This window comes from Caulobacter sp. UC70_42 (assembly GCF_044056025.1).
GTDB lineage: Bacteria > Pseudomonadota > Alphaproteobacteria > Caulobacterales > Caulobacteraceae > Caulobacter.
This window is the reverse complement of sequence record NZ_CP171994.1, coordinates 2417752-2475422: the sequence shown is the minus strand read 5'-3', so window position 1 is coordinate 2475422 and position 57671 is coordinate 2417752. Positions and strand designations below refer to the sequence as shown.

The 57671-nt window shown below is 68.4% G+C and carries 40 protein-coding genes, 1 tRNA gene and 8 pseudogenes (2 of these 49 only partly in view); 27 read left to right on the top strand and 22 right to left on the bottom strand.

Annotated elements, in window-relative coordinates:
- A protein-coding gene (gene queE, locus ACHMW8_RS12470; RefSeq protein WP_395445715.1) for a 7-carboxy-7-deazaguanine synthase crosses the window boundary here: on the bottom strand, positions 1–581 show its 5' portion. 52 nt of this gene lie to the left of the window's left edge; 581 of the gene's 633 nt are visible here — the first part of the coding sequence; its start codon is at positions 579–581; its stop codon lies beyond the left edge, outside the window.
- Complete coding sequence (gene queC, locus ACHMW8_RS12465; RefSeq protein ID WP_395445714.1) at positions 578–1321, bottom strand: 7-cyano-7-deazaguanine synthase QueC; 744 nt, start codon at positions 1319–1321, stop codon at positions 578–580. Before queC ends, queE begins: the two co-directional genes overlap by 4 nt.
- 466 nt (positions 1322–1787) lie before the next feature.
- Between queC and ACHMW8_RS12460 the strand changes: the two genes are divergently transcribed.
- From ACHMW8_RS12460 to ACHMW8_RS12440, 5 genes and pseudogenes are all read left to right on the top strand, one after another.
- Positions 1788–4622: a TonB-dependent receptor gene (locus tag ACHMW8_RS12460; RefSeq protein WP_395445713.1), complete on the top strand. Its 2835-nt coding sequence runs from the start codon at positions 1788–1790 to the stop codon at positions 4620–4622.
- Between the two features lie 185 nt (positions 4623–4807).
- Entirely contained in the window at positions 4808–6325 is a 1518-nt protein-coding gene (locus tag ACHMW8_RS12455; protein WP_395445712.1) for a response regulator, read from the top strand.
- Between the two features lie 129 nt (positions 6326–6454).
- Positions 6455–7183: a LuxR family transcriptional regulator gene (locus ACHMW8_RS12450; protein ID WP_125155899.1), complete on the top strand. Its 729-nt coding sequence runs from the start codon at positions 6455–6457 to the stop codon at positions 7181–7183.
- 123 nt (positions 7184–7306) lie between these two features.
- Positions 7307–8122, top strand: coding sequence for an acyl-homoserine-lactone synthase (locus tag ACHMW8_RS12445; RefSeq protein WP_395445711.1), 816 nt, complete (start codon positions 7307–7309; stop codon positions 8120–8122).
- A gap of 208 nt (positions 8123–8330) precedes the next feature.
- Positions 8331–8761 (top strand): annotated as a pseudogene (locus ACHMW8_RS12440) (helix-turn-helix domain-containing protein).
- Between the two features lie 83 nt (positions 8762–8844).
- Here ACHMW8_RS12440 and ACHMW8_RS12435 read toward each other — a convergent pair.
- On the bottom strand, positions 8845–9198 hold the full coding sequence (locus ACHMW8_RS12435) for a PilZ domain-containing protein (protein WP_395445961.1): 354 nt from the start codon (positions 9196–9198) through the stop codon (positions 8845–8847).
- Positions 9199–9420: 222 nt separating this feature from the next.
- Between ACHMW8_RS12435 and ACHMW8_RS12430 the strand changes: the two genes are divergently transcribed.
- A complete protein-coding gene (locus tag ACHMW8_RS12430) occupies positions 9421–10395 on the top strand; it encodes a glucokinase (protein ID WP_395445710.1) in 975 nt (324 codons plus the stop codon).
- Positions 10396–10409: 14 nt separating this feature from the next.
- Here the strand turns inward: ACHMW8_RS12430 and ACHMW8_RS12425 are convergent, their stop codons facing one another.
- Complete coding sequence (locus ACHMW8_RS12425; RefSeq protein WP_395445709.1) at positions 10410–11651, bottom strand: methionine gamma-lyase; 1242 nt, start codon at positions 11649–11651, stop codon at positions 10410–10412.
- A gap of 106 nt (positions 11652–11757) precedes the next feature.
- Here ACHMW8_RS12425 and ACHMW8_RS12420 point away from each other — a divergent pair, with 106 nt between their 5' ends.
- The 5 genes and pseudogenes from ACHMW8_RS12420 to ACHMW8_RS12400 all read left to right on the top strand — a co-directional run bounded on the left by ACHMW8_RS12420 (position 11758) and on the right by ACHMW8_RS12400 (position 16457).
- Positions 11758–12216, top strand: a complete 459-nt coding sequence (locus tag ACHMW8_RS12420; RefSeq protein WP_395445708.1) for an Lrp/AsnC family transcriptional regulator — start codon at positions 11758–11760, stop codon at positions 12214–12216.
- 93 nt (positions 12217–12309) lie between these two features.
- Entirely contained in the window at positions 12310–13740 is a 1431-nt protein-coding gene (locus ACHMW8_RS12415; RefSeq protein ID WP_395445707.1) for a sensor histidine kinase, read from the top strand.
- 164 nt (positions 13741–13904) lie between these two features.
- Positions 13905–15119 (top strand): annotated as a pseudogene (locus tag ACHMW8_RS12410) (glycoside hydrolase family 47 protein); the annotation flags it as partial.
- A gap of 85 nt (positions 15120–15204) precedes the next feature.
- A complete protein-coding gene (locus ACHMW8_RS12405; RefSeq protein ID WP_395445960.1) occupies positions 15205–15309 on the top strand; it encodes a glycoside hydrolase family 47 protein in 105 nt (34 codons plus the stop codon).
- A gap of 143 nt (positions 15310–15452) precedes the next feature.
- Entirely contained in the window at positions 15453–16457 is a 1005-nt protein-coding gene (locus tag ACHMW8_RS12400; protein WP_395445959.1) for a glycerophosphodiester phosphodiesterase family protein, read from the top strand.
- Here the strand turns inward: ACHMW8_RS12400 and ACHMW8_RS12395 are convergent.
- The 8 genes and pseudogenes from ACHMW8_RS12395 to ACHMW8_RS12360 all read right to left on the bottom strand — a co-directional run bounded on the left by ACHMW8_RS12395 (position 16393) and on the right by ACHMW8_RS12360 (position 23702).
- Entirely contained in the window at positions 16393–16854 is a 462-nt protein-coding gene (locus ACHMW8_RS12395; protein WP_395445706.1) for a hypothetical protein, read from the bottom strand. The two genes, ACHMW8_RS12400 and ACHMW8_RS12395, sit on opposite strands and share 65 nt — an antisense overlap.
- 67 nt (positions 16855–16921) lie before the next feature.
- Positions 16922–16998, bottom strand: a tRNA-Met gene (locus tag ACHMW8_RS12390).
- Between the two features lie 44 nt (positions 16999–17042).
- Positions 17043–18098, bottom strand: coding sequence for a glycosyltransferase (locus ACHMW8_RS12385; RefSeq protein ID WP_395445705.1), 1056 nt, complete (start codon positions 18096–18098; stop codon positions 17043–17045).
- Between the two features lie 68 nt (positions 18099–18166).
- Positions 18167–19291 carry an NAD(P)/FAD-dependent oxidoreductase gene (locus ACHMW8_RS12380; RefSeq protein ID WP_395445704.1) on the bottom strand — a complete coding sequence of 375 codons (1125 nt, stop codon included), beginning with the start codon at positions 19289–19291 and terminating at the stop codon, positions 18167–18169.
- Between the two features lie 8 nt (positions 19292–19299).
- Positions 19300–19590: a hypothetical protein gene (locus ACHMW8_RS12375; protein ID WP_125155886.1), complete on the bottom strand. Its 291-nt coding sequence runs from the start codon at positions 19588–19590 to the stop codon at positions 19300–19302.
- 48 nt (positions 19591–19638) lie between these two features.
- Positions 19639–19917, bottom strand: coding sequence for a type II toxin-antitoxin system RelE/ParE family toxin (locus ACHMW8_RS12370; protein WP_395445703.1), 279 nt, complete (start codon positions 19915–19917; stop codon positions 19639–19641).
- Positions 19918–19922: 5 nt separating this feature from the next.
- Positions 19923–20228, bottom strand: a complete 306-nt coding sequence (locus ACHMW8_RS12365) for a hypothetical protein (RefSeq protein WP_395445702.1) — start codon at positions 20226–20228, stop codon at positions 19923–19925.
- A 41-nt stretch (positions 20229–20269) separates the two neighbouring features.
- A pseudogene (locus tag ACHMW8_RS12360) lies at positions 20270–23702 on the bottom strand (indolepyruvate ferredoxin oxidoreductase family protein).
- Positions 23703–23845: 143 nt separating this feature from the next.
- Here ACHMW8_RS12360 and ACHMW8_RS12355 point away from each other — a divergent pair.
- From ACHMW8_RS12355 to corA, 5 genes and pseudogenes are all read left to right on the top strand, one after another.
- Positions 23846–24344 (top strand): annotated as a pseudogene (locus tag ACHMW8_RS12355) (Lrp/AsnC family transcriptional regulator).
- 70 nt (positions 24345–24414) lie between these two features.
- Positions 24415–25758 carry an MFS transporter gene (locus tag ACHMW8_RS12350; RefSeq protein WP_395445701.1) on the top strand — a complete coding sequence of 448 codons (1344 nt, stop codon included), beginning with the start codon at positions 24415–24417 and terminating at the stop codon, positions 25756–25758.
- 31 nt (positions 25759–25789) lie between these two features.
- Positions 25790–26684, top strand: a pseudogene (locus tag ACHMW8_RS12345) (pirin family protein).
- Between the two features lie 104 nt (positions 26685–26788).
- Positions 26789–27808 (top strand): adenosine deaminase, encoded by a 1020-nt coding sequence (locus ACHMW8_RS12340; RefSeq protein WP_395445700.1) that lies wholly within the window; start codon positions 26789–26791, stop codon positions 27806–27808.
- 18 nt (positions 27809–27826) lie between these two features.
- Positions 27827–28795 carry a magnesium/cobalt transporter CorA gene (gene corA / locus ACHMW8_RS12335; RefSeq protein WP_395445699.1) on the top strand — a complete coding sequence of 323 codons (969 nt, stop codon included), beginning with the start codon at positions 27827–27829 and terminating at the stop codon, positions 28793–28795.
- Here the strand turns inward: corA and ACHMW8_RS12330 are convergent.
- The 5 genes from ACHMW8_RS12330 to ACHMW8_RS12310 form a co-directional block, all read right to left on the bottom strand.
- Entirely contained in the window at positions 28792–29262 is a 471-nt protein-coding gene (locus ACHMW8_RS12330) for a DUF2199 domain-containing protein (RefSeq protein WP_125155877.1), read from the bottom strand. The two genes, corA and ACHMW8_RS12330, sit on opposite strands and share 4 nt — an antisense overlap.
- A 49-nt stretch (positions 29263–29311) precedes the next feature.
- The gene (locus tag ACHMW8_RS12325) at positions 29312–30295 is read right to left on the bottom strand and encodes a DegT/DnrJ/EryC1/StrS family aminotransferase (RefSeq protein WP_370450194.1); all 984 of its coding nucleotides are present in this window, start codon (positions 30293–30295) and stop codon (positions 29312–29314) included.
- Positions 30296–30413: 118 nt separating this feature from the next.
- Positions 30414–31964, bottom strand: a complete 1551-nt coding sequence (locus tag ACHMW8_RS12320) for a class I adenylate-forming enzyme family protein (RefSeq protein ID WP_395445698.1) — start codon at positions 31962–31964, stop codon at positions 30414–30416.
- Between the two features lie 157 nt (positions 31965–32121).
- Entirely contained in the window at positions 32122–34200 is a 2079-nt protein-coding gene (locus tag ACHMW8_RS12315) for a 3-hydroxyacyl-CoA dehydrogenase NAD-binding domain-containing protein (protein ID WP_395445697.1), read from the bottom strand.
- A 446-nt stretch (positions 34201–34646) separates the two neighbouring features.
- On the bottom strand, positions 34647–35873 hold the full coding sequence (locus tag ACHMW8_RS12310; RefSeq protein WP_395445696.1) for a serine hydrolase domain-containing protein: 1227 nt from the start codon (positions 35871–35873) through the stop codon (positions 34647–34649).
- A gap of 133 nt (positions 35874–36006) precedes the next feature.
- On the opposite strand from ACHMW8_RS12310, the gene ACHMW8_RS12305 reads away from it, so the two are divergent.
- The 6 genes from ACHMW8_RS12305 (at position 36007) to ACHMW8_RS12280 (ending at position 43805) form a co-directional block, all read left to right on the top strand.
- Positions 36007–37953, top strand: a complete 1947-nt coding sequence (locus ACHMW8_RS12305; protein ID WP_395445695.1) for an ATP-binding protein — start codon at positions 36007–36009, stop codon at positions 37951–37953.
- 61 nt (positions 37954–38014) lie between these two features.
- Positions 38015–38527: a glycine cleavage system protein R gene (locus ACHMW8_RS12300; protein WP_395445694.1), complete on the top strand. Its 513-nt coding sequence runs from the start codon at positions 38015–38017 to the stop codon at positions 38525–38527.
- Between the two features lie 98 nt (positions 38528–38625).
- Positions 38626–40029, top strand: a complete 1404-nt coding sequence (locus ACHMW8_RS12295; protein ID WP_395445693.1) for an MBOAT family O-acyltransferase — start codon at positions 38626–38628, stop codon at positions 40027–40029.
- Positions 40030–40032: 3 nt separating this feature from the next.
- Complete coding sequence (locus ACHMW8_RS12290; RefSeq protein WP_125155869.1) at positions 40033–41211, top strand: hypothetical protein; 1179 nt, start codon at positions 40033–40035, stop codon at positions 41209–41211.
- A 153-nt stretch (positions 41212–41364) separates the two neighbouring features.
- Complete coding sequence (locus ACHMW8_RS12285) at positions 41365–42591, top strand: TetR/AcrR family transcriptional regulator (RefSeq protein ID WP_125155868.1); 1227 nt, start codon at positions 41365–41367, stop codon at positions 42589–42591.
- 98 nt (positions 42592–42689) lie between these two features.
- Entirely contained in the window at positions 42690–43805 is a 1116-nt protein-coding gene (locus ACHMW8_RS12280) for a hypothetical protein (RefSeq protein ID WP_125155867.1), read from the top strand.
- Positions 43806–43930: 125 nt separating this feature from the next.
- Here the strand turns inward: ACHMW8_RS12280 and ACHMW8_RS12275 are convergent, their stop codons facing one another.
- A complete protein-coding gene (locus ACHMW8_RS12275; protein WP_395445692.1) occupies positions 43931–45442 on the bottom strand; it encodes a nitrilase-related carbon-nitrogen hydrolase in 1512 nt (503 codons plus the stop codon).
- Positions 45443–45517: 75 nt separating this feature from the next.
- Here ACHMW8_RS12275 and ACHMW8_RS12270 point away from each other — a divergent pair, with 75 nt between their 5' ends.
- Positions 45518–45874 (top strand): MerR family transcriptional regulator, encoded by a 357-nt coding sequence (locus ACHMW8_RS12270; protein ID WP_395445691.1) that lies wholly within the window; start codon positions 45518–45520, stop codon positions 45872–45874.
- Between the two features lie 138 nt (positions 45875–46012).
- On the opposite strand, the gene ACHMW8_RS12265 is transcribed toward ACHMW8_RS12270, so the two are convergent.
- From ACHMW8_RS12265 to ACHMW8_RS12255, 3 genes and pseudogenes are all read right to left on the bottom strand, one after another.
- Positions 46013–47683 carry a M20/M25/M40 family metallo-hydrolase gene (locus ACHMW8_RS12265; RefSeq protein WP_395445690.1) on the bottom strand — a complete coding sequence of 557 codons (1671 nt, stop codon included), beginning with the start codon at positions 47681–47683 and terminating at the stop codon, positions 46013–46015.
- A gap of 125 nt (positions 47684–47808) precedes the next feature.
- A pseudogene (locus ACHMW8_RS12260) lies at positions 47809–50479 on the bottom strand (TonB-dependent receptor domain-containing protein).
- A complete protein-coding gene (locus tag ACHMW8_RS12255) occupies positions 50449–50820 on the bottom strand; it encodes a hypothetical protein (RefSeq protein WP_395445689.1) in 372 nt (123 codons plus the stop codon). The pseudogene ACHMW8_RS12260 and the gene ACHMW8_RS12255 overlap by 31 nt, the downstream one beginning before the upstream one ends.
- Before the next feature lie 530 nt (positions 50821–51350).
- Here ACHMW8_RS12255 and ACHMW8_RS12250 point away from each other — a divergent pair.
- The 4 genes and pseudogenes from ACHMW8_RS12250 to ACHMW8_RS12235 all read left to right on the top strand — a co-directional run bounded on the left by ACHMW8_RS12250 (position 51351) and on the right by ACHMW8_RS12235 (position 57547).
- A pseudogene (locus tag ACHMW8_RS12250) lies at positions 51351–52844 on the top strand (efflux transporter outer membrane subunit).
- Positions 52802–53911 (top strand): efflux RND transporter periplasmic adaptor subunit, encoded by a 1110-nt coding sequence (locus ACHMW8_RS12245; protein ID WP_395445688.1) that lies wholly within the window; start codon positions 52802–52804, stop codon positions 53909–53911. Before ACHMW8_RS12250 ends, ACHMW8_RS12245 begins: the two are co-directional and overlap by 43 nt.
- Positions 53911–57052: pseudogene (locus tag ACHMW8_RS12240) on the top strand (efflux RND transporter permease subunit). Before ACHMW8_RS12245 ends, ACHMW8_RS12240 begins: the two are co-directional and overlap by 1 nt.
- Positions 57053–57118: 66 nt before the next feature.
- Entirely contained in the window at positions 57119–57547 is a 429-nt protein-coding gene (locus ACHMW8_RS12235) for a GNAT family N-acetyltransferase (RefSeq protein WP_395445958.1), read from the top strand.
- 31 nt (positions 57548–57578) lie between these two features.
- On the opposite strand, the gene ACHMW8_RS12230 is transcribed toward ACHMW8_RS12235, so the two are convergent.
- Positions 57579–57671, bottom strand: the final stretch of a protein-coding gene (locus ACHMW8_RS12230) for a sensor histidine kinase (protein WP_395445687.1). The gene runs 885 nt beyond the window's last position; the window shows 93 of its 978 coding nt (coding positions 886–978); its start codon lies beyond the right edge, outside the window; the stop codon is at positions 57579–57581.

Sequence of the window (57671 nt, the reverse complement as noted above, 5' to 3'; positions counted from 1 at the left end):
TGCGCCAGGCAATAGGCGACCGCCAGCTGGGTGTTGCGGTCGCGATCGGGACCGTCCATCGGCTGCAGGTAGAACCGCTCGAAATCCAGGGTCTCGAACCGCTCCGGCATGGCCTTGTCCTGCGGGAAGACCAGCTTCAGCTCCTGGCCCGAGGTCTGGACCACGGGCGCGTCGGCCTTCGGGCTGATGCAGATCCAGTCGATTCCCGCCGGGGCCGGCAGCGTGCCGTTGCTCTCGCAGGCGATCTGGAACCCCCGCACGCGCAGCGCCGCGATGGCGGCCTCATCCAGTTGCAGGAACGGCTCGCCGCCGGTGCAGACCACCAGGCGGTTGTCCGGTCCGCCGGTCCACTGGGCCTCGACGGCGGCGGCCAGGGCCTCGGCCGTGGCGAACTTGCCGCCGTTCTCGCCGTCGGTCCCGATGAAGTCGGTGTCGCAGAAGGCGCAGACGGCCTTGGCCCGGTCCTGCTCGCGGCCGGTCCACAGGTTGCAGCCGGCGAAACGGCAGAACACCGCCGCCTTGCCCGCCTGGCCGCCCTCGCCCTGCAGGGTCAGGAAGATCTCCTTGACGGAGTAGGTCATCGCGCCGGCGGCTCCTCGGGCAGGGACTGGCGCCCCGCCGCGTCCCACTCGACATAGCCCTTCTCGCGCAGCTCGCACGCCGGGCAGGTCCCGCAGCCATGGCCCCAGGCGTGGAGTTCGCCGCGTTCGCCCTGGTAGCAGGTGTGGCTTTCCTCGACGATCAGCCGGACCAGGTCCTCGCCGCCCAGCGTCTTGGCGAGAGCCCAGGTCTGGGCCTTGGTCAGCCACATCAGCGGGGTCTCGACCCGGAAGTCGCGGTCCATGCCCAGGTTCAAGGCGTTCTGCTGGGCGTCCAGGGTGTCGCGTCGGCAGTCCGGATAGCCAGAGAAGTCGGTCTCGCACATCCCGCCGACCAGGGCCTCGATCCCCCGGCGATCGGCCAGGGCGGCGGCGTAGATCAGGAACACCAGGTTGCGGCCCGGCACGAAGGTCGAGGGCAGGCCGCGCTCGGTCATCTCGATGGCGCGGTCGGCGGTCAGGGCCGACTGGGCCACCTGGCCGAAGCTCCTGATGTCCAGCACATGGTCGTCGCCCAGGCGGCCGGCCCATTGCGGAAAGCGGGCGGCGACCTCGCGGCGGACGGCCTGACGGGCCTCCATCTCGATCGCATGGCGCTGGCCATAGTCGAAGCCGACCGTCTCGACGCGCTCATAGCGCTCGAGGGCCCAGGCCAGGCAGACGCTGCTGTCCTGACCGCCGGAGAAGAGAACAAGCGCGCCAGGGGACGTGGTCGGGCTCATGCGAGCCTCTCAAGGTGGAAAAGGGGGAACATGGCCCCTCCTCTACACGAGGCAAGGCCGCGCCGGAACCGCCAGGGTTCGACGGCGGCGACCCACGCGATACTCCGCCGACGAACCAAGGCGAAGTCTTTCGACCGCGAATCCTCGGCGTATCTCGCCATTGCGAGATATTTTCGCGATCATGGCCCGCGATTTCCCTACGGAAGCGCCAAACTCGATCTTCTAATTAGACGGAAACTTACCCGCCTCAGGAGAACACCCCCGCCCGAAAGTGAAAAGGCGTAACCTATCGCCGTTCACTTACGATCAGGCCAGTTGACAGCTTTCAAACGCAAGTATGCAATCTCCGAATGCTGCGATGGGTTCGCCGTACGCCCACGTGGTGAGAACAGTACGGCGCCGAGGAAACATCGGCCCCAGCAGGCTCCATCCATAAGGCGCCGCCGGGGTCCAGGGAGGGAATTCAATGTCGCAAACTCTGCGTATGCGGAGCCTATTGGTCATGGGCGCTTCGGCGGTCGCGATCTCCGGCTTCGCCGTCCCCGCGTTCGCCCAGCAGGCCGCCAAGCCGGCGCAACAGAACACCACCGTCATCGAAGAGCTGGTCGTCACCGCTCAGAAGAAGGAAGAAGCGCTCCAGGACGTGCCGATCGCCGTGTCGGCGTTCAGCCAGGACTCCCTCGAGGCGCAGAAGATCGACGGCGGCCCGAACCTCCAGCAGGCGATCCCCAACGTCACCTTCGCCAAGAGCAACTTCACCAACAGCTTCAACTTCCAGATCCGCGGCATCGGGGCCAAGGCCGTCGGCGCCTCGGCCGACCAGGGCGTCGGCGTCCACCTGAACAACGCCCCGATGCAGTCGGGCAACCTGTTCGAGGCCGAATTCTACGACGTGGAGCGCGTGGAAGTGCTGCGTGGTCCGCAGGGCACCCTCTACGGCCGCAACGCCACCGGCGGCGTGGTCAATGTCATCACCGCCAAGCCCACCGACCAGTTCGAGGCCAATGTCCGCGCCGAGTACGGCAACTACAATTCGGTCAAGCTGCGCGGCATGGTCAACGTGCCGATCTTCGGCGACAAGCTGGCCGTCCGCCTGTCGGGCGCCTCGCTGAAGCGCGACGGCTTCGTCACCAACACCTTCAACAACCACGTCGTCGACGATCGGGACCTCTATTCGACCCGCGTCCAGGTGATGTTCAACCCGACCGAAAAGCTGCGCACCAACTTCCTGTGGGAACGCTTCCACGAGAACGACAACCGCGCGCGGACCGGCAAGCAGCTCTGCACCAAGGACAACGGCCCGGCTACGGTGGGCGGCGTGCCGACGGGCGCGGCGCGCGGCTTCCTGACCCAGGGCTGTCTGCCGGCCTCGCTGTACGGCTCCAGCGCCTACGGCACGGTCAACACCTCGGGCACGCTGACCGGCCTTCTGGGCAACATCTTCGGCTTCACCTCGGGCGACACGAACCTGGGCGACACCACCTCGACGAACCTGCGCGAGATCGAGACGGCGCTGGATCCGCTCTACCGGTCGGGCTCGAACGTCTATCAGCTCACCCTGGCCTACGATCTGACCGACGCCCTGACGGCCACCTCGATGACCGCCTACAGCAAGGGCAGCGTCTATACGAAGCAGGACTACAACCGGAACGTCTCGCCGGTCCCCTTCAACAACACGCCCTTCACGCCGGGCGGGTTCTTCAACGACCCGCAGGTGGGCAATACGAACAAGTTCACGACCATCGACGTCTCGTCCGGCCGTTCGGAACAGTTCAGCCAGGAACTTCGCCTGCAGTCGGCCTTCGACGGCCCGCTGAACTTCACCGTCGGCGCCATCCACTTCACCTACCGGACGCTGACCGACTACTACGTGATCGGCAACTCGCTGACCCTGTCGTCGCTGGCCCTGAACTTCTCCAAGACCGGCAATCCGAACTGCAACCCGGCGACCACCGCCAACTGCATCGGCATCGACACGGCGGCCGACCCGACCGGCGACGGCCACAACTACTATGACAACCGCACGCCCTATACCCTGGTGTCGGACGCGGTGATGGGCGAGCTCTACTATCAGGCCAGCGAGGACCTGAAGTTCACCCTGGGCCTGCGCCAGACCCGCGACAAGAAGGCGGTCAAGAACTACTCGACCGTCCTGCTGGCCCCCGGCTACGGCCTGACCTTGAACCCGAGCAACCCGGACCAGCGCGCCCGCTTCAACGAGACCACGGGCCGCGTCGGCGTGGACTACAAGGCCCATCTGGGCTTCACCGACGACACCCTGCTCTATGCCTTCTATTCCAAGGGCTACAAGGGCGGCGGCATCAATCCTGGCGTTCCGGCCGGCGCCGTCGGCATCCGCCAGACCTTCGACCCCGAGTTCGTCAACGCCATCGAGATCGGCGCCAAGAACACCCTGGCCGGCGGCAGCGTGCTGATCAACGCCACGGGCTTCTCGTACGACTACAAGGGCTACCAGATCTCCAAGATCGTGAACCGCACCTCGGTGAACGAGAACGTCGACGCCAAGGTCTACGGCTTCGAACTGGAGAGCATCTGGTCGCCGGTGCGGAACCTGAAGCTGAACGCCAATATCGGCTATCTGCACACCAAGATCGGCGACGGGGTCACCTCGATCGACACGATGAACCGCACCCAGTCCAACCCGGCCTATACGGTCGTGAAGGTGGGTCCGAACTCGTCGGCCGTCGGCGCCGACTGCGTGCTGGCCACCGCCGGCGTCGCCACCATCCTGGGCGCCGGCGCCGGGGCCACCCTGCCCTGGGCCTGCTCGGGGGCGGCGGCCTATCAGGCGTTCCTGTCGGCCCCGGCCGCGGCCGGCGGCGCGGGCCTCCCCGCGCCCACCGCGGCGTTCCTGGCCAACGCCACGGGCCTCTACACCTACGGGGCCGGCTACTCGATCGAAGGTACGGCGGCCAACCTGTCGGGCAATGAGCTGCCGAACTCGCCGCACTGGACCACCTCGCTCGGCGCCCAGTACACCTTCGACCTGCCCTCCGGCTGGTCGGCCACCCTGCGCGGCGACTACTACCGCCAGAGCAAGCAGTTCGCTCGCGTGTACAACACCGAGTACGACCGCCTGAAGTCGTGGGACAACGGCAACATCACCCTGAAGGTCGAAAAGCCGGAATGGGGGGTCTCGATCGACGCCTATGTGAAGAACATCGGCAACAAGACGCCGATCGTCGACGCCTACACCACCGACGACAGCTCGGGCCTGTTCACCAATGTGATCACCGCCGAGCCGCGCCTCTATGGCGTGTCGATCACCAAGTCCTGGTAAGTCCAGCTACGCAAGAAACGGACGGGGCGGCGGGTCCTCCGCCGCCCTTTTCTGGCCGGGCGCCGGGGGCTCGACGGAAAGATGAGCGATTTCCCACGATTACCGCGTCGTGACCGCGCCCAACTTAACGACTCCGCAAGGCCGGCCGGGGCAAGTTGTCCTTCCAAGTCCCAGCGAAGCGCCGCATGGAAACGCTTTACCGTCTGATCGATCTGAGCGACCCGATCGCCCCCGGCACGTCCTGCGCCGAGGCCGCCGCGATGTTCGACGCCGATCCGGCCAAGCCGGCGCTGGCGATCGTCGACGCCGACCGCGCGCCGATCGGCCTGGTTTATCGCGACGTGCTGCAGGGCATGATGCGGGTCGCCGAGGACACCCTCGCCGGCAAACCGATCTCCGAGGTCATGGACACCGCGCCGCGCATCGTCGCGGCCCAGACCGACGCCAGCAGCTTCGTCAACGCCCTGGCCGACAGTCCCACGCCCGTCTTCCGCACCGCCTATATCGCCGTGGACGCCGCTGGCCGCTATATGGGCGTCGGCGGCCTGGGTTCGCTGCTGGCCTCTCACCGTCGCCGCCAACGCGACGCCCGCGACGCCATGGGCATGGCCGAGCGCATGGCCGTCGACATCGGCGCACACCTGGACGGCGTGCTGGCCATCACCGAACGCCTCGAGCAGCAGCGCCTGACGCCGGACGCCTCGGCGTTCGTGCGCGCCATCGGCGACATGGGCGCGACGGTGAACCGCGCCATCGACCTGCACCGCTCGTCCCGCGGCCAGCTGACCTTCGCCCCCGCCCCCACCCGCCTGCGCGACCTGGCCGACGCGGTCGAGGCCCGCTGGGCGGAACGCGCCCATGAGGGCGGCTCCACCCTGTTGGTCTCCTACAACGGCGATCCGGAATGCGGGGTCGAGGTCGACGGCGAGCGCCTGCTGCAGGTGTTCGACATCCTGATCGAGAACGCCCTGGCCGCCGGCCGCGGCATGATCGAGACCCGCCTGACCGCCCGCGCCGAAGGCGACCACATCCGCCTCGAAGGCCTGGTGCGCGACAACACCGAGGGCCACGCCGACGAGCGCCTGGCCCGGATCAACGACCCTCTGGGCCCGTCCAGCCTGCAAGACCGTAACGAGATGGCCCTGGGCGTCGGCATGGCCCTGGCTCACCGCGTCCTGCGCGCCATGGGCGGTCCCTTGCACGCCGAGGCCAATCGCGGCGCCGGCCTGACCGTCGGCTTCGGCCTGACGCTCGCGGCGGCTGCGGCCGAGGCCGAGATCCACGAGGAGCAGGCCGTCGCCTCCCGCGCCGCCCACATCCTGATCGTCGACGACAACGCCACCAACCGCATGGTCGCCGAGGCGCTGTGCGATATGTTCGAGTGCACCTCCGAGCAGGCCGTCGATGGTGTCGAGGCCGTCGAGATGGCCAAGGGCGGCCGCTACGATCTGATCCTGATGGACATCAAGATGCCGCGCATGGACGGCATCGCCGCGACCCGCGCCATCCGCGAGATGGGCGGCCGCGCCGGCGGCGTGCCGATCGTGGCCCTGACCGCCAACGCCGACCCGGCCGACGTCCAGACCTACATCGCCGCCGGGATGCAGGACGTCGTCGAAAAGCCGATCAAGCCCGAGCGTCTGGCCACCGTGCTGAGCGCCCTGCTGGGCGAGGACGAAGACGGCGAGGAAGAGGCCGCCTAAAAGGCCGCGCCCCGCGCGTTCCGCTACAATCCGACGCCCGTTTCCGACGCTACTCTGGATAGCGCGCGCTTGTCGCCGAGGCGTATCCCGGCCTAGCTTCGCCCTCAGCGTGAGTGCGGAGCGTCTCGAGTGCTGAATACGGCGGAACAACAGGCCTGGGCGTTTCTCAGCCAGGCGCCGCACCTGGGCTCGGCCCATGAGGTGGAAACCCATTTCGCCCGAGCGATCGGGGCCTTCGGCTACGACAAGTTCTGCGCCACCCTGGTCAATGCCGAGCACTACGGCAAGGAGCCGCCGACGCTGAGCCGCCGCGACTTCGAGGCCTGGGACCAGCGCTATTGGAGCGAGCGCTACGTCGTCCACGATCCGTGCGTGAAACTCCTCCTGAAGTCTCCGCGGTCGTTCGCCTGGACGGACGCCAAGCCGCTGGGCGACGGCCGCGCCCAGTCCATGTGGGGCGAGGCTTCCGAGCTGGGCATGAACGACGGCTATGTCGTGCGCGTCTTCGGCCCGGCCGGCCAGGAAGTGCTGATCCGCATGTCGACCGAGGCCCCCGCCACCGACCCGACCGCGCGCGCGGTCATCGACAGCCTGGCCACGGTGTTCGGCACGATCATGCTCAAGCACTGGGAAATGCAGGACGGCAGCCCGGATTACGGGATCATCTCCGAACGCCAGGCCCAGTGCCTGTACTGGGCCAGCCGCGGCAAGACGGACTGGGAGATCGGCGCGATCCTGGAGCTGTCGCCGCGCACGGTCCATCACCACATCGAGGCCGCCAAGAAGCGGCTGGGCGTGGTCAAGCGCCAGGAAGCCGTGCTCAAGGCCGGCGAGTTGGGGCTGCTCTCCAAACTCTAACCCAGACCCTCGCGGCCCTGGCAAGCACCCTCCGCGCGTAGGGCTTAGGCCGTTTGGCCTATCGCGCGTTCGCCGGATCATGTCCCCTAATGCAGGCCGTCCACGCCAGTAAGGGGGCCGGCCATGATCCACATCGTCACTTCCGAGAACCGCCATCTCTATGGCCCTCAGCTCTGGGCCATGCACGAGGAACGCCGGCGCCAGTGCGTCGAGAAGAACGGCTGGGTCGATCTGGTCGTTCTGGATGGCGGCGAGGTCGACGACTATGACGACCACCGCGCCGTCTATCTGCTGGGCTTCAACGACGCCCTGGAGCTGGAAGTCGGCCTGCGGCTGCGGCCCACCGACGACCGCTGCATGCTGGCCGACAAGTTCGCTCACCTGATCGCGCCCGGCGAAACGCCCAAGAAGGGACCCGACGTCTGGGAGGCCTCGCGCCTGTTCACCACCGAGGCCTATCGCCGGCGCAAGGGTCCCGGTCGTGGCGAGCGCGTGTTCGAGTGCTGGGCCGCCGCCTTCGAGCTGGCTCTTCGCCACGGCGTGACCCGCTTCGTGGGCATGATCGACATGCGGCTCTATCCCGGCATCCTCAACTCGCCGATCGACACTCGCCTGGTCGGCATTCCGCGCCCCTACGCGTACGGCGTGGTGGCGGGCTCCGAGATCGCCGTCTCGCGGGATCTGCTGGATCGCGTGCTGGAGGCGATCGGCCGCGAGTCGCCGATCGGCTACGAAATCGACGCCCTTGACCTGATGGCGTTCGGCGATCTGGCCTCGGTGCAACGCCAGGTGACCCGGGCCATGACGCCCCAGCTGACCGCCGGCGCCCCGCGCGACGAGACCCTGGCCGCCGAGACCCTGTTCCGCCTGCATGACAATACCGGCCAGGCGCGACGCATCTGGGACCACCGCTCCGGCGCCTCTCCCCTCAACGCCTAGGGGTTCGCGGCGTACGACCCACTCGCGCAGGACGGCAGCGGATCACCCTTCGGTTGGCGGCGAATCGTCGTCCGGACGGCTAACTTCCGCGGATCGGGGAGGCCAGCTAAACCGTCGCGACGTAACGCCGCGCTATGAACGCCCCAGCTTCCGCCGACGTCACGGTCGTGTCATTTTCCCCGAACAACCGTTGGAGGCGGAAAAACAGATGAGCGAAGAAACCGAAGGCCGACGCCCAACCCTGTCGACCTGCACGTGGGCGGCCGCGTCCGCATGCGTCGCAAGCTGCTGGGCGTGAGCCAGGAGCAGTTGGCCGACAGCCTGGGCCTGACCTTCCAACAGGTGCAGAAGTACGAGCGCGGCGCCAATCGCGTCAGCGCCAGCAAGCTTTATGAGATCGCCAAGACCCTGCAGGTCCCCGTGTCGTTCTTCTTCGACGGCCTGGCCGATCCCATGAGCGGCGCGGAAGTCGACGACGCCGCTCAGCACGCCGAAAAGGTGGTTCAGGAGTTCCTGACCACGCCGGAAGGCCTGGAACTGGCCGAGGTGTTCCCGCGCATCGGTCGCGGCCGCGTCCGTCGTCAGGTCCTCGACCTGGTGCGCGCCATGGCTGACGAGGCGGCCCGCGAAACCGCCTGACGCCAAGCCCCGCCAGCCCTGAGCGCTGATGCGGACAAGAAGACCTCGGCGGGCGGGCCGAGGTCTTTTTCGTTTTCAGGACGTCAGCCCGTGGAGGCGTCTGATCGCGAGGCGAGCCAGATCCGTTTGGCGGCGCCGGCGACGGAAGGGGTGAGACCGCGCAGGTCGTAGGTGCGGACGATCCGCATGCCCACCTCGCGGTCGCGCTGCCAGGCCACGGTCACGTCGTGGGCCAGGCCCGCGACGAGATCAACCAGTTGCGCCTTTCCCGGCGGTGCGGCGCCCGACAGCATCTGGATCCGCGCGCCGCCGCTCGACAGATCGCGGATCACGCAATCCCACGCGAAGGCGCCGCACAGGATCTTGCCGGACCTCTGAGTTTGAATACGGACGGCTGTCCGTCGATCTTGATCGCCTTCTGACGCGTACTTCGCCATGCGGGGATAAACGCACGCCGCGGTTAATCGGCCGTCTAAATTTAGGATTTTAGTCGTAAAGGTTAACGCGCCCAAAACTCGAAGCGGGTTTTGACTGTCGGCGGTGACAGCCTTGTCATAACGTCGGTCTTCAGGGATATCTTCCTCTTGCCGGTCCATGTTACCGGTACAACAGTATTCATTCGAAGCCGGACGGAAGATCCGGCCATGCGAGGAAGCGACATGGCTAAGGGATCGGTCTTGCTGGCCGACGTGAACGGGCGCGACCTGGCGTTGGCGGTCGTGCGTCCTGGCGATCCGCCGCGCGCGCACCAGGAGCTGGCGTGCGGCTCCCTGCGCGAGTTGGAGCGGCACCTGGTCAACGCCTTCTCCAAGAACGGCCATGGCGAATTGGTCGGGGCGGCGATCTGCGGCGCGGGTCCGGAGATCGATGGCGCGATCGCCCTGACGGCTGGCGACTTCACGGTGACCCAGTCGTGGTTGAGAGCGGTGCTCAAGACCCCGCGCGTGGCCCTGCTCAACGATTTCGCCGCCTGCGCGCTGGGCGCGCCGCGCCTGGCGAACACCGCCATGACCCTGATCCACGACGGCAAGCCGGCCAAGAACGCGCCGATCGCGGTGATCGGCCCCAATCTGGGCCTCGGCGTCGCGGGCCTTTCGCCACATCGCAACGACGGCTGGGTCCCGGTGGTCAGCGAAGGCGGCCATATCGACTTCACGCCCGGCGAGGCGCGCGAGATCCCGGTCTTCTCGGCCCTGCAGATCAAGTACGGCCGGGTCTCGGCCGAACATTTCCTGTCGCAGCAGGGACTGGCCGACATCCATATGGCGCTGGGCGGCGATACCGAGAGCGAGGACGTGATCCTGGCCCGCGCCCGTGACGGCGACCCGCGGGCCCGCGAGGCGGTGTCGATCTTCAGCGCCCTGCTCGGCGCCTTCTCCGGCGACGCGGCCCTGATGTTCGCCGCCCGCGGCGGTGTCTATATCAACAGCCCCCTGATGGAGCGCATCGGCGACCTGCTGGACCGCGCGGCGTTCGGCAGACGGTTCTCCGACAAGGGCCGCATGGGCGCGTATGTGCGTAGCATTCCGGTGTACCTGACCATCGGCCGCTGCACCCTGCTCGGCTTGTCGGGCCTCTTCAGCGCCAGCGACATGAAGTACGCGGCCGACGAGGTGAAGTTCCTGGACTGCTGAGATCACCCTCCGCGCTAGGCGGAGATGGCGCCCTCGGTCGGCTTCGCGGATGGTTCCCCCAGCGGGGGAGCCGCGGTCGCCAGCGCCGCTTCCAGATCCTCCAGAATATCCGCCACGTCCTCCAGCCCGACCGACAGCCGCACCAACCCCTCGCCGATGCCCGCCGCCGCCCGCTCCTCGGGCGAATAGGGCGAGTGGGTCATGCTGGCCGGATGCTGGATCAGGGTCTCGGCGTCGCCCAGCGACACGGCCCGACGGATCATCGACAGACGGTTCATCATCGCCACGCCCGCCGCGTGGCCGCCCTTCAGCTCGAAGGCGACCATGCCGCCGCCCGCGCTCATCTGGCGTTCGGCCAGGGCGCGCTGCGGAAAGCTTCGCAGGCCCGGATAGAACACCCGCGCGACGGCCGGGTGCGCCTCCAGCCGGCGGGCGACGGCCTCCCCGCTCTGACTGTGGCGAGCCATGCGAAGCGCCAAGGTCTTCAGGCCCCGCATGACCAGGAAGGCCGTGAATGGCGACATCACCGCGCCGGTCATGTCCTTCACCCCGACGAGGCGCACGCGACCCATGTCCTCGACGCCGCCGACCGCGACGCCGCCGATGAGGTCGCCGTGACCGCCCAGATACTTGGTCGCGGAGTGGACGACGATGTCCGCGCCCAGGCTCAGCGGCCGGGTGAGGACCGGCGTGGCGTACGTGTTGTCGACCACCACCTTGGCGCCGGCGTCGCGGGCGATCTGGCTGATCGCGGCGATGTCCACCAGGCGCATGTTCGGATTGGCCGGGGTCTCGAAATAGACGATCCGGGTCCTGGCGGAGATCGCCTCGGCCAGAGCTTCGGGCCGGGTCATGTCGACCGTCCGCACCGTCACGCCGAACCGGGTCAGGCCGTCGCGCAGGAAGGCGAAGGTGCAGCCATAGAGCGTCTGGTCGGTGATGACCTCGTCGCCGGCCCGCAGGAAGCTCCACAGCGTAGCGGTGATCGCCCCCATGCCCGAGGCCGTGGCGACGGCCGCCTCGCCGCCCTCCAGGCTGGCCAGGCGCCGCTCCAGCAGGTCGGTCGTCGGGTTGGAGATCCGCGAGTAGAAATGCCCTTCCCGCGTCCCGGCGAACATCTCGCCGCCGGCCTCGGCGCTTTCGAAGGCGAAGGTCGAGGTCAGGTGAACCGGCGGCGTCAGAGCCCCGTGCTCATCGGCGGGATCATAGCCCGCATGGATCGCCCGCGTGGAGAAACCGGCCTGGTCGTTACGCATGTCTCGCTCCCTGTCACCGAGAGAGTGGTGCGAAGCGGGGGAAGATGGATTGCGAATTCTGCTACGATGAGCTCCTGTTTTGGCAGATTCTGCTCAAGGGACGTCAATGGACACCAAGGACCGCCAGATCATCCGCGAGCTGCAGAAGGACGGGCGGCTGACCAATCAGGAGCTGGCCGAGCGGGTGAACCTGTCGCCCTCGCCCTGCCTGCGCCGGGTGCGCAATCTGGAGGCCGAGGGAGTCATCACCGGCTATACCGCCCTGGTCGACCAGAAGGCCTACGGCCTGCCGATCACGGTCTTCGTCCGCGTGCGCCTGAACAGTCCCAGCCAGGATCTGATCACCGGCTTCGAGGCGCAGGTGCAGCGCATCGACCAGATCCTGGACTGCTTCCTCCTGGCGGGCAGCGACGATTATCTGCTGCGGGTGATCGTCGACAGCCTGGAGGCCTATGAAGCCTTCATGCGCCGCAAGCTGCACGCCATCCCCGGCATCGCCTCGATCGACACCAGCTTCGCCTATGGCGTGGTCAAACAGACGCGGGTGTTTCCGGTGGCCAGCTGAGGCCTTCACCCCGGCAGGTGCGGCAATTCGTCCAACAACCTGTCACGGGAAATTCAGCGCCGGTGGCGACCGAGACCGCTACCATAAGGCGCGATGAGCAAAGAAGCGCCGCCCCAGTCCAGGCCTCAAATGGCCGGGTCGCCCAGCGTCACCACGGCGCTGAAGCACGCGCCTTTGGGCATCGCGATCTTCGACAACCAGATGCGCTACCTGGCCGCCTCGCGGCAGTACCTGACCGACCAGCGCCTGCCGCCCGACATGCCGCTGATCGGCCGCCAGCATTACGACGTCTTCCCAGAGATCCCGCAAAAGTGGCGCGACCTGCACGCCCGCGTCCTCGCCGAAGGCGTCGAACTGCGCCACGAAGGCGATCCCTATGTCGACCGCGACGGCCGCACCGAATGGATCCGCTGGTCGATGGCGCCCTGGCGCACGGATCCCACCGACGACGGGGCCGGCGAAATCGGGGGGCTGGTCCTCTATACCGAGGTGGTCACCGCCAATATCGAGGCCCGCCTGAAGCTGGAGGCCGCCGAGGCTCGCTACCGCGCCGTCTTCGATCAGGCCGCCATGGGCGTGGCGCGGCTGACACCCACCGGCGAGATCCTGGAAGCCAATGACAGTTTCTGCGCCCTGCTGCGGCGCGATCGTGAGGTCCTGCTGGGTGTGTCGCTGCAGAGCCTCGTGCATCCGGGCGTGCTGGATGAAACGCTCCTGTCGAGCGCGGCCCTGCTGTCGGGCGAGATCGAGACCTGCGCGGCCGAACGGCGGTTTCTGGTGGGCGATAGCGACCTCTGGATCCACCTGACCGCCTCGATGGTGCGCGTCGACGGCCAACCCGCCTACATCCTGGCGATCATCTCCGACATCAGCGTCCGCAAGGAGGCCGAGGACGCCCAGGCGCGCCACCAGAGCCAGCTTCGCCTGCTGATCAACGAACTGAACCATCGGGTGAAGAACACCCTGGCCACCGTCCAGTCGATGGCCGCCCAGACCCTGCGCAACGAGCCCGATCCGGTCGTGGCCTTCGAGAAGTTCGAGGCGCGCCTGCTGGGTCTGTCGGGCGTGCACGACATCCTGACCCGCGAGAGCTGGCACGGCGCGGAGCTGCGCGAAGTGGTCGAGCGCGCCCTGCGCCCCTTCGACCAGACCGGCGCGCGCTTCGCGATCGACGGCCCCGCCGTGCGCCTGCAGCCGGGCGGCGCGCTGACCATGGCGCTGATCCTTCATGAAATGGCCACCAACGCCCTGAAATACGGGTCGCTGTCCAATGCCGCCGGCCGCGTGAGTCTGTCTTGGACCTACGCTCCCGACGACCGTGCGCTGGAGGTCGTCTGGACCGAGACCGGCGGCCCTCCGGTGGCGGCGCCCACGCGAAAGGGCTTCGGCTCGCGCCTGATCGAACGCAGCCTGGGCGGCGAACTGAAGGGCGCGGCCACCATGGACTATCGCCCCGAAGGCCTGAGCTGCACCCTGCGCGCCCGCCTGCCGGAGACCCCGGCGAACGAGACCTCGAAACTTTAGGTCAAGCTTATGGCGGGTCGTCGCCGGCCGCGGCGTCCTAGGTTTCAAGAGGCCCCCGGCGCGCCCAACCGCCAGTCTCCTCGCCGGCCGGGAAGTCGCGATCCCGGCCGGCGTCCCACCGTCTTCCCCTCGCTCAAGCCTTCGGTCGCCGCTAGGTTGGGGCCATGACGCCCGCTCGACTCACCCGCCGCTCCGCCTTCGCAGTCCTCGCCGCCGCCGGCCTCGCGCCTGGCCTGACCGCCGCCGCGCCCAAGAGGGGTGCGCCCAAGGGAGACTGGAAGGCGCTGGCCGCCGACGTCCGCAAGGAATTCCAATGGGCCTGGCAGGGCTATGTCGCCAAGGCCTGGGGCAAGGACGAGATCAATCCCGTCAGCGGCACGTCGCAGTCGTTCTTCGTCGAGGGTCATGATCTGGGCCTCTCCCTGGTCGAGGCGCTGGACACTCTGTGGATCATGGGCCTGGACGCCGAATTCCAGGCCGGCGTCGACTGGGTGAAGTCGTCGCTGGACTTCGACGTCAATGGCGAGGCCCAGGTCTTCGAGACCAATATCCGCCTGGTCGGCGGCCTGATCTCGGCCCACCTGGCCTGCGGCGACCCCGTGCTGCTGGCCAAGGCCAAGGACCTGGCCGACCGTCTGCTGAAGGCGTTCGACGCCTCGCCCCACGGCCTGCCCTGGCGCTATGTGAACCTGAGGACCGGCGCGGTCCGCGATCCCGAAACCAACCTGGCCGAGATCGGCACCTACATCACCGAGTTCGGCGTGCTGAGCCAGCTGACCGGCGACAAGCGCTATTTCGACGTCGCCAAGAAGGCCATGAAGCACGCGCTCGACAAGCGCTCGAAGATCGGCCTGATGGCCGCCAACATCGATGCGCGTACGGGCGAGTGGATCAGCCGCACGGCCAGCATCGATATCTACGCCGACAGCTTCTACGAATATCTGTGGGACGCCTGGGAGCTGTTCGGCGACGAGGACTGCAAGCGCTGGGCGCAGGAGGTCACGGCCGCCCAGCTGGCCCACCAGGCCAAGCGCTATGACGGCCGCCTGTGGTTCCCGATGGTCGACTACGAGACCGGCGCGGTGCTGAACACCTCCCAGAGCGAGCTGGCCGCCTACTATGCCGGCCTGCTGGCCCAGGTCGGCTTCAAGAAGGAGGGCGACGACTACCTGGCCTCGTTCACCGAGATGCAGTCGACGTACGGCGTCATTCCGGAATCGATCGACATCGCCACCCGCCAGGCGCGCCGCAAGGCCACCGGCCTGCGCCCCGAATATGCCGACGCCTGCCTGAACCTGTGGCTGCTGGACCGCGACGACCGCTATCGCCAGCTGACGGCGATCCACTATCGCGAGATGAAAGCGACCAGCCGCGCCGCCTATGGCTACACCGCTCTGAAGGACATCACGACCAAGCCGATGACCCAGGGCGACAACTGCCCCGGGATACTGGTGGTCCGAGCAGATGAAGTACTATTACCTGATCTTCTCGGACACGCCGCGCATCGACTACGCCAAGCTGCAGCTCAGCACCGAGGCCAACGTCCTGCGGGGTTTCCGAAAGATCTAGGGCCGGCCCGCGCGGGACAACTTGGCGCATCGGAAAGCCTGAGGCGCGGCCTCTCCGGTGACGTCATCCCAATAAGTTCCGAACCGCCGCACGCCTGTCGCGTGAATCGGCGATCTAGCGGTAAGGGCTGGGGAACTTGGACCATGCGACTTGGCGCGCTTTCGATCGCTCTCGCCATCGGAACCATGGCCGGTTCGGCGCATGCCGCCGACCCGCGCGAGCGCCTCTATGACCCGACCGACGGCGTCATGGTCGTGGCCCACCGCGCCTGCCACGCGCCCGCCCCGTCGCGCGGCCTGACCAGCGCCGTCCCGGAGAACTCCCTCGCCGCCCTGGAGCGCTGCATCGCCCTGGGCGTCGACGTGGTCGAGGTCGACGTGCGCCGCACCCAGGACGGCGCCCTGGTGCTCATGCATGACGCCAAGGTCGACCGGACCACCACGGGCAAGGGAAGGGTGGCGGACCTGACCTTGGGCGAGCTGCAGGCCCTGCGCCTGAAGGCCGGCGACCAGGCCACCGACTCCGCGCCGCCCACCTTGAGCGCCTTCCTCAAGGCGGCCCGCGGCCGCATCCTGGTCAATCTCGACCTGAAGCAAGGCTCGCCCGCACAGGTCGCCCGCCTGGTGCATGATGTCGACGCCGCCGACTGGGTGCTGTTCAAGGCCCGGGCCGGCCTGGGCGCCCCGCCGATCGCGGACCTGCCGCTCTACAAGAACCTGGCCTTCATGCCGATCATTGGTGGCAAGGGCGCCCCGCGCGCCGGCCAGTTGGCGGCTATCACCACCGCCCAGGCGTCCGGCGCGCGGGCGATCCCGGCCATCGAGCTGGATGGCGTGAAAAAGAATGGCTTCGTGGCTGTGCGCGACGCCGCCCGCGCCGCCGGCGTCCGCCTCTGGACCAACGCCCTGGCCGGCAAGGGCCTGAAGGGACTGCCTGACGCGGCCGGTGATCGGCGCGCCCTGATCGATCCCGCCAAGGCCTGGGGCGGCCTGATCGCGCAGGGCGTCAGCGTCGTCCAGACCGACTATCCGGCGGCTCTGCTCGACTATCTCGACGGGCAGGGCCTGCGCGGCGCCGCAACGATCACCGTCGCAGACGCGCGATGGTCTTTTCCAGGGCAGCGCGCCGCTTCGCCCAGGAGCCGCTGATCGCGGCGGCCTCGGCGTCGAGCGCGCGCCGACGGCGCTCAAGGTCGGCCTCGGCGTCGCGTTGTTCGGCTTCGGCGGCGTCGAGCGCGGCTTCGGCCTCCGCGAGCGCCTTCTTCCGCGCGGTCTCGGCCTGACTGTCGACCTTCGGTTTCGGCCTGGCCTTCGGAAGCCTGTCGACCGCCGACTTCAAACCGCCCTCGGCCCGCCGGATCACCGCGCCCGCCGCGGCCAGGGCCGCCTTGGCGTCGGGCGCATCGGGCGCTTCCTCGGCGACGCCTTCCTTGAACAGATCCCGATCCGTCTCCCAGGCGGCCAGAGCCTTGGCGCGCGAGGTCGCCGCCACCGTGTAGCGATGGAAGCCGTCCGACCACGTAAAGACCTTGAGCGCGCGCGCCATGGGGCGAGAACGGACGACACCGCGACGCCGTTGCAAGTCTAAAATTGTAAGGAAACTCAGTCCGTCCTGGTGGCGGGGGGCGGGATCGAACCGCCGACCTGTGGGTTATGAATCCACCGCTCTAACCATCTGAGCTACCCAGCCATAGCCAGGACGGACGGGGGTCATACTCCCGAGCGCGGTTGGCATCAAGCCTTAGAATTGACGAGCATTCCGTCCAGCGCGGCCTCCAGCCGCCGCGCCAGTTCGTCGGGTCCGTATTCGGTCAGCACCAGCTCGCGCGCCGCCGCGCCCAGCCGTCGGGCCGTATCGCGGTCGCTGATCAGCTCGCCCAGGGCCTCGGCCAGACGGTCGGGGTCGTCGTCCGGCACGAGCCGGCCGGTGACGCCCTCGTCGAGGATCTCGACCGGCCCGTCGATCTCGGTGGCCACCACCGGCAGGCCGACCGCCATGGCCTCCAACAGGGTCAGCGGGAAGCCTTCCTGGTGCGAGGGAAAGGCGAACAGGTCGCCGGTGGCCAGGAAGCCGGCGACGTCGTCGGTCCAACCGACCAGCTTCACGCACGGATCGAGATCCAGCGTGTTGATCAGCGCCTCCAGGTCGGCGCGCTCGGCGCCCTCGCCCGCGATCTCGCAGGTGACGTCGACGTCCCAGGCGCGCAGCTTGCCGACCGCGCGGATCAGGACGTCGAAACCCTTCTTGGCGTGCAGCCGACCGGCGGCGACGATCTTCACCGGCCCGTCCTCGCGGGCGAAGGGCCTGGCTCGGACGTTTGGCGGCCGGACGGCGTTCTGGACGACGTGAATGTGATCCGCGGGCGCGCCGCGCTCCAGGGCCAGATTCGCCAGGTGCTGGCCGACGCACAGATAGTGGGTCCCCGGCGTCACGTCGAAGCTGGGCTTGTGCACGCAGACGGCCTGGATGACGCCGGCCGGGGCGGCCTTGGCGAACACCCGCGCCGGACGCTGGCCGTGGCTGAGGATGATCGCCGGCCTGTTCGCCCGGACCACGGCGCGCGCCGCGCCGAGGGTGATCGGGTCCCAGTCGGTGAAGGCCGGCATCGGGATGAGGGACGGGGTCCGCCCGGCTTGCGCGGCGGCCACCTTGCCGCCCTTGCGCACCACGCCGACGCACCGTCCGCCGCGCTTGGCGGCCCAGGCCTCGAGGATCGGCTGATAGTCGAGAAACACCTGCTCCAGACCGCCCAGACCCTTGCCCAGCATGGCGTGCAGCAGGTTGGTCAAGGCGAACTCCGGGGCGGCGTATAAGGCGGCGGACCATCGGCGGGCGCCGATCCAGTGTCAACGCGAAGCTAGACGGCCGGCTCCCCCAGCAGCCTTGCGGCCACGGTTTCGCCGATCGCCAAAGAACTGGTCAGGCCTGGGCTCTCGATGCCGAACAGGGCCATCAGGCCTTCGAAGCCGTGGTCCTCGACGCCGCGCAGCTGGAAGTCGGGCTGCGGCGCGTCGGGGCCATGCAGCTTGGGCCTCACGCCGGCGTAGTCGGGTTGCAGGGCGCCGTCGGGCAGGCCTGGCCAGAACTTGCGGATATAGGCGGCGAAGGCCTCGGCCTTGGCCGGATCGACCGAATAGTCGGGCGCGGGCACATACTCCAGGTCGGGCCCGAACACCGCCTGACCGCCCAGGTCGTTGCGGTAGTGGGTCCCCAGCGCCCCGTGGATCGGCGGCGGATAGATCAGCCGCTGGAACGGCGCCTTGCCGGTCAGGCGGAAATAGACGCCCTTGCCGTAGTGGGGCTTGGGAATGTGGTCGGCCGGATAACCTTCGATGCGGCCGGCGACCGCCTGCGACGACAGGCCCGGCGCGGTGACCAGCAGGCGGCAGGTCAGGGCGGTCGGATCCGCCCCGCCCGCGCGCACGGCGAAACCGCCGCCCGGCAGCGCTTCGGCCCCTTCGAACGGCGTCGACAGCACCACCGCCCCGCCGGCGGCCTCGATCTCGCCTTGCAGGGCCAGCATGTAGTCGTGGCTGGCGAAGACGCCGCTCTCCGGCGACAGCAGCGCCGCGTGGGCGTTGAGGCCGGGCTCCAGGGCGCGGGCCTGCTCGCCGGTCAGCCGCGCCATGCCCTCGACATCGTTGGCCAGGGCCTGATCCCAGATGGCGTCGAGGCGCGGGATCTCGTCGTCGGACGTCGCCACCACCAGCTTGCCGCAGCGCTTGTAGGCGACGCCGTGGGTGTCGAGGAACGCGTACAGCAGCCGCCGTCCCTGGACGCACAGCCGCGCCTTCAGCGACCCGGTCGGATAGTAGAGCCCGCCGTGGATCACCTCGGAATTGCGTGACGACACGCCCTGGCCGATGTGGCTCTCGGCCTCCAGCACGGCGACGATCAGGCCGCGCCTGGCGAGCGCGTAACCGCAGGCCAGCCCGACCGCGCCCGCGCCGACCACGACGGCGTCGAAATCGAAATCCGCCATGGGAACGCCTACGATCCGGCCTGGGCCTTCAGGTCCGCCAGCATGTCGGACAGCGAACGCTTGCCGCCGATCCAGTCGGCGGGATCCTGCGTCTCGACCACTTCCAACTTGTCCAGCAGAGCCTCGAGCTTTTCCGGTCCGCCGACGATCTCCGCCGCCCGCCGATAGTTCAGCTCGGCCAGCTCGGCCGCGACGCCCTCCTCGAGGGAAGCGAACTCGCCCCGCTCGACCCGCGCCTGCAGATCGGCGGCGTCCTCGGCGCTGAGGGTGACAGTCACGGGTTTGGCGGTCTTGGTCATGGTGGGAAGCCTAGCACGAACCCCGGAGCGCGCCACGCAGGTCCCTGATCATTTCAGCGCCACCGGCCTGCGCGCGCCATGCCGGACACTGAGGATGAGGATGTCCGCTGCTCGTATCCGATACAGGATCACATAGGGCGAAACTGTTACACCGCGCACGGCGGAGCCGTATTGCGGCTTCAGTCCGTAGCCTTCAGGCGCGTTGGCCACACTCTCGCAGCGCTGAAGCAGCTGAGCCACGAAAGCCACTGCGGCCTGGGGCTTATCGCGCTTTATGTCCTCGCCTATCCGGCGGATTTCCTTAGCGGCCAGCGCGCTGAGACGCACTGGCCTCAAGCGCGGTCGTCCTGGGCGGCAAAGCGCTCATATTCGTCTTTCAGCGCATGCAGGAACTCGAAAGCGTCGACCTCACCGACATGCGCTTCGGAATCGGCTTCGATCCGCCCCGCCAGAGCCTGAAACGCCGCCTCGCCCCCAACCAATTCGACGGCGCGAAAGTGCTCAAGCTCCAAGAGCGAGGCCGTGACGGCCTCATCCAGGCTACCGAACTCTCCCGAGGCGACGCGCGCGCTAAGTTCCTCCACCGCGCTGCTGGGAAGGGTCACTGAAACCGAAGCGTCGCGAACCGGCTTGTTCATGGCGGAAAGTCTATCACAGACTTCCCGCCACGATACGGTGGTCAGCTACCGCCCCACTGCGCCCACAGCTTGGCCTCGGCCGCTTTCGCCGTGACCACCGAGGCGTCCTTGACGTGGCCGTAGCCGCGGATCTGTTGCGGGATCTCGGCGATCTTCACCGCCAGCGGCAGGCTCTCCTGGGAGAGGCCGGCGGCCAGGCGGTCGAGGGTCGTCTCGTAGGACGTCATCAGGCCGCGCTCCATCCTGCGCTCCTCGGCGTGGCCGAAGATGTCGAGCGGGCCGCCTCGCAGGCCCTTCATCTTCGCCATCATCGGGAAGGCGGCGTCGAGCATCCAGCCGCCGAAGGCGATCTTCTTGGGCTTGCCGTCCGGCCCCTTGGGGGCCAGCAGCGGCGGCGAGAGCCAGACCTTGGCCTTGCCGCCCTTGAAGGTGCCGGCCAGCTCGGCCTTGAAACGACCGTCCGTGTACAGACGAGCAACCTCGTACTCGTCCTTGTAGGCCATCAGCTTGTAGAGGTTGACCGCCGCCGCGCGGGTCAGGGCCTCACCGCCGATTGCGGCTTCGGCGCTGCGGACCTTGGCCACCTTGTCGGCGTAGCGCTGGGCGTAGGCGGCGTTCTGGTAGGCCGTCAGCTCCTTGATGCGGCGGGCGATCAGGTCGTCCAGCGGCAGGGTTTCGGGCGTGGCGACCTTGTCTTCCTTGACGGCGATCGAGGTCGGGTCGTGGGCGACGCGGCGGCCCAGTTCGAAGGCCTGCAAATTGGCCTCGGCGTCGACGCCATTCAGCTTGATGGCGCGATAGAGGGCGCGGCTGGAAACCGGGATCACCCCGCGCTGCCAGGCAAAGCCGACCATGATCATGTTGGCGTAGATGGCGTCGCCGAACTCGGTCTCGGCCAGGCGCTGGGCCGGGCAGGCGTCGAAGGTGTTGGTCGCGCCCTTGACCCGGCGCGCCATGGCGCCGCTGTCGAACTTGACGTCACGGCTGGTGACGAAGTCAGCCGTGGGGGCAAAGTCGCTGTTGCCGAAGGCGCGGGTGCGGTCCTTGGCGTAGAGCGACAGGCCCTCGGGCGAGGCCGCCACCAGCAGGTCGCAGGCGATCAGCACGTCGGCGCTGGCGGCCGGCACGCGGCCGCCGACAATGGTCTCTTCCGTCTCGCCGATCTTGACGTGGCTGAACACCGAGCCGCCCTTCTGGGCCAGACCCGTCATGTCCACCACGCTGCCGGCGCGGCCGTCGATATGGGCGGCCATGGCCAGGATCGAGGCCACGGTCGTCACGCCCGTGCCGCCCACGCCCGTGAACAGGATCTTGCGCACGCCGGTCAGCGGCTCGAACTCGGGCAGCGGCGTCGACTCGGCGGTCAGGGCCGCCGGCGTCTTCTTGGCCTGGGCGCTCTCGGCGCCCTCCAGCGTGACGAACGAGGGGCAGAAGCCCTCGACGCAGCTGTAGTCCTGGTTACAGGACGACTGGTTGATCTTGCGCTTGCGGCCAAACTCGGTGGCCAGCGGTTCGACGGAGACGCAGTTGGACTTCACCGAGCAATCGCCGCAGCCTTCGCAGACCAGCGGGTTGATGAACACGCGCTTCGTCGCCTTGGGCATGGAGCCGCGCTTGCGACGGCGGCGCTTTTCGGTGGCGCAGGTCTGGTCGTACAGCAGCACCGTGACCCCGGCCGTGTCGCGCAGCATCTCCTGGACGCGCATCAGGTCCGAACGGGGGAAGACCTCGAACGCCCGGGGCCAGGTCGTTGACGCCCTCGTAGCGGTGCAGCTCATCGACGACGATGACGGTCTTGGTCACGCCCTCGGCCGCCAGTTGGCGGGTGATCTGGGCGGGAGTGAAGCCGCTCTCGGCGCGCTGGCCGCCCGTCATGGCGACGGCGTCGTTATAGAGCAGCTTGTAGGTGATGTTGGCCTTGGCTGCGATCGCGCCCCGGATCGCCAGTGAGCCCGAGTGGTTGTAGGTGCCGTCGCCCAGGTTCTGGAAGACGTGCTTCTCGCTGGTGAACGGCGCGGCGCCCACCCAGGTCAGGCCCTCGCCGCCCATGTGGGTGTTGAGGTCGGTCATCGGGTCGTTGAACCCGGCCATGTAGTGGCAGCCGATGCCGGCGAGAGCCCGCGAGCCCTCCGGCAGCTTGGTCGAGCTGTTGTGCGGGCAGCCCGAGCAAAAGAACGGCTTGCGGGCCTGGTCGGCGGCCAGGCTGACGGCGGCGACGCCGGCGGCCGAGACGCGGTTCAGATAGGCGCGCGCCCGCTCCATGTGCGGGCCGTCCGGCAGGCGGTCGTAGATGGCCAGGGCGATTTCGGCCACCGACAACGAGCCGAGCTCCGAGAGCAGCGGCGCGCCGCGCTCGTCGACCTTGCCGATGATGCGCGGCCGAGCTTGCGCGGGAAGGTCATACAGCGCCGCGCGCGCCTGAGGCTCGATCAGGCCGCGCTTGTGCTCGATGACCATCAGGGTCTCGAGGCCGGCGGCGAAGGCGCGCAGGCCCAGCGGCTCCAGCGGCCAAGGCATGCCGACCTTGTAGATCGAGACACCCAGGTCGGCGGCTTCCTGCAGGGTCATGCCCATGGCCGTGAAGGCCTCCAGCACGTCCTTGTAGGCCTGGCCCTGGCAGACGATGCCCAGGCGCGCCTTGCCGACGCGCACGTGCGAGGCGCCCAGCACCACGCGGTCGATGTGGTTGGCGCGGGCGAAGGCCAGGGCGGCGGGCAGCTTGTGCAGCCGCATCCGCCGTTCCTTCTCCATCGGCTGGTCCTTCAGCCGGATGCCGAGACCGCCGGGCGGGAACGGGAAGTCTGGAATGACAGCCTGGTGGCGGCCCAGCGAAACATCGATGGTCACGCCCGAGTCCATGGTGTCGGCCAGGGCGATCATGCCCGTCCACAGACCCGAGAACCGCGACAGGGCGATGCCGAGGACGCCATAGTCCAGCACTTCCTGAACGTCGGCCGGCGACAGCACCGGCATCTCGAAGTCCTGGAAGGCGAATTCCGATTGCGACGGCAGGGTCGAGCTCTTGCAGCCGTGGTCGTCGCCGGCCACCGCCAGCACGCCGCCGGTCGGGAAGGTCCCCGCGAAATTGGCGTGCTTGAAGACGTCGCCGGTGCGGTCGACGCCGGGCGCCTTGCCGTACCACATGCCGAACACGCCATCATAAAGGGCGCCGGGGAAGAGATTGGCCTGCTGGCTGCCCCACACCGCTGTAGCGGCGAGGTCCTCGTTCAGACCTTCCTGGAAGACCACGTCGTGCGCGGTGAGCAGCTTCTTGATCCGCGCGGCCTGCTGGTCGAGGCCGCCCAGCGGCGAACCGCGATAGCCGGAAAGATAGCCCCCCGTGTTCAGCCCCGCGAGGCGATCGAGACGCTTGCGATCCAGCAGGACCCGCAGCAGCGCCTGCACGCCAGTGATGAAGGCTCGACCATCTTCGAGCACATATTTGTCGTCGAGAGTGACTTCAGAGTGCCGCATGGCAAAAATTTTCCTCCGGGGTCTTCTCGCCCGTAACGCAATATCTTATAGAAGCGCGGAAATTGTTTGCCCAAGGCGTGCCCGACTTCAGGGCCCCTTTGCGCAAAATTGGAGCGTCAACGCCCGCTTGGGGGAGGAATTTCTTGTCCGAACAACTCGACGCCGTGGATGCCAAGATCCTGGATCTCATCCAACACGACGCCGGACTGTCCGTCGCGGAGATCGCCGAACGAGTCGGCCTCTCGTCCAGCCCGTGCTGGCGCCGGGATCAAGCGCCTGGAAGACGCCGGCGTCATCCAGCGTCGCGTCACGATCCTGGACCGCGAAAAGCTGGGTCTGGGCTTCGAAGTCTATTGCACCGTCAAGCTGTCCCTTCCGACCAAGGAAAATCTGGACACGTTCGAGCAGGCCGTCGCCAAGTGGGCCGAGGTCGTGCAGTGCGCCACCGTCACCGGCGCGGCTGACTACGAGATGCGCATCGTCACCCGCGACATGCGCGCCTTCGACGAGTTCCTGCGCGAGAAGCTGCTGTCGCTGGGCCTGGTCAGCAACATCGAGAGCCGCATCGTCATCCGCGGCGTCAAGAACTCGACGGCCGTGCCGCTGGGTCTGGTGAGCCCGTACGTCAGCCCGCTGGGCTGATCCTCACGATGGCGCGTGGCGGCCCTGCAGCCGTCCGCGTCGATCTTCCGACACCTTGGGGAGAGGCCAAATGGCCCCATCGAGCGCCGCCGGCGCGTCGACGCGACGCGTGCTGGCCGCCAGCCTGATCGGCACGGCGGTCGAGTTCTACGACTTCTATATCTACGCGACCGCCGCCTCCCTGGTGTTCGGGCCGCTGTTCTTTCCCGCCAGCTCGCCGGCCATGCAGCTCCTGGCCTCATACGCCAGCCTGAGCGTGGCCTTCATCGCCCGCCCGCTGGGCTCGATCGTGTTCGGCCATTTCGGCGACCGCATCGGGCGCAAGTCGACCCTGGTGGCGTCGCTGTTGATCATGGGCGGCTCGACCCTGCTGGTGGCCTTCCTGCCGACCTACGCCACGGCCGGCTGGGTCGCGCCGTTCCTGCTGTGCCTGCTGCGCTTCGGCCAGGGCTTTGGCCTGGGCGGCGAGTGGGGCGGCGCGGCCCTGCTGGCGGTGGAGAACGCCCCGCCCGGCTTCCGCGCGCGCTTCGGCATGTTCCCGCAGCTGGGCGCGCCGGTGGGCTTCATCGCCGCCAATGGCCTGTTCCTGGCTCTGGGCGCCGTCCTGACGCCGGAGCAGTTCCAGAGCTGGGGCTGGCGACTGCCGTTCCTGGGCAGCATCCTGCTGGTCGGGGTCGGCCTGTGGATCCGCCTCAAGCTGACCGAGACGCCCGCCTTCCAGGCCGCCGCCCACGCCGCCCCGCCGCCGCACGTGCCGGTGGCCGAGCTGCTGAAGACCCACGCCCGCGAGACGATCGGCGGCACGTTCGCCGTCGTCGCCTGCTTCGCGCTCTTCTACCTGACCACCGCCTTCTCGCTGGGCTACGGCGTCACCGCCCTCGGCTATGACCGCCAGGTGTTCCTGGGTGTGCTGCTGGTCGCCATCCTGTTCATGGCCGGCGGCATCGTCTGGGCCGGCTACTGGGCCGACAAGACCAGCCCCCGCCGCGTGCTGATGGCCGGCTCGCTGCTGACCATCGCCGCCGGCGCGGCCCTGGCGCCGATGATGGGCTCGGGCTCGCTCTGGACGATCGGCGTCTTTCTGTCCCTGGCCCTGGTGGTCATGGGCCTGGTCTATGGCCCGCTGGGGGCCTGGCTGCCCAGCCTGTTTTCCGGCGCGGGTGCGCTATACCGGCTCGTCGATCGCCTTCAATGTCGGCGGGGTGATCGGCGGCGGCATGACCCCGGCCATCGCCCAGGCCCTGGCGACGCACGGCGGCCTGAAGCTGGTCGGCCTGTATCTCGCCGGCGCGGGCGCGATCAGCCTGCTGGCGCTGCTGCCGCTGAAGAAGGCCGCCGACACGCTGTAGGGATCAAAAACGCGAACCTTGCATTGCCGGCTTTGCACAAGACGCGGCGGTCTTGTCCCAGCTAAGTTCCCGCTTATTCCTTCCCGGAGCCGCCCCATGATCGACCTCGTCATCGAAGCCCGCCGTCACGACATCGGAAACTTCGAGGTTGGCCGCGTGCTGCCCTTCCACGCCAAGCGCATGGTCGGCCCGTTCACCTTCCTGGACCACATGGGGCCGGCCGACTTCGCGCCGGGCTTCCCCAAGAGCGCCGACGTCCGCCCGCATCCGCACATCGGCCTCTCCACCCTGTCGTACCTGTTCCAGGGAGAGATCACCCACCGCGACAGCGTCGGCTCCGAGACCGTGATCAAGCCGGGCGAGGTCAACTGGATGACCGCCGGCTCGGGCATCACCCACTCCGAACGCTTCGAGACCCTGCGCCGCCAGGGCGGCCGCATGGATGGCATGCAGGCCTGGATCGCCCTGCCCAAGGAATATGAAGAGATCGCCCCCAGCTTCAGCCACCACGAAGGCCAGGCCGAGCTGCCGTCCTACGAGAGCGGCGGGTTGAAGGCGCGGCTGATCGCCGGCGAGGCGTTCGGCGCCAAGGCCAATGTGCCGGTGTTCTCGCCGCTGTTCTACGTCCACTGGGAGCTTGAGCCGGGCGCGACCGCGGCCCTGCCAGCCGAATATTCCGAGCGCGCGGCCTATGTCGCCGACGGCCGGGTCGAGGTCGACGGCCGCGAGCTCTCGGCCCTGCAGATCGGCCGTCTTCGCGCCGGGCGAGACCGTGGTGTTCAAGGCGCTGGAGCGCTCGACCGTCATGCTGCTGGGCGGCGAGCCGATCGGCCCGCGTTTCATGGAGTGGAACTTCGTCTCCTCGTCCAAGGACCGCATCGAGCAGGCCAAGGCCGACTGGAAGGCTGGCCGCATGAAGCTGCCCGACCTCGACCACGACGAGTTCATTCCGTTGCCGGAAGGCCCGCCGAAGACGCCGCAACCGCTCTAGGCAGGCGCCTGTCCTCTCCGCACTGGCGGCGGACGGATGGGTCCCGCGCATAAAGCTTGGGATGACAGTTGAAAGGCGTCGCTAGGGAGGCTCATAACGTCCGCATGATCGACACCGCCTTTACCGACTTCGTCCGCGGCCTCCCGAAAGCCGAATTGCACATGCACATCGAGGGCAGCCTCGAGCCCGAGCTGATGTTCGAGCTGGCCCAGCGCAACGGGATCACCCTGCCCTTCAAGTCGGTGGACGAGATCCGGGCCGCCTACGCCTTCTCGAACCTGCAGGACTTCCTGGACATCTACTACCAGGGCGCGGGGGTGCTGATCACCGAGGCCGACTTCAAGGACCTGGCCCTGGCCTATTTCAAGCGCCTGGCCGCCGACGGCGGGACCCACGCCGAGATCTTCTTCGACCCCCAGACCCACACCGATCGCGGCATCGCCTTCGACACGGTGATGAAGGGCCTGCTGGCCGGCATGGACGAGGCCGAGAAGACGCTGGGCGTCACCTCCAAGCTGATCCTCTGCTTCCTGCGCCACCTGTCGGAAGAGGCCGCCTTCGAGACCCTGGAGCGGGCCAAGCCTTGGCTGGACAAGATCGCCGGCGTCGGCCTGGACAGCTCCGAGGTCGGCCACCCGCCGGCCAAGTTCGCCCGCGTCATGCAAGCCGCCCGGGACCTCGGCCTCAAGGTCGTGGCCCATGCCGGCGAGGAAGGCCCGCCGGCCTATGTCTGGGAAGCCATCGACCTGGTGAAGGTCGACCGCATCGACCACGGCAACCGCGCCCTCGAGGACGAGGCCCTGACCGCGCGCCTGGTCAAGGACGGGACGACCCTGACCGTCTGCCCGCTGTCGAACCTGAAGCTGTGCGGCGTGCCCAGCCTGGACGTCCATCCGCTGAAAAAGATGCTCTCCCTGGGCCTGAAGGCGACCGTGAACTCCGACGACCCGGCCTATTTCGGCGGCTACCTGCTGGAGAACTACATGGCCACCGCCGGCGCGGTGGGCCTGACCCGCGAAGAGATCGTCACCCTGGCCAAGAACAGCTTCACCGGCTCGTTCCTGACCGAAGCCGAGAAGGCCGAGCGGGTGGCCAAGGTCGAGGCCTACGCGGCCAGCCACTAGCCCCAAGAGCCCCCGCCCGTGAGCGTCGTCGCCGCCAACGCCTATGTCGCCGGCCAGGCCGTCCGCCCGATCAGCCTGGACGATCCGGACAGTCTGCGGCCGCGCGACGGCGAGTTCGTCTGGATCGGCCTGGTTGAGCCTGACGAAGGCGAGCTGCGCGTGCTGCAGCAGGCCTTCGATCTGCACCCGCTGGCGATCGAGGACGCGCTGAACGCCCGCCAGACGCCGAAGGTCGACGTCTACGGCGACCAGCTGTTCGTCGTCGCCAAGACCGCGCGCCTGGACAATGACCACATCGAATATGGCGAGACTGACTTCTTCGTCGGTCGCCGCCACCTGATCACCGTCCGCCACGGCTCGGCGCGGGCTCACACCGAACTGCGGGCCCAGCTGGAGGCCGCCCCGGCCCTGCTGGCGCACGGCGTCGACTACGTGCTGCACGCGGTGCTGGACTTCATCGTCGACGGCTACATGCCCGTCGTCGACGCCATCGAGGAAGAGCTGGTCGCCTTCGAGCGGCGGGCGTTGGACGCTTTTCTCAGCCGCGCGGAGATCGCCCGCATCTTCAATCTTCGCCGGGCGCTGATGAAGTTCAAGAAGCTGCTCGGCCCCATGACCCAGGTGGTCAGCGCGCTGGAGCATCACGATCTGCCCTGCATCGACAGCGAGGTGCGGCCCTATTTCCGCGACGTCCGCGATCACATCCAGCGCACCGAGATCCTGGTCGACGGCCTGCGCGAGGTGCTGACCTTCGTGTTCGAGATCAGCAGCCTGCTGGAACAGCAGCGCCAGGGCGTGATCACCCGCCAGCTGGCCGCCTGGGCCGCCATCCTGGCCGTGCCGACGGCGGTGGCCGGGATCTACGGCATGAACTTCGAGCACATGCCCGAGCTGAAGTGGGAATACGGCTACTACGGCGTGCTGGCCGTGATCGTGGCGGTCTGCGGGCTGCTGTACCGGCGGTTCCGCAAGACGGGCTGGCTCTAGGCTTCGCTGATCTCCAGAATCTCGCGGTGCCGCGCGGCGTCGATACCCTCGCGCTGTTCCTGGGCCAGCCGGCTCTTGTCGCCCTCCAGCAGGTTCAGGGTGGGCCGCTCGTCCGGGGTCTGGAACTGGATCATCACACGGGTGCCCAGGGTCGTGCCGGGATAGGGCGGCAGGCGGTTGGCCAGCTTGCCAGGGACCGGCGGCTCCTCGCGGCCGTCCTCTTCGTAGAGCTCAAGATAGCGCTCGAAGACCTCGGGCTCGACCTCGCTCCAGGCGCCCCAGCCGAAATAGTCGTCGGCGCCCTTCAGCGGGACCGGCAGGATGCAGCGGATGAAGACGCGGTCGCCCCACTGGCACAGGTCGTCATTGTAACGGACCTGCTCGCCCAGCTCGGCTTCGGTGAGCGCCCAGACCTCGTCGGGCAGCTCGAAACCCCAGTCGCGGGTCAGGGAGAACTCTTCGGCCATCGGAACCTTCGGCGTGTACGACGCCGAATGACTAGGCCATCGCGCGGCTCTAGGCCACCGCGTCCCGCAAGGCGTCACACAGGCGATCCAGGCCTTCGATATCGAGGTTCGGATCCAGGGTGATGACCACGGTCGAGGCCGCCAGGTGATCGGCGGTCGGGGTGTCGTCGGTGGCGAGAGACCGATCGCGCACGGAGCAGCTGGCGGGCACGCCGGCCGCCTGCAGCTTCCAGGCCACCGCGCCGGCGTCGTCGGTCGGCAGAGACAGCGCGCAGGTCTGCGAGATCCAGCTCATGCCCCAGCCGGGCTGGAAGCCGACGCCGCTGTCCAACAGCAGGACACGCAGTTGCTGGGCCGTGCCGCACAGGCGCTGGCGCAGACCCGGCCAGGCGGCGAGGCCGTCGTCGCCGGAGAAGGGCGCGGCGTCGATGGCGTTGATCGGGGTGGCGTCCTCGCAGGCGACGAACACGCCCGACCCAGCGGGCAGGCCCACGAGAACGGGGACCGGCGCTGCGATCACCACATCGAAGGCGCCGGCGGCGTCGACCAGGATCGGCAGTCCGGTCTCGGCGCGGAAGGCGGCCCAGGCGCGCATGTCGGGCGCGCGGCCGTGGGCGGCGGCGGGAACGATGGCCTCCAGCGGCCCCGGCGCATCGGGCAGGCGCTCGCGCAGGTGGCCGGTGTCGAACATGGCGCTGAACGGGTCGACATCGACCAGCCAGGCCTTGAGCCCCGCGGCGGCGACGCCGGCCAGGGTCTCCGGATCGGCCAGGGCGGAGACGACACAGACGCCGCCTTCGCGCACGCCCAGGGCCTTCAGGGCCGCGGCGGTGGCCTCGACGCGGTCGGCGAAGGCGCGCACCGCGACGGGACGGGCGAAACGGGCGGCCAGGCGCTGGTGCAGGTCCGCGCCATGTCCGGCGACGCCCAGGGCGGCGGCGACGGCGTCGAAGTCGATCGGCGCTCCGGTCGCGCGGACGAAGGTCTTCCCTTGCGGGACGAGGGTCGGAACGGCGGCGGGCTTCGGGAGCATGGCTTTAGAACGCATTCCACGACGAACCGGGCGACCTCCATGGCCGCACCATATGGTTAAGCAACCGTATTCATCGATTCCGCCCGGCCTAATGTGGCGCGCCGTCGCGGCAAAAAGTTCAGCGACTAGGCTGATTTTGCCAGGAGTTCCGCAGTTCGCGCTTCAGCACCTTGCCGATATGGCTGCGCGGCAGGCTGTCGACGATCTTCACGTCGGCCAGGCGCTGGGTCTTGCCGACCTGGCCGTTGACGAAGGTCTTGATCGCCTCGGCGTCGGCCTCGCCCTTCACCGCCACGAAGGCCACCGGGGTCTCGCCCCAGGCGTCCGAGGGCACGCCGACCACCGCCGCCTCGACCACGGCCGGATGCTGGACCAGCACCGCCTCCAGGTCGGACGGATAGATGTTGAAGCCGCCGCTGATGATCATGTCCTTCTTGCGATCCATCAGCGTGAGGAAGCCGTCCTCGTCGAAACGGCCGACATCGCCGGTGCGGATGAAGGTCCAGCCCTCGGGCGAGGTCCAGATGGCCTCGGCGGTCTTGTCCGGGCGGCCGTGATAGCCGCTCATGGTCGCGGCCGAACGGCCGACGATCTCGCCGACCACGCCGGGGCCGACCTGGACGCCGTCCTCGTCGATCAGCCGGATGTCGTGGCCCGGCGCGGGCTGGCCGACCGTGTGCAGCTTGTCCGGATGCTCGTGGCACATCAGGATGCAGGTTCCGCCGCCCTCGGTCATGCCGAAATACTCGACCAGGCCGCCGGGCCAGCGCTTCAGCACCTCCCCCTTCAGCTCGGCGCCGAACGGCGCGCTGGTGCAGAACTTCAGGTGCGTCGAGGAGAGGTCGTAGCGGTCGAAGTCCGGCCGCTCCATCAGGCGTCGGTACTGCACCGGCACCAGCATGGTGTGGGTCATGCGGTGCTTCTGGGCCAGCTCCAGATACTTGCCGGCGTCGAACTTCTTCATCAGCACGACGGTCCCGCCGCCCGCCAGGGTCGGGAAGAAGCAGACCAGGGTGGTGTTCGAATAGAGCGGCGTCGACAGGACCGTGACCGCCGTGGGGCCATAGCCGACCGCGTCGCCGCGGAAGACGTGCTTCCAGCGCATGCCGTGCGACTGGACGATGCCCTTGGGCGTGCCGGTCGTGCCGCTGGAATAGATGATGTTGAACGGCTGGTCGGACGCGATCACGACAGGCCGCGGCGTCGCGCCTTCGGGGGCCAGCCAGGCGTCGAAGGACTCGCCGGCGGCCGAGCCATCAAGGGCGATCTGGCGGACGGGGATCGGCGCGGGCGCTTGGGCCTCGGCCACGCCGGCGTCGAGGAAGAACAGCCTGGCCCCGCAGTCGGCGACCATGCCGGCGATGGCCTCGGGCGTAGAGGACGGCGCGATCGGCGCCACGGCGACGCCGGCCCGCAGGCCGCCCAGGAACACCGCCGCATAGGGGATCGACGACAGGGCGCAGACGGCGATCGCCTCGCCCGGCGCAATCCCGTCACGCTGCAGGGCGGCGGCGACGCGGTCGACCAGGGCGTCGAACTGCGCGTAGGTCACCGCCTCGCCGGTCTCCATGATCACGGCCGGATGGTTGGGCCCCTCCTGGGCGCGCTGGCGCAGGATGTCGCCCATCACGCCGTAGTCGGCGGACATCATGGCGGCGATGGTGGTCATGGATTTACTTCCCCAAACGCAACAACGCTTGTCATCCCGGCCGCGGCGAAGCGGAGAGCCGGGACCCAGGAGCCGGCGCAATGCGGTGCCCCCCCCGGGTCCCGGACAAGCGCTACGCGCTTACCGGGATGACAAGATTAGTGAGATCGATAGAGCCTCAAGCGTCCTTGAACCCCTTGCCCTCGGCCACGAGCCGCTCCAGCAGGGCCGACGGCTTGAAGTCGTCGCCGTGGGCGGCCTGGAATTCCTTCATCTTGGCCAGGATCTTGTCGAGGCCCACCAGCTCGCCCCAGAACATCGGACCGCCCCGATAGACCGGCCAGCCATAGCCGTTGATCCAGACGATATCGATGTCGGACGCCCGGATAGCCTTGCCTTCCTCGAGGATCTTCGCGCCCTCGTTGACCATCGGATACAGGCAGCGTTCCAGGATCTCCTGATCGCTGATCTCGCGGCGCTGAATCTGGCGCTTCTCGGCGAAGTCGCGGATCACCTCTTCCACGACCGGCGACGGCTTGGCGTTGCGGTTCTCGTCGTAGTCGTAGAAGCCCTTGCCGTTCTTCTGGCCGCGACGGTCCATCTCGCACAGCACCTCGCGCACGGTCGACGACGAGGTCTTGGCCGGGTCCCAGCCGATGTCGAGGCCGGCCAGGTCGCTCATGGCGAACGGCCCCATGGGCAGGCCGAAGTCGTAGAGCACGCGGTCCACGTCCCAGGGCATGGCGCCTTCCAGGATCAGTTTCTGGGCCTCGCGCTGGCGCTGGGCCAGCATGCGGTTGCCGACGAAGCCGTGACAGTTGCCGACCAGCACCGCGACCTTGCCGATCTTCTTGCCGATCTGCATCGAGGTGGCGATCACCGACTTGTCGGTCTTGGCGCCGCGCACGATCTCCAGCAGGCGCATGACATTGGCCGGCGAGAAGAAGTGCAGGCCGATCACGCTCTCGGGCCGGCTCGTGCTGGCGGCGATCACATCGATGTCCAGGTACGAGGTGTTCGAGGCCAGGATCGCGCCGGGCTTGGCGATCTTGTCCAGCTTGCCGAAGACCTCCTTCTTGATCTCCATCAGCTCGAACACGGCCTCAATGATCAGGTCGCAGTCGCCCAGGTCCTCGAGGTTCATCGAGGGGGTCAGCAGGCCCATGCGCTTTTCGACGTCGTCCTGGGTCAGGCGGCCCTTCTTGGCGGTGTTCTCGTAGTTCTTGCGGATGACGCCGACGCCGCGCTCCAGGTTCTCCTGCTTGGCCTCGATGATCGTCACCGGAATGCCGGCGTTGAGGAAGTTCATCGAGATGCCGCCGCCCATGGTGCCGGCGCCGATGACGCCGACCTTCTTGACGGGGATCGTGGGCGTGTCGTCCGGCACGTCCGGGATCTTGGCGGCCTGACGCTCGGCGAAGAACACGTAGCGCTGGGCGGCAGACTGGCTGCCCGTCATCAGCTCCATGAACAGCCGGCGCTCTTCCTTCAGCCCCTCCTCGAACGGCAGGTTCACCGCCGCCTCGATGCACTTGATGTTGTTCTCCGGGGCCATGAAGCCGCGGAACTTCTTGGCGTTGGCCTTGCGGAAGTCGGCGAAGATCTCGGGCCTGCCGCGCGCGGCCTCGACCTTGTCGTTCAGCTCGCGAACCTTCTTCAGCGGACGGCCCTCGGCCAGAACGGTCTTGGCGAAGGCGATCGCGCCGGCGCGGAGGTTTCCTTCCTCGACCAGCTCATCGAACAGGCCCATGGCCAGGGCCGCCTTGGCCGGCACGTGCTGGCCGCTGGTGACCATCTCCAGCGCCTTCTCGACGCCGACGATGCGCGGCAGGCGCTGGGTGCCGCCGGCGCCCGGCAGCAGGCCGATGTTGACTTCCGGCAGGCCGGCCTTGGCCGAGGGGACCGCGACGCGGTAGTGGGCCACCAGGGCCACCTCCAGGCCTCCGCCCAGCGCCGTGCCGTGGATCGCGGCCACCACGGGCTTCGGCGCGTTCTCGATGGCCGCCTGGACGTCCTGCAGGCTGGGGCCGGTCATGGCCTTGCCGAACTCGGTGATGTCGGCCCCGGCGATGAAGGTCTTGCCCTCGCAGATCAGCACGATCGCCCGCACGGCCGGATCGGCGATGGCCGCGTCGAACGCGCCCTTCAAGCCTTCGCGGACGGCGGCCGACAGCGCATTGACCGGCGGGGAGTTCAGCGTGACGACGCCGATGTCGCCTTCGACGGAAAGATCGGTGACGGCGTTGATCGCGGCCATGACGTTTCGACCCCTGCTCTTAAGAATGCCGTTTTGGCGTTTGAACGGTTGTTTGAAGCCAGCGTGCACGCTCGCGCGAAGATGTCCAGACCTCCGCGACGACACGCGCTTTCGGAGCGCTTCGATACGGGGCGGCGTTGACGAATTTATTCACATACTACAAATTCGAAATTACGGTTTCAGCCGAGATCATCCGTGGGGGTGGGTGCGGCGTCGAGGGGCTGCTCGGCGCCGCATTTACCTGAAATCCAGAGAGAATGATCCGCGCTGGGGAGGGCGTTCGCGGGAAGCCATGGACTTTGGATGCGCCTTGCACGCGTCCTCACACTTCGAAGTCGGTGAATTCCGCGAGCGTGGCGCGTTGCTCGCGACGCGTCGGACTTTGGTAAAGCGCAACTCGGCGCGGGAGCAGCCTCCCGCGCCGCTTTCTTTGGCCGGGAGACTCCCTACCCCGCCGCCTCCGTGAAGCTCGAATAGACCAGCGTCCGCAGCTCGCGCCGGATCGGATAGGAGGTCGACGGCATCAGCTGGGTCATGAACACCACCGCTAGGTCTTCGACCGGGTCGATCCAGAACGCCGTCGAGGCCATGCCGCCCCAGAAATATTCGCCCAGCGAGCCCAGGTTCTTGGTCCGGGCCTGGTCGATGGTCATGGCGAAGCCGAGGCCGAAGCCCAGGCCTTCGAACACGGCCTCGCTGAACAGCGACTTCGAGACCTGGACCAGCTCCTTGCCGCCCGGCAGGTGGTTCATGGTCATCAGCTTGATGGTCTTGGGACTGAGCAGGCGCGCGCCGTCCAGTTCGCCGCCGTTCAGCAGCATCCGGCAGAAGCGCATGTAGTCGTCGGCCGTCGAGACCAGACCGCCGCCGCCGGACTTCACCGACGGGTCCTTGAAGAACCGGCTCTTCTCCGGATCGTCCTGCAGCACCACCCGGCCCGAAGGCGTGAGGGCGTAGCAGGCGGTGAAGCGCTCGCGCTGGCTCTCGGGTACGAAGAAGCCGGTGTCGACCATCTTCAGCGGATCGAAGATGCGGGTCTTGAGGAAGACGTCGAACGGCATCCCCGAGATCGTCTCGACCAGATAGCCCAGCACGTCGGTCGAGACCGAGTAGTTCCAGGCCTCGCCCGGCGAGAACTCCAGCGGCACGGTCCCCAGCGCGTCGACGAAGCCCTGCAGGCCGCCCTCGCTGTCGATCCCGTCCAGCTTCAGCTTGCGATAGGCCGCGTCGACATTGGTCCGCTGCTGGAAGCCGTAGGTAAGGCCCGAGGTATGCCGCAGCAGGTCGATCGTCCGCATCGGCTCGCCGGCGCGCTTGGTCTGGAACGCCCCCTCGACCCCAGCGGCGAACACGCCCAGGTCGCGCCAGGCCGGAATGAAGCGATGCACCGGATCGTCCAGCGACACCAGGCCGTCCTCGACCAGCATCATGAAGGCCACGCTCGTGACCGGCTTGGTCATCGAGTAGATGCGAAACAGGCTGTCGGCCTTGAGCGGCTTTCCTCGCTCGACATCGGCGCTGCCCAGCACCGATGTATAGGCCAGCTGCCCCCGCCGCCAGACTTGGGTAAGCGCGCAGGGCAGTTTTCCCGTGTCGATATACTTGGACTGGATGAAGCTATCGATGCGCTTCAATCGCTCGCTCGACAGTCCGACCGCTTCTGGCGTGCTCAAGTTTCTGGTCTCCCCTGCGACCTGCTCTGGTCGTGTTTGCGTACCGTTGGATCGAAATCGAAGACGGGGCTTTTTGCCGCAACGTAAACTTTACCCGATCCTGCGAGTATCGATTGAAAACGAGGAAATGGGGATGGGCAAGGTCTTGGACGCCGATGCGGCCTCCAGAATTGAAGCCGCGGCCGCCGACTGGTTCTTCCAGAGCAGTCTCGACATGTTCGTCGTCCTGGACGACCGGGCGATCGCGCGCGTCAACCCCGCCTGGGTGCAGCTGACGGGATGGTCGCCCGGCGAATCGGTCGGCCGGCACATGCACGACTTCTTCCACCTGCATGACAGACCAGTCATCGAGGATATCGGGCGGGCGCTGGAGGCGCGCGGCCAGGCGTCGGGCGAGCATCGCCTGGCCCGCAAGGGCGGCGGCTGGCTCTGGGTGCGCTCGAAGTCCAAGGTGCTGGAAGGCGGCGGCCTGATGATCGTCTTCCAGGACTTCAGCGAGGACCGCGCCCGCGAGATCGCCCGCCAGCAGGCCGAGCGCTCCAACGAGCTGCTGCGCACCGCCGCCGGCGTCTATGTCTGGCGCTTCAACCCCCGCAAGGGCGTCTATGTCTTCGATCAGGACATCCCCACGCCCAACTCGCCGCAGGGCGGGGTGCGGACCATGACGGTGGACGAGATGACGCTGTCGATCCACGCCGATGATCGCATGAGGGTTTGGGACGCGTTCTCGCGCACCCTGCGCGGCGGCGAACATGTCGAGATCGACTACCGCTACCTGGATCCGGCGACCAACAGCTGGACGCACATGCACTGCGCCTGGCGCGGGGTGCGCGGGTCCAGCCCCGACGCGTTCGACGTGATCGGCATCAGCCAGAACGTCACCGAGCTGGTCGAGGCTCGCGATGCGGCCCTGGGCGCGGCCGAGGCCAAGAGCCAGTTCCTGGCCAATATGAGCCACGAGATCCGCACGCCGATGAACGGCGTGCTGGGCGTGCTGCACCTTCTGAAGAACGAAGCGCTGACCGACGACGGCCGCCGCCTGCTGAACGAGGCGCTGGATTGCGGCGAGATGCTGTCGGAGCTCCTGAACGACATCATCGACTTCTCGAAGATCGAGGCCGGGAAGCTCGAACTGAGTTCCGAGCCGGTCGATCCGGCCGAGCTGCTGGCCGGCGTCGCCGACATGCTGCGGCCGCAGGCGGAGGCGAAGGGCCTCTATCTTCGTGTCGAGGCCCCCTCCAAGGGAGGCGAGAGCGACCTGGGCTGGGCGGCCACCGACCCGCTGCGCCTGCGTCAGGCCCTGTTCAACCTGCTGGGCAACGCCGTGAAGTTCACCCTGGAGGGCGGCGTCGTGGCCCGCCTCTCCGGCAAGCGTACGGATGGAAAGCTCCGCCTGCGCTTCGAGATCACCGACACCGGCGTCGGCATCGACGAGGAGGCCGGCAAAAGCCTGTTCGAGCGCTTCCGTCAGGGCGACGGCTCGACCACCCGCCGCTTCGGCGGATCGGGCCTGGGCCTGTCGATCTGTCGGCGCCTGGCCGAGATGATGGGCGGCGAGGTCGGGTTCACCAGCGAACACGGCAAGGGTTCGATCTTCTGGCTGGAGGTCGAGGCCGACGCCTGCGCCGCGCCGCATCTCGGACATGGGGCGGCCCGCCTCAACGAACCCGACACGCCGCTGTTCGACGGCCTGCGCGTGTTGCTGGTCGAAGACAACGCCACCAACCGCCTGATCGCCGGCCGCATGCTGGAGGCGCTGGGCGCCCAGGTCAGCTCCGCCGAGGACGGCGTCCAGGGCGTCGCCGCGGCCCGCGCGGGTTTCGACCTGATCCTGATGGACATCCAGATGCCGGTCATGGACGGGATCGAGGCCACCCAGCGCATCCGCGCGCTGCCCGCTCCCGCGGGGTCCGCGCCGATCCTGGCCATGACCGCCAACGCCCTGGCCCACCAGCAGGCCAGCTATCTGGCGGCGGGCATGGACGGGGCGATCGCCAAGCCGCTGTCGCCGCGCGCCCTGACCCAGGCCATCGTCCAGGCTCTGACCGCCCAGCCGTCGACCGCGCGGAAGGCCTCCTGATCGGGATTGCCGTCGCGGACGCGATGCGCTTGGTTGCGGGCCAACTTTCCCGGAGGCGCCGATGGCCCTTTTGATCCTGAGCGTCGTCGGCAGCGACCGACCCGGCCTGACGCAAGCCATCGCCAGCGCCGTGCTGTCGGCCGGCGGCAACTGGCTGGAAAGCCACCTCAGCCAGTTGGGCGGCCTCTATGTCGGCTCCGTGCTGGTGGAGGCCGACGACGCCGACGCCTTGCGCGCCGCCGTCAGCGCGGTCGACGCTCAGGGGCTGGACGTGCGGATCGCGCCGGCGGTCGAGACATCCGGTCCGGAAGGCCTGGCCGTCGCCTTCAGCCTGGTCGGCCAGGACCAACCCGGCATCGTCCATCAGGTGACGGCCGCGCTCGCTGACCTCAACGCCAATATCGAGGCCTTCGACACCCATATGAGCGTCGAGCCCCACTCGGGCGCGCCGCTGTTCCATCTGGATGCCCGCCTGCGCCTGCCGCCCACCCTGGACGCCGAAGCGGTGAAGACGGCGCTGGAGAACATCTCGGCCGAGATCATGGTCGACATCTCGCTGACCCCGGCCGAGTGAACGCCCGACGGGCCAGCCCTACCGGGCCTCTGTTCAAAGCGCCGCCGCGCCGCTAACCCTCGGCCGGAGGTCGAGAAAGCGCGACACCCTGGGGGACCATGCTCTTTTCGTCGCCGCTGTTCCTGTTCTTTGTCCTGCCGCCGGCGCTGCTGCTGTATTTCATCGCGCCCAAGGCCCTGAAGAACGCCGTCCTGCTGATCGCGAGCCTGCTGTTCTACGCCTGGGGCGAACCGGTCGCGGTGTTCGTGGTGCTGGCCTCGGCGCTGCTGGACTATGGCCTCGGCCCCCTCGTCACCCGGCCCGGGCCGGAAGGGAGCCGCTGGCTGGCGCTGGGCGTGTCGGCCAACATCCTGCTGCTGTTCGTCTACAAGTACGCCGACTTCCTGATCGACACGCTGCAGCCGCCGCTCTCGTCCCTTGGCGCGCCGCCTCTCCCCCATCTGAACCTGGCCCTGCCGCTGGGCGTGTCGTTCATCGTCTTCGAGAAGATCACCTACCTCGTGGACCTGCGCCGGGGCGAGAGCCAGCGGGCGAAGACCCTGCGCGACTACCTGCTGTTCGTGTTCTTCTTCCCTAAGGTCCTGGCCGGGCCGATCATCAAGTATCACGAGATCGACGGTCCCTTACGCGACCGCAAGGCCGACTGGGACGACCGGACCTGGGGCTTTCTGCGCTTTCTGTGGGGTCTGGCGCGAAAGGTGCTGATCGCCGATGTCTGCGGTCAGGTCGCCGACCGCGCCTTCGACCCGGCCAACGGACCCATCGGCTTCGCCGGCGCCTGGATCGGGGTGCTGGCCTTCACCGTCCAGATCTATTTCGACTTCGCCGGCTATTCGGACATGGCGCTGGGCCTGGCGCGGATGTTCGGCTTCCGCCTGCGCGAGAACTTCGCCCACCCCTATGGCGCGACCAGCGTCACAGAGTTCTGGAAGCGCTGGCACATCTCGCTGACCACCTGGATCCGCAGCTATCTCTACATCCCGCTGGGCGGCAACCGACACGGCGCGGCGCGGACCTATCTGAACCTGTGGCTCTGCTTCCTGCTGTCGGGCCTGTGGCACGGCGCGGCCTGGACCTTCGTGCTGTGGGGCGCCTGGCACGGGGCGTTCATGGTGCTGGACCGCCAGACCTGGTGGAAGTGGACCGAGCGCCTGCCCTCGCCGCTGCGCGTCGCCGGCGCCCTGGTGCTGGTCATGATCGGCTGGGCGATCTTCCGCAGCCACGGCCTTCCCCAGCTCTCGGAAGTGCTGGGCGCGATGGTCCGGCCGGGTCTCGACGGCCAGTTCCTGGCGGTGCGCAGCCACGAGGCGACGGCCATGGCGATTGGCCTGCTCGGCTCCCTGGTCGCCGCGGCGCCCCAAGTCCGGATCCTGACCGAGCGCGCCGCCGCGCTTCCCGCCGCCCGCGCCGCCGCCTCGCTGGCCATCGTCGCGCTGGGCCTGCTGGCCATCGCCAAGGCGGTGACGACGACCTTCAACCCGTTCCTCTATTTCCGGTTCTAGGCCATGCGCGCGCTGCTCACCTGGACGCCCCGGATTCTGGCCCTGGCCGTGCTGCTGGGCCTGGGCGCGATCGGCGCCTCGGCGCTGAAAGAGCATCCCGCAGACACCACGCTGCTGGGTATGCGGATTCCGCCGGAAAAGGTCGCCCTGTCGCCCGCCGCCCTGTGGCGTGGCGAGTACCAGAAGGCCGCCGAGGCGCGCGCCGCCGCGGCGCTGCCGGCCCGCCCGGCCATCGTTCGCGCCTACAACCAGGCGCAATGGGACGCCTTCGGGACCTCGTCCATGGCCTCGGGCTCGATCATCCGGGGCCGCAAGGGCGCTCTGTTCGAGGAGAGCTATATCGAGGCCCATTGCGGCCTCAAGCTGAAGGTCGACATCGCGGCCATGCCCGATTACGCCCGCCGCCTGCGGCGCGCGCAGGACTGGTTCGAGGCGCGCGGCCAGAAGTTCGTCTACGTCCTGGCCCCGATCAAGACGACCTGGTTCCCGGACCTCGTGCCGTCCAGCTACCCCTGCGCGGCCAGGCGCGACAGCGTCTATCCCGCCGCCCGCGGCGCCCTGACCGCCGCCGGGATCCACTGGGTCGACGGCCGTGCGACGCTGGAGGCCCAACGCGGCAAGCTCGGCTACGAGATGTTCCCCCGCAACGGCATTCACTGGAACCAGCTGGGCGTCGCCCTGGCCGCCCGCGCCTTCGTCAGCGAGTTGAACCGCCAGGGGCTCGAAACGCCGGCGCTGGACTGGGACCTTGCCCAGGCGCCGGACGAGACCGGCCTGGACCGCGACCTTTCCAGCCTGCTGAACCTTCGAAAGCCGCCCACGGGCTGGAAGGCTCCGGCCGTCACCGCCCACCCCGTCGGACCGCCCGGCTCGGGCGTGTTCACCCTCGCCGCCGTCAACGACAGCTTCTTCGATCCGTTGGCCCTGTTCCTGACCCAGGCGCGCCTGGCCGGCCGCGCCCGCAACTACGGCTATCTGACGCTCGCCCCCATCGAGTACCGCGACGGCGGCGCCTATCCCCTGACCGCCACGCCGAAAAGCGCGCTCAAGGACCTGATGGCCGCCGACGTGGTGGTGCTGGAGCAGGTCGAGAGCCAGACCGGCGGCGCGGTCGGCCGCCAATTCCTCGACCTGGTCGAAACCCAGATGGCGGCGGAGGCGCGTCAAAAGCGGGCGTCCTGAAACATTCCTGACAAACCCTGACGCTAGGTGAGCGCCAAATTGTCCCTCGACGGACGGAGCGCCCTTTAAGCCGGCCCTCCACACGCCTAGATTGGACCGGATAGTCCAGCGCCAGGCGCGGCCGCCGAAGGTAGCGGACTTGGGGATTTTGTTATGGACGACGGTCGGGTCGCTGGGGCGGCCACAGCGCGCTACGCCCGCAAGAAGGAGACCATCCTGGCGGCGGCCACGGCGATCCTGAACCGCCAGGGCGTGCGCGGCATGACCCTGGCCGATGTCGCCAACCAGGTCGGCCTCAACACCACCAGCGTCACCTACTACTACCGCAAGAAGGACGACCTGGCCGCCGCCTGCTTCATGCGCGGCCTGGAGCGGTTCGAGGCCATGGTCGAGGAGGCCGCCGCCGAGGCCACGCCCGCCGCCCGCATCCTGAAGTTCCTCGACCTCTATCTCGACCTCAACCGCCGGGTTCGCCTGGGCGAGGCCACGCCCCTGACCAGCTTCGCCGAGATCAAGGCGCTGAAGGAGCCCCTGCGCGGCTCGGTGGTCGGCGCGTTCAACGATCTGTTCCGCCGGGTGCGGAACTTCTTCGACGACCCATCCCTGGCCCATCTGGACAAGCGCCAGCGCACGGCCCGCACGCACCTCTTGATGGAGCAGGTGTTCTGGTCGGGCCGCTGGCTGCGCCGCTACGACGTCGACGACTATGGCCGCGTGCGCGACCGCATGGGCGACATCCTGCTGAACGGCCTGCCCGCCGCCGGCCACCACTGGGCCCCGCGCGCCCTGCCCGACCCCACGCCGGTGTCGCCCGAAGGCCTGGAGTGGCGCGAGACCTTCCTGGTGGCCGCCACCCGCCTGATCAACCAGCGCGGCTATCGCGGCGCCTCGGTCGAGGACATCTCCGCGGCGCTGAACGTGACCAAGGGCTCGTTTTACCACCACCACGACGACAAGGACGCCCTGGTCGCCGAGTGCTTCGAGCGCACCTTCACTGTCACCCGCCGCTCGCAGCTCGACGCCCGCGACCTGCCGACGGACAACTGGACGCGGCTGGTCTCGACCGCCGCCGGCCTGACCAGCTACCAGCTGTCGGAGCACGGGCCGCTGCTGCGCGCCTCGTCGCTGGGCGCCCTGCCCGACACCCTGCGCCACGACATGGCCGACGGCTATATGCGCGGCTGGCAGCGCTTCGCCTCGATCATCTCCGACGGCATCGCCGACGGCTCGATCCGCCCGATCGACCCCAGCATCGCCGCCCACATGATCAACTCGATGCTGAACGCCGCCGCCAGTCTGGGCGCCTGGACGCCAGGCCTGGAGAAGGAAGAGGCGGCCGACCTGTTCGCCAAACCGCTGCTGACCGGGGTGTTGAACTAGCCGCCACCCAAAGGTTGCGACCTATTAACCATAGTCTCGCCTCCCCCCGCTGACGGCTGTACCCTGACGCGACTGAGTCGCTTCGAGTTCCCGCCGCCATGACGACGATCAATCCGTATTCGTCGACCTACGCGCCCGGCCTGACCGCCGGCCAGACCGCCGCGCAACGCGCGAGCCAGGCCGCCGCCAACGGCGCGACCCGCGACCAGAGCCCGACGATCAACACGCCGGCGGTGAACGTCACGCTCTCGGCCGCCGCCCAGGCCGCGCTGAAGGCCCAGACCGACTCCCGCGCCATCGAGACGGTGGTCTCCGACGCCCGAAGCCAGATCGCGGGCTTGCTGAAGGCGGCCGGAACCAAGAACGCCCTGAACAACGGCGACGCGACCATCGACCTCTCCGGCATGGACCGCCGAAGCCTTTACGCCGTGGCCAGCAACCAGGGCGGCCAGTTCCCGATGGACCAGCAGGTGGTCGCAGCCCTGGCCCTGAAGGACCAGCACGACATCGCCCTGGCAAGCCCCGCCGCCCAGGCGCGACTGACCGGCGACTATGCCAGTCTCTACCAGGCCGCCCTCGACCAGATGGACGCCGCCGGGCCCGAGGAAAAGGCCTCCACCGCCTGGACCACCGAACGCGCCGCCCTGGTCGAAGGCCGCAAGCAGGCCATCGCCCGTCCCGGCCTGGCCCCCGCCGGCATCCAGAACGACAGCGTCGCCGCCTACATGAAGGAAACCGGCAGCGTCGTCGCCGGCGCCAAGACCCGCGACTTCGGCAAGGTGGCCGGCGATGTCCGCACCGCGCTGGACAAGCAGTACGAACTGGCCGTCGCTCCTGACGCCGCCAAGGACGGCGGCAGCGGCGCGATCGACTTCCGCCGCTTCGACGACCGCTCGCTATCGGCCGTGGCCCTGAACAAGGACGACCAGTTCTCGACCCACGAGGTCGCCCAGGCCAAGGCCGAGATCCGCCAGCGTGACAGCGACGCCATCAAGGCCAGCTACCAGTCGACCTCGGACGCGGACGGCGGCTTCGGCAAGGCGATGATCACCCGCTACGCCGGCATGAGCGCCGAGGAACGCGACGCCGCCGGCTGGACCCCGGCGGTCTACAGCAAGATGGTTGAGTTGCAGGCCGCCAGCGACAAGCTGGCGGAGATGTTCAACGCCGACGGCGAGACAGCTGGGGCGCCGAGCATGCTGGATTATCTGTAGGCGCGGCGAGAGGGGACCGCGCTTCTGGCTGCACACGCCCCATCCCCGCCGAGAAAGCCGCCGTCGCCGACTGCTGAAGAGGACGGTTAGGGGACGCACATTGGTCGAGAAGAGTGCTCCCAAACCTACGCGCGCCTGCGATGTAGAAGCCCCAGGACGGTCAGCGCGAGAAGGCTGGCGACGCACATCCAGGCGAACAGGTCGCCAGCTCGACCGTAAACCGTTGGGACACTGCGGGTCGGAAGGTCGACGATCATGACGTGCCGGCCACCGGACAGGGTCTCCTTCATCGCGAGCGTCCTGCCGAACGGGTCGAACGCCGCCGCTGTGCCGTTGAACACGGGACGAATGAGCGAGTAGCCGTTCTCGATTCCGCGCAGCCGCACCATCCGCATGGTGTGGGCGTAACTCACCTCGGGCCAGTCCCAGCTGGGCGTCAGCAGGATGTCGGCCTCGACGCGGGCGAGATCGGGAAAATCGCCATCGAAGCAGATCAGGCTCGCGAGCCGCCCATATGGGGTCGAGACCACGGGCACGGGGTTGTTGAACGGCGCCACCGGCTCCATGCCTGGCACGGGATGGTTCTTGCGATAGCGCCAGAGCTGGCGCCCGTCGGGGCCGAACAGGAAAACCTCGTTGCGCTCGAACGGCACGCCGATGGCGGCATTGACGTACACGCCCTCTGATCGAGCGACCTGAGCGACGCGCGCCAGCAGCGCCCCCTTGTCGGCCTGGGTGCTGGGCGCGGCGGTTTCGGACCACGCGACAATCTTGGCGCCCGCCCGCGCCGCGCGGCGCGTATCGTCGAGCAGTTGGTCAGCGATCAGGACGTAACGGGCGCGCATCTCCGGCGTGCTCACGCGTGCGACGGCCTCAGCGGACGCAGGCAGGCTCTCGCCCGAGAGCAGGTCGCTGGCCGCGATGCGCAGGTCCCGGTCCGGGGTGATGGCCGCGATCTTCACGGTCGATGTATTTGTCGAGGGAGGGTTGAAGGCCAGACGGGCTTGGCCGGCGGCCACGATGACGGCCAGCGTCGTCAGGAACGCCACGCCCCAATGTCGCGCCGACCTCGAGTCCGGCTCCTCGAGCAAGCGGTTGGCGATGGTCGCCGCGCAGCCGATCAGGAACGCCACGGCGTAGGGACCGGCGACCGAGATGACTTGCAAAAGCGCCAGCTCTTCGCCCTGGGTGATCGCGCGCATGCCGACCGCTGTACCCAGCGGGAGGACGGCGCCAATCGCGAACTCTCCGGCGACGGCGGCGACCGGGAAAAGAAGGATGCGGGCGGCTCCCGACAGTCGCGCCCCAAGCGTGCGGTCGAGCGCGAAAGGCGCCGCATAGACGGTTCCCACCGTCAGGCCCAGGGCGATCGTCATGGCGTTGAAGGGCACCGCGCTGGCGACCAAATAGATGCCGATCTGCACAAGACAGACCGCGAGAACACCCAGCAACGCTAGAGCCGGCGAACTGGCGCGGCTGAAACGCAGCAAGCAGATCGGCAGGAGCCAGGCCGCTAACGGAATGTCCCAGCGGCTGCCCGCGGCGAAAACCGCGGCGGCGCATCCCGCCAGGAGCCACGCCCAGGGGGAAATGCGAGACGACCTCAGTCGCGTGGGCTCGGCCGTGGTCCTGTTCATGGGCTTTGTTCCTGCGTTGGCGCTGCCGGAACACAGTGATAAACCTTCGACCTAGGTTTAAGGTCAAGGCCGCGAATGCGCATCGGTGAACTGGCGAAGGCGACGGGCCTTTCTGCCTCGAGAGTCCGCTTCTACGAGAAGCACGGCATCCTGCCGCCGCCGGAGCGTCGCGCTAATGGTTACCGAGAGTATCCGGCCTCGGCGATCGCGATCCTGCAGTTCATCGACCAAGGGCAGGCGCTGGGCTTCACCCTGGCCGAACTCCGGGCCGCCCTCTCGACGGGCGACGAGCAGATGCCCGCGCGCGCCGACATGATCGACGGCCTAAGACGAAAACAAGCCGAACTTGAGAGCCACATCGAGACGGCGATCGCCCGACGCGCCCAGATCATCGAACTGATCGCCGAGTTGACGAGCTGCGAGCCCTCCTAAAGGGCGATGTCCGACCCCGTATAGACGATGGGAGGGTCCGCTTTAGGGCGCACGCGACCGGGTTTGCCTGCATCGGTGTATTCCGCAAGGTCAGGGCTGGAATGACGAAAATTCGGGTTGCCGCAAGAAGGCCGCCCCCTACCGCCGCTCCACCGCCGTCTCGGCGCGGATGGCCTTGAACTCCGAGCCCGCCTTCCAGTCCGGCCAGTCGCGGGAATTGGCCAGGGCCTTGCCGGCTTCATAGGTCAGGGCGACGTCCTGGGCGGCGCCGCGCAGGTCCCAGTCGGGGCTCCAGGCGTCGCAGGGCTGGTGGTAGCAGCGGCTGGTGTAGTCGGCGACCCAGGCGTCGCCGGCGGCGCGGCCGCCCTTGATCAGGTCCGCCCCGCCGCCCAGCCCCATCAGCAGCAGCACCGGCACGCCCCGGCGGGCCAGCGAGAAGTGATCGGCGCGATAGAACAGCGCCCGCTCGGGCTTGGCGTCCGGGGTGATGGTCCGACCCTGCCTGGCGGCCTGGGCGGCGAGGCCGTCCTCCAGCGCGTTCTGGCCGGCCCCGACCAGCACCACGTCGCGCGCGGGCCCCACGGTCTGCAGCACGTCGAAGGTGTAGTTGGCCACCGTCTTGCCCAGCGGCGCGGTCGGGTGGTTGGCGTAGTATTCCGAGCCCAGCAGGCCGCGCTCCTCGGCGGTCCAGGCAGCGAACAGGATCGAGCGCTCAGGGCGCGGGCCCTGGGTGAAGGCGCGGGCCGCCTCGATCACCGCGGCCACGCCGATGGCGTCGTCGGCGGCGCCGCGCCGGATGGTGTTGCCTTGAGCGTCCGGCGCGCCCACGCCATAGGCGTCCCAGTGGGCGGCGTAGACCACGGTCTCGTCCGGATGCTTGGCGCCCGGCAGACGGGCCAGGACGTTGGCGCTGTCCATCGCCTGATGGCTGACGGCGTAGTCGGCCGAGAGGCTGGCGCCGGTCAGGGCCACCGGCTTGAAGGCGGCGGTGCGGGCAGAACGTTTCAGGGTTTCGAAATCCAGACCCGAGCGCTTGAACAGATCGACCGCCACGTCGCGCTGGATCCAGCCCTGCAGCAGCAGCTTGTCCTTGGCGGGATCCGGGCGAACGATGTCGTAGCCCTCGCCGTTCGAGGCCTTGACGGTCGTCCAGCCATAGCCGGCCCCGAGGCTCTCGTGGACGATCAGCGCGCCGATCGCCCCGCGCCGCACGGCCTCCTCGTACTTGTAGGTCCAGCGGGCGTAGTAGGTGGCCGCCGAGCCGCCGAACTTCCCCGCGACGGGTTCGCCCGGCGCGGCCTCCAGGTCCGGATCGCCGATCAGGAAGACGGCGATCTTGCCCTTCAGGTCGACACCCTTGAAGTCGTCCCACGCCCGCTCGGGCGCGGCGACGCCATAGCCGACGAAGACCAGCGGGGCCTTGTCGATCTTGACCTTGTCGACCGGGCGCAGGGTCATGACCTGCGACTGCTCGCCCTGGTTCAGGGTCAGGGGGGCGGCCTTGGTCGCCACCGTCAGGGTCGCCGGACCATCGATCCGCGTACGGACCAGCGCCACCTTCTGCGTCCAGCCGCCATTGTCGCCGGCGGGCTCCAGCCCCAGCGCCTTGAACTGGCCGGAGATGTACTCGATCGTCGGCGCCTCGCCCTCACCGCCGGGCGCGCGGCCCGCGAAGCGGTCGGAGGCCAGCTCCCGCGTGATGTCCGACAGCCGCGCCGGATCGATCGGCCCGCTATCCTGGGCGGCCGCCGCGCTGGCGGACGCGAGGATCAGGCCCGAGGCCAGGGCGAGGAGAGCGGCTTTGGACATGGACGGACCTTCGATCGACGGGGGACGATTGGTAGCCCGATCGCGGCCCCTCCCACAAGAAATCGGCGCGCCTCCTCCTCCGGAAGCGCGCCGCAGTCACCCACATGCTCGAGGGCGTTCGGGACCTAGAACTTCTTGCGGACGCCCACCTTGTAGGTGCGGCCCAGCGGGTCGCCGGTGAACGGGTCGTAGCCCAGGTCGAGACGGGCGTAGGACGGATCCTTGTCGAACAGGTTGGTGATCGCCAGGGTCGCCGTCGTGTCCCAGGGCAGGAAGACTCGGTAGGCCAGATCCGTCAGGACCTGCTTCTTGATCGTCTTGCCGGCGCTGACCGTGACGCCCGCGCCCGTGGTGTCCTTGTAGGCGTTGGTCGCGAACGGCGCGGTGCGCTGGTCGGTGTAGGAACCGATGTAGTGCACCGACAGGCGCAGGTTATGCGGGCCCCGGTTCCATTCGGCGAACACATCGCCCTTCCACTTCGGGATGGGCACGACCGTGGTCTGGTAGTTCAGCAGACCCACCGCGTCGAAGGCCTTTTCGACCGTGATGCCCTCCACCACCGTCGCGCCGACCTTGTACTTCTGGATGTAGGTGGCGTTGCCGCCGAGGGTGACGTCACCGCCGACGACCTCCCTGAACCGGTACTCGGCCGAGAAGTCGAAGCCGGCGTTCTTCACTGGCGCGCCGTTGATATAGGCGGTGCGCAGACGGGCGATGCTGGTGGTCGGGGTCCCGCAGGCGCCGTTGAAGGTGAAGCGCGAGACCAGGCCCGCATAGGCCGGGTTGGCGCAGTTGTTCGCGCCGGCCGCGCCGTTCGGATAGAGCGAGGCGACCATGCCCGCCACCGGCTCGGCGACGATCGGGTTTTTGAAGTCGAAGTAGAAGTAGTCGATGCTGGCCTTGAAATCGCCGGCGTTGAACAGCGTGCCGAAGTTGTAGGTCTTGGCCTTCTCCGGCTTCAGGTTCGGGTTGCCGAAGATGTCGACGGCGCGGAACACGCCCAGGATGCCCTGCAGCGAGGTCACCGAGGTGGTGGTGGTCAGGGGATCCGGCGGACCGCCGGAAAGTCGAGCCGGCCGAGGCGCGGAACGCCAGCCACGACATGGCCTGCCAGCGCAGCGAGGCCTTGGGGTTGAAGGTCGAGCCGATGCCGTTGCCGTACTTCTCGTAGCGGGCCGCGAACTGGGCCTGGAAGTCGTCGGTGATCGGCACGGAAAGCTCGCCGAACCCGGCCATCACGTCGCTCTGGTTATCGGCCTCGTTGCCGACGCCCAGGAACATGAAGGGGCCGTTGCGGGCCGAGCCGGTGCAGGTGGTCACCCCGAAATCGGGGGTGTTCACGCACGGATTGATCGCGGCGTTGCTGATGTCGTTGTAGTCGGCCTTGAAGTAGCTGCGGCGGTACTGGACGCCGGCGGCCCAGGCGACGTCGCCACCCGCCAGGGTGATGCTGGTCTTTCCGTTCAGCACCGCCTCGCCGACGAACAGGCGTGAGGACTGCTTGGTCGACAGCTTCTTGAAGAACCAGTCGACCAGATCCTTGTTGTTCTGAAGCGTCGCGTTGTAGCCGGGATTGGCTGCGCCGGTGATCACGTTGGACGGGATCGCGCTGGCGAAGGGGTTGTAGTACATGCAGCCGCCGACGCCCGGCGTGCCCTGGATGCCCGGGGTGTTGGGGTTGCTGTCGCAGAGCGGGCCGCCCAGCCCCTGCAAGGCCAGCGCGAAGCGGTTGACCAGGGTGTCGTAGCCGGTGCGGATGCCGACTTCCTGCGAGTAGGTCAGGGCGATGTCCCAGCCGATGCCGTTCTCGAACTCGCCCGACAAGTCGCCCGAGACTCGGAAGGCGTCGAAGGAGCGCGAGCCGATCGAGGGGCCGTAGCCGAACTTCGGATTGCCGCCGATGCCGAACGGCCGGTTGGCCACGTTCAGCGCTCCGCCGGCGAAGATCGCCCCCGGCGCGGTGGTGACCGCGCCCGTCGCCAGGCTGGTCAGTTGCACCGTCGGATTGGCGGCGATGAAGGCCGCGAGCCCCGGATTGCTCGCCGGCACGAAGTAGCGGCCGGTCAGGGCCGCGATCGGCGCCACTTCCGCCGTCGGCACGGCGAGCGCCGCATAGGACGGCGAGGTGTTCCATTCGGGCACGTCGGTGTGGGCGTACAGCACCTCGGCGTGGAACTTGGTCTTGGCCGACAGGTCGGTATTGACCTCGGCATAGGCCTGAACCGCGTTGGACTTTTCCACGACGTTGTCGAACGGCGTGTAGTGCCAGTAGCAGACCGGCGTCAGGCCGCTGAAGCCGGCGAAGCCGCCCAGGCTCGAGCAGCCCGGATCGCGCATGCCGCTGGAGGTGCTGGCCAGAGGAATGAAGGTCGAGGGATTGCCCGCCGCCGACCAGCCCGCCTCGGGGTTGCTGAGGTAGGACCTGTTGGCCCAGTCGCGGTCGGCGACCGACAGCTTCGAGCGGTGCTGCCAGCCCACGCTGGCCAGGACGTTGCCATTGTCCCAGGTCTTGCCCCAGGTCAGGCTGCCGCCGTAGTCGCCCTTCGAGCCGCTGATGTGGCGGTAGTCGGCGGCCGCTTCCAGGCCGTTGAAGTTCTTCCTGGTGATGAAGTTGACCACGCCGGCGATGGCGTCGGAACCGTAGGTCGCCGCCGCGCCGTCCTTCAGCACTTCCAGGCGGCCGATCGCGGCGGCGGGAATGATGTTGGTGTCGACGATACCCGCCCCGGCCTGGCCGAACGGGTTGATCGCCAGGCGGCGGCCGTTCAGCAGCACCAGGGTGCGCTGCGAGCCCAGGCCGCGCAGGTTGACCGAGCCCGAGCCCTCCGAGCCCTGGGCTCGGCTATCAACTGGTTGGTGTCGCCCAGCACCCCGTTGGAGATCGACAGGGCCTTCAGCAGCTCGACCGTCGAGGGCGAGCCGCGCTTCTGAAGTTCTTCGGCGCTAACCACGTCGACCGGCAGGGCGGCGTCCTCGGGCGTCCCGCGGATGAACGAGCCGGTGACGACGACTTCCTCGACCTCGGTCGGCGCGTCGTTGGGTTTCTGCTGGGCCGCCGCCGCGCCCGCCATGCCGCCGGATACGGCGATGGCCAGCGCGAGGCAGGAACCTCCGCGCAGGAAGCTGGTTCGTCTCATGGTTTCCCTCCCTCGATTGTTCTTTGACGGGCCGATCGTCTGCGCGAGGCCCTATCGGGGTAGTTGGGGGTCGTTCAGCTTGGCGGCGGCCTCCCGCATTCGGCGTAGGCGCCCACACGCGCGCCGAAACCGGCGCACCGCGAAGAGCGTTCCTTTTCGAAACTTGGCGATGCGCCTTCTGGAGTCGACAAGCCTTGGTTCCCCCGGGGCCGGACGCTTGAAAAGCCACGCGTACTGCGACGATTCAGTAACCGTCGCGGATGCCGAAAATGAGATCGAACATCTGTTTCGATGATGCGGTATGTTTTCTCCCCACGTCAACCGCCCGCGACACGGGACCGCCCCGGCGCGTCGACACGCCGCACCAGCCCTGGGTATGGGCGCGTGAGGGGCGAGGGATGCGTGCGCCGCAACATAAGCTTCGCTAAAGCGTTGGGCTGGGGCTTTCCCATTGGCGTTGGGGCGCCTAGTGGAAAACCATTGGTCGCCAAGTCCCGCCCGCCAGGCGAGAACAACCGGATTCGAACTCTATGCGTTTCGCCAAGACCGGCGCTTCCAGGCGTCCAGGCCGGCCTTTCATCCTGTTCGTCTCGACAGCCGTGCTCGTCGGCGCGGGCCTGTCGGCCTGCACCACGCCCGCGCGTCAAGTCGACGTGAAACTGCCGACCGTCTTCGAAGCGCCTGCGGGCTCGCCGCTGGCGTCTCAGACTTCTGGATCAATGGTGGACCGCCTTCAACGATCCGGTCTTGAACGATCTGATCACGACGGCCCTGGCTCAGGCCCCCGACGCGCGTCTCGGCCGCCGCCCGGCTGGAAGAGGCTCGCGCCGTGCGCGAGGGCCAGATCCGCCAGATCTACATCCCGCAGACGCCGCTGACCGGCTCGGCCAAGCGCACCGACACCCACATCATCGACCAGAGCGGCGCCGGCGGCTTCACCCAGGGCGGGGTCAGCAAGACCTATTCGGCCAATTTCGACGTCTCCTGGGAGCTGGACCTGATCGGCCGTCGCAGCGCCGCCCGCCGCGTGGTCGACAACGATCTGGCCGCCGCCCGCTTCGCCTACGAAGGCGCCCGCGCCGCCTTGGCGGCCAATGTCGCCCAATCCTATTTCGAGGCGCGCGGCTACGCCGTGCAACTGGAGGACGCCCGCGCCAACGCCGCCATCGCCGGGAACCTGTTCAAGGTCGCCGACGAGAAGGGCCGCCGGGGCCTTTCAGCCACCTCCGAAGGCGACCGCACGGCCGCCGACCTCGCCCAGGCCCAGGCCCAAGTCGCCCAGCTGGAAGCTCAGCTGCAGGCCTCGCGCCGCAGCCTGCTGATCCTGGTCGGCAAGGGCGTCGACCCGCTGGCCAGCCTGCCGGTCGAGCCGATCCTGGCCAAGGCCCCGCCGGTCCCCGCCGCCGCGCCGGCCGAGCTGCTGGCCCGCCGCCCCGACATCCGCGAGGCCGCCGCGCGCCTGGCCTCGGCCTCGGGCAATCTGAACATCAGCGAGCTGGCCCTGTTCCCGACCCTGACCCTGACTCCGGGCGTCGGGATCTCCAAGGCGATCAGCCCCAGCTTCCTGCAGGCCGGCTCGTCGGTCTCGACCACCAGCTCGGCCTGGACCCTGGGCGCCAACCTCTCGATCCCGGTGCTGAACATCCCCAAGCTGATGTCCGACATCAAGGTCAGCGGCGCCCAGGTGGAGCAGGCCGCCGTGACCTACGAACAGACCGTCCAGAAGGCTTTCGGCGAGACCGAGAGCGCCCTGGTGCAACAGGACGCCGACGAGCGTCGCGTCACCCTGCTGGCCGCCGGCGAACGCCGCGCCGCCGTGGCCTACGAGGCCAGCCGCAAGGGCTACGCCATGGGTCTGATCGACCTGACCACGGCGCTGCAGGCCGAGCAGTCCTGGCGCGGCGCCGCGCACGGCCCTGACCGGGGCCCAGACCCAGGCGCTGCAACGCGCCGTCCAGACCTACAAGGCGCTCGGCGGCGGTTGGTCGCCCTCGAACGTCCCCAGCAAGCCTTCCGCGCAATGAGACCCGCCCCGATGACGACCCGTTACCTGATCGCCACCGCCCTGGTCTGCAGCGCCGTGGCCCTCACCGCCTGTGGCGGGAAGAAGGACAAGGAAGCCCCCGCCAAGACCGCCGCCGCCCAGGCGCGCACGGTCAGCATCGGCAGCGTCGAGACCCGGCCGCTGGGCGGCGGGGTCGAGGCCTCGGGCCTGCTGGTCTCGCGCGAGGAGGCCGCCGTCGGCTCGGAACTGACCGGCTACCGCGTCGCGCGCCTCTATGCCGACGAGGGCGACTGGGTCCGCGCCGGCCAGCCTCTGGTCCAGCTGGACGACACCCTCTTGCGGGCCCAGGTCGAGCAGCAGGCCGCCGTCACCGCCCAGGCCCAGGCCGAAGCGGCTCGGGTGTCCGGCCTCGACGGCCAGGGGGTCCTGTCCCAGGAGCAGATCGAGACCCGCCGCTACCAGGCCAAGGCTCAGGAGGCGGCGCTGAAGGAGCTGCGCACTCGCGCCGCGCGGATGACCATCACCTCGCCGGTCAGCGGCCGGGTGCTGTCGCGCGGCGTGCAGCCCGGCCAAATCGCCGGAGGCGGTACGACGCCCTGGTTCACCATCGCCCGCGACGGCCTGGTCGAGCTGGACGCCGAGGTCAACGAGGCCGACCTGGCCGGCATCCGCGAAGGCCAGGCCGCCCAGGTGTCCCTGCCCGGCGGCCAGTCGATCCCGGGCGTCGTGCGCCTGATCAGCCCGCGCGTCGATAGCGGGAGCCGCTTGGGCAAGGTGCGCGTGCGCCTGCCCGTGCGCCCCGACCTGCGCCCCGGCGGCTTCGGCCGCGCCACCTTCGGCGCCTCGGGCGCGGTGGTGACCGCCATTCCGGAATCGGCCATCCGCTATGAGGCCGACGGCCTGTTCGTGATGACAGTCGACAGCGACAACCGCGCCCACCAGACCGCCGTGAAGATCGGTCGGAAGGGCGGCGGCTGGGCTCAGCTGGTCCAGGGGCCGTCCGCCGGGACGCTCATCGTCCTGGGCGGCGCGTCCTTCGTCAGCGACGGCGACGTGGTGCGCCCGAACCCGCAGGCGGCCCGCTGATGGCTAGCGAACAGAAGCCTCCCGAACACAAGACCGGCGAACTTCGGGTCTCCGCCTGGGCGATCAAGAACCCGATCCCTGTGGCGGTGGTTTTTGTCGCCCTGATGATCGCCGGCATCGGCTGCTATCTGGGCCTGCCCATCAAGCAGTTCCCGAACGTCGAGTTCCCCGCCGTGACCGTGACGGTCACCCAGAGCGGGGCCGCGCCCGGCGAGATGGAGACCCAGGTCACCCGCCCGATCGAGGACGCGGTGGCCAGCATCTCCAACGTCAAGACCATCCGCTCGTCGGTGGTCCAGGGCGCCTCGACCACGACGATCGAGTTCAATCTCGGCGAGGACCTGCAGAAGGTCACCGACGAGGTCCGCTCCAAGGTCGACCAGACCCGCGCCGTCCTGCCCAGGGAGGTCGACGAGCCGATCGTCCAGCGGCTCGAGATCACCAGCGCCCCGATCATCACCTACGCCGTCTCCGCGCCGAACATGAGCGCGACCGAGCTGTCGTGGTTCATCGACGACACCGTCACCCGCGCCCTGCAGGGCGAGAAGGGCGTGGCCCAGGTGGCCCGCGTCGGCGGCGTCGATCGCGAGATCAACGTCATCCTCGACCCGGACCGCATGGCCAGCTTCGGCGTGACGGCGCCGCAGCTGAACCAGGCCCTGGCCAGCTTCAGCGTCGACGCCCCCGGCGGTCGCGCCACCGTCGGCGGTCGCGAGCAGACCCTGCGCGTGCTGGGCGCGGCCACCACGGTCGAGCAACTGCGCCAGATCACCATCCCGATCGGCGGCGGTCGCTACGTCAAGCTCACCGACGTGGCCCAGGTGGGCCAGGGCGCGGAAGAGCAGCGCGGCTTCGCCCGCCTGGACGGCCGCCCCGTCGTCGCCTTCCAGGTGATGAAGACCCGCGATTCCAGCGATGTCGCCGTCGAAGACAACGTCAAGAAGGCCATCGACGGCCTTCAAGCCAAGCAGGCCGGCGTGTCGTTCGTGAAGATCTTCTCGACGGTCGACGAGACCCGGGCCAGCTTCGCGGCCACCGAACACACCCTGCTGGAAGGCATGCTGCTGGCCTCGCTGGTGGTGTTCCTGTTCCTGCGCGAGTGGCGGGCCACCCTGATCACCGCCATCGCCATGCCGGTGTCGCTGGTGCCCACCTTCGCCTTCATGGCGATCATGGGCTTCTCGCTGAACGTCGTGACCCTGCTGGCCCTGACCCTGGTCATCGGCATCCTGGTCGACGACGCCGTGGTCGAGATCGAGAACATCGAAAAGCGCGTCGCCCGGGGGCAGAGGCCCTACCAGGCCGCCATCGAGGGGGCCGACGCCATCGGCCTGGCGGTCGTGGCCACCACCTTCACCATCGTGGCGGTGTTCGTGCCGGTGTCCTACATGCCCGGCACGCCCGGCCAGTTCTTCAAGGAATTCGGCCTGACGGTCGCCGTGGCCGTGCTGTTCTCGCTGGTCGTGGCGCGTCTGCTGACCCCGCTGCTGGCCGCCTATTTCCTGAAGCCCGCCAAGCACCCGCACCCGCGCAAAGAGTTCAAGGGCTTCTATCGCGGCGTGCTGGACTGGTCGCTGGACCACCGGATCCTGGCCTGCGCCATCGGCGGGGTGATCTTCATCGGCTCGATCATGCTGGCGGGCCTGCTGCCCACGGCGTTCCAGCCGGCGGCCAACAACAACTACTATTACCTGAAGGTCCAGGGGCCACCCGGCGCGACCGTGGCCGACATGGAGCGCACGGTGCAGTCTGTGACGACCCTGTTCCGCAAGCGCCCGGAAGTGGCCCACGTCTTCGCCCAGGTCGGCTCGAACATCGGCAGCGGCTGGGGCGGCCAGAGCGGCGCCGACATCCGCGACGCCACCATCACCATCGTGTTGAACGGCGACCGCGAACAGACCGTCACCGAGATCAAGCAGGAGGTCCGCAGGAGCCTGCACGACATTCCCGACGCCCGGGTGAACCTGCTGGGCGACTGGGGGACGTCGGAGGTCCAGACCATCCTGATCTCCGAGGACGGCCCGCTGCTGGAACGCACCGCCGCCCAGATCGAGCGCGAGATGCAGAAGCTCTCGACCGTCGCCGATCCGCGTCCGTCGTCGCCGCCGAGCGGTCCGGAAATCCTGATCCGGCCCAAGGCCGACGAAGCCGCGCGCCTCGGCGTCAGCTCGGCCGACATCGCCGCCATCGCCCGCGTGGCCACGGTCGGCGACATCGACGCCAACGTCGCCAAGATGACCCAGGGCGAGCGGCGGATCCCGATCCGCGTGCGCCTGCCGGCCGACAGCCGCCGCGACCTGGACGCCCTGGGCGCCCTGCGCGTCCCGACCGCCAGCGGCGGCACCACCCGGCTCGACACCGTGGCCGACCTGTCGTTCCAGGCTGGTCCGGCCAAGATCGACCGCTTCGCCCGCAAGCGACAGGTGACCATCGAGGCCGACCTCAACAACGGCGCTCAGCTAGGCCAGGCGATGACCGACGTCGCCAAGCTGCCGACGATGAAGAGCCTCCCCGCCGGCGTCGGCCCGGCCTCGGCCGGCGACCAGGAGGCCTTCGTCGAGCTGTTCACCGGCTTCGCGGTGGCGCTGCTGTCGGCCGTCGGCCTGGTGTTCGGCGTGCTGGTGCTGCTGTTCCGCAGCTTCTTCAAGCCGATCACCATCCTGTCGGCCCTGCCCCTGGCGATCGGCGGCGCGTTCTTCGCCCTGCTGGTCACCGGCCAGTCTCTGTCGATGCCGTCGCTGATCGGCTTCCTGATGCTGATGGGCCTGGCGGCCAAGAACTCGATCCTGCTGGTCGAGTACGCCATCGAGCAGGAGCGCGACGGCATGACCCAGCGCGAGGCCATCCTCGAACGCCTGCCACGAGCGCGCGCGGCCGATCGTCATGACCACCCTGGCCATGATGGCCGGCATGCTGCCGACCGCGCTGGGCATCGGCACCGGATCGGAGTTCCGCCAGCCCATGGCCGTGGCCGTGATCGGTGGCCTGATCACCTCGACCGTGCTGTCGCTGGTGCTGGTGCCGGTGGTCTACGAGATCGTCGACGACATCGAGATGTGGCTGAGGCCGAAGCTGGCCCGCGTGGTCACGCCGCGCGAGGCGCAGGGCGGCGGCCGGGCGGCCGGGACGGATCACCCGTAGATCGGGCGCTCTGGGATGCTGGTGATCCGCCCCTTCCGCCCCGGCGACGAGGACGCCGTCATCGGGGTGATCCTGCCGATCCAGCGCGAGGAGTTCGGCGTCGCCATAACGGCCGCCGATCAGCCGGACCTGGCCGACATCGAGACCTGGTACCAGACGGGTGCCGGCCAGTTCTGGCTCGCTGAACTGGACGGCCAGACGGTCGGCACCATCGCGCTGAAGGATATTGGCGAGGGCGCGCTCGCCCTGCGCAAGATGTTCGTCAAGCCGGCCGCCAGAGGTTCCGTCGGCGCGGCCCAGGCCCTGCTGGACACCGCCCTGAGCCACGCCCGAGATCAAGGCGTCCGCGCGGTCTGGCTGGGCACGACGGACGCCTTCAAGGCCGCGCATCGGTTCTACGAGAAAAACGGGTTCGAGGTGATCGGCGCGGCGACTCTGCCGACGGCCTTCCCGCGCATGGCGGTGGATACGCGGTTCTATCGACTGGCCCTGTAGAGGTCGCCTCGCGACGCGAGGTACGCCAAGACTAGTCCCTCTTGGGCGCGTAACTTAGCCGGCACACGGTCCACGCCCCTTCGCGCGCCATCTCGAACTTGCCGTTCAGTTGCTGGGCCATGGC

Coding starts and splice junctions, on each gene's coding strand:
- queC (WP_395445714.1), bottom strand. CDS start 1,321: ATGAGCCCGACCACGTCCCCTGGCGCGCTTGTTCTCTTCTCCGGCGGT.
- ACHMW8_RS12460 (WP_395445713.1), top strand. CDS start 1,788: ATGTCGCAAACTCTGCGTATGCGGAGCCTATTGGTCATGGGCGCTTCG.
- ACHMW8_RS12455 (WP_395445712.1), top strand. CDS start 4,808: ATGGAAACGCTTTACCGTCTGATCGATCTGAGCGACCCGATCGCCCCC.
- ACHMW8_RS12445 (WP_395445711.1), top strand. CDS start 7,307: ATGATCCACATCGTCACTTCCGAGAACCGCCATCTCTATGGCCCTCAG.
- ACHMW8_RS12435 (WP_395445961.1), bottom strand. CDS start 9,198: ATGGCGAAGTACGCGTCAGAAGGCGATCAAGATCGACGGACAGCCGTC.
- ACHMW8_RS12430 (WP_395445710.1), top strand. CDS start 9,421: ATGGCTAAGGGATCGGTCTTGCTGGCCGACGTGAACGGGCGCGACCTG.
- ACHMW8_RS12425 (WP_395445709.1), bottom strand. CDS start 11,651: ATGCGTAACGACCAGGCCGGTTTCTCCACGCGGGCGATCCATGCGGGC.
- ACHMW8_RS12420 (WP_395445708.1), top strand. CDS start 11,758: ATGGACACCAAGGACCGCCAGATCATCCGCGAGCTGCAGAAGGACGGG.
- ACHMW8_RS12415 (WP_395445707.1), top strand. CDS start 12,310: ATGAGCAAAGAAGCGCCGCCCCAGTCCAGGCCTCAAATGGCCGGGTCG.
- ACHMW8_RS12405 (WP_395445960.1), top strand. CDS start 15,205: ATGAAGTACTATTACCTGATCTTCTCGGACACGCCGCGCATCGACTAC.
- ACHMW8_RS12400 (WP_395445959.1), top strand. CDS start 15,453: ATGCGACTTGGCGCGCTTTCGATCGCTCTCGCCATCGGAACCATGGCC.
- ACHMW8_RS12395 (WP_395445706.1), bottom strand. CDS start 16,854: ATGGCGCGCGCGCTCAAGGTCTTTACGTGGTCGGACGGCTTCCATCGC.
- ACHMW8_RS12380 (WP_395445704.1), bottom strand. CDS start 19,291: ATGGCGGATTTCGATTTCGACGCCGTCGTGGTCGGCGCGGGCGCGGTC.
- ACHMW8_RS12375 (WP_125155886.1), bottom strand. CDS start 19,590: ATGACCAAGACCGCCAAACCCGTGACTGTCACCCTCAGCGCCGAGGAC.
- ACHMW8_RS12365 (WP_395445702.1), bottom strand. CDS start 20,228: ATGAACAAGCCGGTTCGCGACGCTTCGGTTTCAGTGACCCTTCCCAGC.
- ACHMW8_RS12350 (WP_395445701.1), top strand. CDS start 24,415: ATGGCCCCATCGAGCGCCGCCGGCGCGTCGACGCGACGCGTGCTGGCC.
- ACHMW8_RS12340 (WP_395445700.1), top strand. CDS start 26,789: ATGATCGACACCGCCTTTACCGACTTCGTCCGCGGCCTCCCGAAAGCC.
- ACHMW8_RS12330 (WP_125155877.1), bottom strand. CDS start 29,262: ATGGCCGAAGAGTTCTCCCTGACCCGCGACTGGGGTTTCGAGCTGCCC.
- ACHMW8_RS12325 (WP_370450194.1), bottom strand. CDS start 30,295: ATGCTCCCGAAGCCCGCCGCCGTTCCGACCCTCGTCCCGCAAGGGAAG.
- ACHMW8_RS12320 (WP_395445698.1), bottom strand. CDS start 31,964: ATGACCACCATCGCCGCCATGATGTCCGCCGACTACGGCGTGATGGGC.
- ACHMW8_RS12315 (WP_395445697.1), bottom strand. CDS start 34,200: ATGGCCGCGATCAACGCCGTCACCGATCTTTCCGTCGAAGGCGACATC.
- ACHMW8_RS12305 (WP_395445695.1), top strand. CDS start 36,007: ATGGGCAAGGTCTTGGACGCCGATGCGGCCTCCAGAATTGAAGCCGCG.
- ACHMW8_RS12300 (WP_395445694.1), top strand. CDS start 38,015: ATGGCCCTTTTGATCCTGAGCGTCGTCGGCAGCGACCGACCCGGCCTG.
- ACHMW8_RS12295 (WP_395445693.1), top strand. CDS start 38,626: ATGCTCTTTTCGTCGCCGCTGTTCCTGTTCTTTGTCCTGCCGCCGGCG.
- ACHMW8_RS12290 (WP_125155869.1), top strand. CDS start 40,033: ATGCGCGCGCTGCTCACCTGGACGCCCCGGATTCTGGCCCTGGCCGTG.
- ACHMW8_RS12285 (WP_125155868.1), top strand. CDS start 41,365: ATGGACGACGGTCGGGTCGCTGGGGCGGCCACAGCGCGCTACGCCCGC.
- ACHMW8_RS12280 (WP_125155867.1), top strand. CDS start 42,690: ATGACGACGATCAATCCGTATTCGTCGACCTACGCGCCCGGCCTGACC.
- ACHMW8_RS12275 (WP_395445692.1), bottom strand. CDS start 45,442: ATGAACAGGACCACGGCCGAGCCCACGCGACTGAGGTCGTCTCGCATT.
- ACHMW8_RS12270 (WP_395445691.1), top strand. CDS start 45,518: ATGCGCATCGGTGAACTGGCGAAGGCGACGGGCCTTTCTGCCTCGAGA.
- ACHMW8_RS12265 (WP_395445690.1), bottom strand. CDS start 47,683: ATGTCCAAAGCCGCTCTCCTCGCCCTGGCCTCGGGCCTGATCCTCGCG.
- ACHMW8_RS12255 (WP_395445689.1), bottom strand. CDS start 50,820: ATGAGACGAACCAGCTTCCTGCGCGGAGGTTCCTGCCTCGCGCTGGCC.